Raw genomic sequence first — 56,878 nt, 5'->3', positions numbered from 1 at the left:
GCGCAGGCACCTTGCAAGGAAGACGCGCGAGGCGTCGGTGTTACTTGGTGACCAGCGAGACCTTGGTCTCGACCACGCCACCCAGGGCGCTTTGCGGCTTCTTCTCGGCGATCGCCTTGAGGGCGGTCTCGATGCCGAAGACGGCTTGCTGCTGGGCGAACTGGTCGACGGTGGCCAGCACGCGGCCATCCTTCAACATCGGCTTGATGGCGTTGATGTTGTCGTAGCCGACCAGCAGCACCTTGCCGGTCTTGCCGGCGGCGCGGATGGCGGCCACGGCGCCCAGCGCCATGTTGTCATTGCCGGCCAGGATGGCCTTGATGTCCGGATGGGCGTTCAGGATCGAGGCAGCGACCTTGTTGCCCTGGTCGATTTCCCACTGGCCGGACTGCACCGTGACCACGTTGGCGCCGACATCCTTCATGGCATCCTGGAAGCCCAGGGTGCGCTGCTGTGCGTTGAAGGTGGTGGAGACGCCTTCGATGATGGCAACCTTGTCACCCTTCTGCAGCTTCTTGCCCAGGTAGTCGCCGGCCAGCTTGGCGCCCTTGCGGTTGTCGGGGCCCACGAACGGCACGGTGATGCCCTTTTCCTTCAGGGCGGCGTCGTCCAGCTTGTTGTCGATGTTGACCACGATGATGCCGGCGTCGATGGCCTTCTTGACCACCGGCACCAGAGCCTTGGAGTCAGCCGGCGCGATCACCAGGGCATTGACCTTGGAGACGATCATCTGCTCGACGATCTTGATCTGGTTGGCAGTGTCCTGTTCGTCCTTGATGCCATTGGCGATCAGGTCGAACTTGCTGGCATTGGCCTTCTGGTATTCGCGGGCGCCGTTCTCCATGTTGAGGAAGAACTCGTTGGCCAGCGACTTCATGACCAGCGCCACCTTGGGCTTGGCCGGGGTCTGCGCCATGGCGGCGCCGGGGAGGACTGCACAGGCCAGAGCGGCGATGGCGAAATGGCGGCGGGTGAATTTGTTCATCTGGGTCTCCAGTATTGATGTTGCCGGCGTTTCCTAGAAGATAGACGCCGTTATCGGTGCGCAAACGTTTGCGCGGATTGGAGAATAGCACCGCAAAATCAGAAAATAAAGCTGCGGTGCAGCTTTTTTTTTCATCTCGGATGAACGCGTAAGGAAGGATTCGGCAGACCGTCACCGGCACCGGAACGACAAACGGCGGGGAGCGCCGAGCGGACGCTCCCCGCCGTTGCGAGAAGAAAATGCGGTAGTGAAACGACCAAGCGCGCAGGTCACCAGCACGGCACCGTTCCCATGTCCACGCCCTTGCGCAGGATGGAAAACGGCATGCTTCAGGCCAGTACTGGTACGGACTCCCCGGCTTGCCTCGAACACGCAGCACCGGCCACAAGGCCAGTCTGCGTCAGGATGATGGTGAGAGGATCAGTGACCGAAATGCGTACGGCGCCAGACGTAGGCACCAAAGGCGCAGCTGCCCACGACCACGTACATCGCGTACCACACCAGTGCCTGGCTACCGTAGCTCATGAGCAATTCCATCAGTTTCATGCTTGTCTCCTCTGCTTTTGATGGCCGGACTGTTATTCGCCCGGCTTATCGTCCCAAGGGGTGAAAATGTCGAAACGACAATATCCCCGGCTTGCTGCGGGCGCTGTTGTCAGTAGTATCAGCGTCAGCGCCCTTCCACGCCGCGCCGCTACAGGCCCGTGCAAGTATCTTGCTACTGCCAAAAGCTGATGTAAACAAGGGCTTGTTTTGCGCAGCAGCAATTCATGGCCGAGCTCATAGTGCGCATTTCGTTGTCGTAGGGATTCACTTCGTCATGTGGAAGCGAAAGCCCGCGAGAGGCCCGTTTCCGGGTGGAATCGCACTAATGGTGTGCAATAACTTATTTTTTATATAATTTTTTGCATTGCAAAACAAAAAGTCGGCAAATCGTCGCCAAATAGCGACTTGGTGCGTCTCGTAAGCGTATTTATGATGTTTATGTAGGACATCGCGCCAAGTGGATACGAGGAAAAAGAGACGCACCGAGATGTTCACGCCGCTTATATCTCCTTGCGCCACAGCACCATGGTTCCCAGCACTCCGGCCAGGATGGAGCCGCCCAGTACGCCCAGTTTGAGCTTGGCTTCGAAGTCCGGGCTCAATCCCTGGAAGGCCAGGCCGCCGATGAAGAGGCTCATGGTGAAGCCGATGCCGCAGAGCATGCAGACGCCCACGAACTGTCGGGTGCTGGCGCCGGCAGGCGCGGCCGCCAGTCCGCTGCGGACCATCAGCCAGGCCGCACCGAACACGCCGATGGTCTTGCCCAGCACCAGCCCGCCGGCGATGCCCAGCGGAATCGGTTCGAACAGACTGCCCAGCGACATGCCCTGCAAGGACACGCCGGCATTGGCGAAGGCAAACATGGGCAGCACCAGGAAGGCCACCCAGGGATGCAGGCCATGCTCCAGGGCGCCTGCCAGCGGCTGGTCGTCGGCATCGCGCATGGGGATGGCCAGCGCGGTGACCACACCGGCCAGGGTGGCGTGAATGCCGGACTTGAGCACGCACACCCAGATCACCAGCCCGACGACGATGTAGATATCGGCGCGCCGCACACCGCTGCGATTGAGCATCAGCAGCACCAGCGTCCCGACTCCGGCACCGGCCAGCATGCCCAGCGAGAGATGGTCGGTATAGAAGAGCGCGATGACCACAATGGCGCCCAGGTCATCAATGATGGCCACGGCCGTGAGGAAGACCTTGAGCGAGGTCGGCACGCGCGAACCCAGCAACATCACGATGCCGATGGCAAAGGCGATGTCGGTGGCCGCCGGAATGGCCCAGCCGCGCAGGGCCACCGGGTCGCCCAGGTTGATGAGGGCATAGATGCCGGCCGGCACCAGCATGCCGCCCAGGGCCGCCGCCGCTGGCAGGATGGCCTGCTTGCGCGAGGCCAGTTCGCCCTCGACGAATTCGCGCTTGATTTCCAGCCCGACCAGGAAGAAGAAAACCGCCATCCACAGATCGTTGACCCACAGCAGCAAGGGCTTGGAAAGGACCACCAGGCCGCCGATGTCGACCGTTCCCGGGATGCGGGTGAAAGCCTCGTAGGTGTCTCGCCAGCCGCTGTTGCTGATGATCAGTGCCAGTACGGCCGCGATGCCCAGGACGATGCCGCCAGCGGCTTCATGGGCGAAGAATCGGGCAAAGGCGTTGCCGCCTTGGTGCTGGTGAGGGGATGGGGTCAATGCGGGCTCCTTGTTGTCGTCATCAAAACAAGGCCTGACTGTAACAAAGGCGGCGGCTTTTCTCCAATCTTTCGGCCGAAGGCTGGCCATGCTCGGACAAAAAAAATGGGCCGTCCCTCTCCACAGGAACGGCCCGACCCTCCACACCACAAACCTTCATGACGGTATCTTGAACCGTCCGATGCGCACGCATTTCATGCGCATCTCTTCATCTCCTCATCTTTTCGGCAATCAGCGATACCAATCAGCGATACACCAGCACGGGAACCTTGCTGTGTGCCAGCAGCTTCTGCGTCTGGCTGCCCAGCAGCAGCCGCCCCAGTGTGGAACGCGCCTTGGAGGCCATGATGATGGCATCACAATGCTCGCGCTCGGCTACGCGCATGATTTCTTCGTAGGGACGTCCGCCCTGTGCCACCTGCACGGTGCAGGGCACGCCTTCTTTACGGGCCATCGCGGTGATCATCTCGACGCTGGCCATTGCGCGTTCACGCCCGGCCTCATCGGTACGCTCCACATCCACGCCGACGCTGACTTCGGGAATCGACAGGGCCCGCAGGTTGCCTGCCACCGACAAGCCGACCAGAGTGCTGCCGCAGCTCTTGGCCAGCGCGATGGCAGCCTTCACGGACTCGTTGCACAGACGGGAACCATCGGTTGCCAACAGGATGTTCTTGAACATGATGACCTCAGCAGGTGACTGGAATGCGTTGACTTGGTATGACTGCATACTAAGCCTCACCTGCATGGACGGATTTGACATGTATCAAGCCGTACCGGCTGCAGCGTCACAGCCGCCCTGCCTTTGCGCTGGATCAAATGGCGCCGGCCGCGGCGGGTCGAAACGCCATGAAGCGCCTCACCAGTTGCGCCAGCACCGGCCTGACCTGCTCTGCCAGCGCGGCCTGCAGGGCGTAGGGCGACTGCTCCTGCATGTAGCTGCGCTGGGCCAGCTCCAGCTGGATGGCGTACACCTGCTGTGCCGGTTGTCCGTAATGCCGGGTGATGTAGCCGCCCTTGAAACGGCCATTGAGCACCGCCGGACTATGCGGTGCCAGTTGCTGCGCCAGCGCCAGCAAGTCCTCGCCCACGCCGGGGGCGCAGGCGGCGCCGCTGGCCGTGCCGAAATTGAAGACCGGCAGCTCGCCGTCGAACAGGTGCGGAATCACCGAACGGATCGAATGGGCGTCCCACAGCAGCGCGTAACCGTGCAGTGACCTCAACCGTGCCAGCTCGGCCTGCAGGGCGGCATGATAGGGATGCCAGTAGCGTTGCAGGCGCCGTGCGATCTCGGTGGCATCGGGCTCGCAGCCATCACGGTAGAGCGGCAGATTGTCGAAGGTCGTCAGCGGACACAGTCCGGTGGTGTTCTGCCCCGGGTACAGGCTCTGTCCGTCCGCCGGCCGGTTGAGATCGATCACGTAACGTGAATGAAAAGGACGAATTGCCGACGCCCCAAGATCGGCCGCAAAGTCATAGAGTTCGGCGATGTGCCAATCGGTATCGTCGACCTGCAAGCCGACCGGGCTGTAGGAGGACCTCAGTTCCTCCGGTAGCAGCGTACCGACGTGCGGCATGGAAATGAGCAGCGGCGAGCTGCCCTGGTGAAGCTGGTAGATCGCATTGGGCATGTCTTGCATGGAACTTCCTCACTCTTTCAACAAATCGGCCATCGTGTCGCGATAGGCGCGGCGCGCCTGGTCCTGCAAGGGGTGCTGCCCGGCGCTGACGACCTGACGCCCGCCGACATGGACATCCCGGATGGGCTGGCCATCGTGTTCGCAAAATACCAGCGCCGAGAGCAGTTGCGCCGGACTGCGGTCGGCCAGGTTGACATCATCGCCGTCGAGGATCACGAAATCGGCCTGCTGTCCCACGGCCAGCCCGGCGACCGCGCGGCCGCAGGCGGCGGCACCACCGGCGACGGCCTGGATGAACAGACGGTCGGCCGTGGCCGGTGCCGCTTCGGACGCCAGGACATTGCGTCGCCGGTGATGCAGCCGCTGTCCGTACTCCAGCAGCCGCAATTCGGACCGCGGGTTGATGGCGATATGGCTGTCCGAACCAATGCCCCAGGGCGTACGGGAATGCAGCAACTGCCCGGCATCGATGATGCCATCACCCAGATTGGCCTCGGTGGTGGGGCACAGTCCCACCACCGCGCCACTGGCCGCCAGCGCCTGGTATTCCGCCTGATCCATGTGGGTGGCGTGGATCAGGCACCAGCGGCCATCCACTTCCTGCAGGGAGAGCAGCAACTGCACCGGGCGCTGGCCGCACCAGGCCAGGCAATCCTGGATTTCGCGCCATTGCTCGGCGATGTGGATGTGGACCGGGGCGTCGTGCCCGCCGCGCTGGCGGCGCAAACCGATGACCAGTTCCTCCAGCCCCTGTGGCGACACCGCCCGCAGCGAATGCGGTGCCACGCCATAGCGGCGCATCGGGTTCTCCGGCAAGGCTTGCAGCAGGCGTTCGCGCAGCGCCAGCAGCTCATCGGGGGAGCTGATGAAGCGCGCCTGCTCGCCTGAACTGGGCTGGCCACCAAATCCGCCGTACTGGTACAGCACCGGCAGCAGGGTCATGCCGATACCGACATCGGCCGCCGCCTGCATCAGCCGCAGGGCCAGTTCGGCGCGATCGGCATAGGGCAAGCCGCCTGGGGCATGGTGCAGATAATGGAATTCGCAGACCGAGGTGTAACCGGCCTTGAGCATCTCGATGTACAGATGACGGGCGATGGCTTCCAGATGCTCGGGCTGCAGGCGCTGGGCAAAGCGATACATCAGCTTGCGCCAGCTCCAGAAGGAGTCAGAGGGACTGCCCATGACTTCGGTCAAGCCGGCCATGGCGCGCTGGAAGGCATGTGAATGCAGGTTGGGCATGCCGGCAATCACCGGCCCGGCGGCCTGCCTGGCCGTGCCGCCGGCGCTGCCGGCGCTGACCTCAATGAGCCTGCCGGTATCATCCCAGCGCAGCAGGACGTTGCGCTGCCAGCCATCCGGCAGCAGCGCCAGCGGGCAGAACAGCGCCTGCTGCTGTGGATGCGCCTGCACTTGTTGCAGTGTTGGTTCGCCAAGCGATGCCATGTGCTCACCTTTGTTATTGGCGGTTGTGTAGTGTATGCCGGACCTCGCTCTGCCGCTTGCAGCGGGTGGAATCAGTGCGATATCGGCGTTTCGAGGCTCACCTGCTCGTTCTTTCCGTCACCTCGGGATGATGCAGACCAGCAATACAACTGCTCCGGGCGCGCAAAGAAGGTCCGGCATTCGCGCTCCATCGCCCGGAGCCAGGCGCGCAAATTCGCCCGCGCGCAGGGACTGTTGCAGGCCGTGTTCATCGGACAGACAAGCCGAGCCCTGCGCCACATACAACAAGGCACTACTGCCGGGCAGACAGCGGGAATTGCGCTCGTCCAGTACCACTACCCTGCCCTCTGCGAATTCGCGCCGCACCATCAGGTTGAAGTCCAGCGTCGGTGCACCATGCAGCCGCACCTGGACCGCTTGCTCGCCGGGGAAGGCATGCGGGACAAAGCAGTGCGCCAGATCGTGCACCTGCCGCCCCGCACTGTGCATGGTGAAGCCGCCCCCTTCGAGCAGGACGATGGTGCGGTCGATGCCCTCGAAGCTGGAAAAATCGGCATCCGCGCCCACATCGGCCACGCTGACGCGCCACACGAAACTGGCGAAATCAGCCTCCGGGGGCTCCACGCACAGTTCGCGGGTCTGCCCGCCCTCGTTCTTCCAGGGCACGGCATCCACCTCGCCCAGCGCACCGACAAACCGGATGGCGCCAGTCCGTGACGGCGGCCCGGAGACCGCCAGCCTACCGGCCTTACGCGTCATGGCCCACCTCGCGGGCCAGCATGGTTTGCAAGAAACTGCGAGTGCGCGCCTCACGAGGTGAAGTAAAAATCTCGGAAGGGGGGCCGGATTCGACGATGCTGCCGTGATCCATCACCACCACCACATCGGCCACCTCGCGCGCAAAACCCATCTCGTGCGTGACGATGAGCATGGTCATGCCTTCGCCGGCCAGGTCCTTCATCACTTGCAGCACTTCGCCGACCAGTTCCGGATCCAGCGCCGAGGTGGGTTCGTCGAAGAGCATCACCTTGGGCGCCATGGCCAGCGCGCGGGCAATGGCCACCCGCTGCTTCTGGCCACCTGACAGGGTGCCGGGATAGTCCCTGGCCTTGTGCTCCAGCCCGACCTTCCTGAGCAGTTGCAGCCCCTGCTCCTGGGCCGTCCTGCGCGGTACGCCGCGCAGGCAGGTAGGCGCCAGGGTGATGTTGTCCAGCACGCTCAGATGGGGAAACAGGTTGAAGGACTGGAACACCATGCCCACCTCGGCGCGCAGGGCGTCGAGCATGGCTTCGGGCATCATGCGTCCGCCCTCCACCACCGGATGTCCGCTCACCACTACCGTGCCGCCCTCGGCGGTCTCCAGCCCGTTGAGGCAGCGCAGGAAAGTACTCTTGCCGCTGCCGCTGGGGCCGATGATGACCACCACCTGACTGGGTGCCACGACAAAATCGATATCCTTGAGGACCAGCTGGCTGCCGAAGGATTTGCGCAAGCCCTTGACGTTGACCATGAGTTCTTGCATCACACCCTCCCTTCCGAACGCAGGACCTTCTCGATGCGGCGCAGCGCCAGCGTGGTCACGCTGGTCAGCACCAGGTAGATGAGCGCGATGACCAGATAGGTCTCCAGCGAGCGGTAGGTAATGCTGATGATCTTCTCGCCTTCGTGCATCAGGTCGGCGATGGTCAGCAGCGAGACCAGAGCCGAGTTCTTGATCAGCGCGATGAATTCATTGCCCAGGGGCGGGATCATGCGCACGAAGGCCTGCGGCAGGACCACGCGCCGCATCGCCATGCGATATGGCAGACCCAGCGAGCGTGCCGCTTCCATCTGCCCGCGCTCGATGGACTGGATGGAGCCGCGCACGATTTCAGAAATGTAGGCGCCGCTATAGATGCCCAGTCCGAGGATTCCGCACACGTAGGCCGGCAGGATCACGCCCACGTGCGGCAGCCCGAAGAACCACAGGAACAATTGCACCAGCAGGGGCGTCCCCCGCACCAGCGTGAGATAGAAGGTACACAGTCCGTAGAGCAGGCGGCGCTGCGGGTTGAGCCGGCCCAGACCGACCAGCAGGCCCAGCACGCAGCCCAGCACCAGCGAGGCGGCGGTGATTTCCACGGTCACCAGGGTGCCGTGGAGGAGCGAGGGCCAGCTGTCCCAGACGCCCGAAAAATCCAGTTTCATGAGGTGCTCCGGCAAAAGGAGGCCCTGGCCCGGCCGGCATCAAGCAGACCAGGTCGAGCATGCACAAGGAAGATGGAGGTGCCCGGTGCAATGGCCGGGCCAGGCGTGGAGGCGCTTACTGTTTCTTGCCGAACCACTTGTCGGTCAGCGCGTCGTAGGTCCCGTTGATGCGCAGCGTCTGCAGCGCCTTGTTGAGATGCTCGGTGAGCACGGTATCGTCCTTGCGCAGGGCAAAGCCATACAGTTCGGTCGTGAGTCCCTTGTCCAGCACCCGCACCAGCGGCTGGGTACGCGCATATTCGACCGCAGCCGGACGGCCGGTCACCACCGCATTGACGCGGCCGGTGGCCAGCAGATCGAACATGGCCTGGTTCTTTTCGACTTCCACGCGTTCCACGCCGGGGAAGTTGTCACGCAGATAGCTCACCGACTTGGTGCCGACCTGGACCGAGACGCGCTTGCCGCGGTTCAGGTCTTCAGGCACCTTGATGCTGTTGTCGTCACGCCGCACCAGCACGGCCAGACCGCCACGGTAATAGGGATCGCTGAAGGTGACCACCTTGCGACGCTCGTCGGTCATGTAGATGGCCGAGGCGGCAATGTCGAAACGGTTGGAGATGAGGCCGGGGATCAGACCCTTGAAGTCGATGTCGACCCACTGGATCTTCTTGCCCATGGTCTTGGCCAGGGCTTCCATCAGTTCGACATCAAAGCCGGTGCGCTTGCCATCCTTGACGAACTCCATCGGCGGGAAGGTGGCATCGGTGCCGACACGGATCACGTTATCGGCAGCACGGGCGGCCGGCGCGACCGCCACCAGCAGGGACAGGCTGGCCATAAAGGCGCAAAGCAGCTTGGAAAGCTTCATCATGAGTTCCTCGGTAGAAACGACGACATGGACTGGACGCCGGGTTACCGGCGCAAATGGATTATTCATCCCCGGACCCGGACAGGGTCCTCCCGCGTCCAGCCAGCACCGTCTTCTGCGGACGGCGCAGCCTGACTGGCTTAAAAACGATTGCAGATGCGCTGCGCGGACTCCACCGTCATGCGGACCAGTTCCTGCTCGCGATTGCCCACGCGCAGCGCCGGTGCCATCAAGGTGATGGTGCCTTCCAGACGGCCATTGGACGTCATGATGGGCACCGAGACACCCCACACGCCCAGGTCCACTTCGCTTTCGCTGATGGAGTAGCCACGGCGGCGGATTTCATCGAGCTGCGCCTCCAGCGCGGCGGCTTCCTCGGGCTTGTCGCCCAGTTGGTCGGCCACCAGTTTCTGTTGCAGCTTGCGTGGCATGAAAGCCAGCAGGCTCTTGGCCGATGCTCCCTTAAGCAAGGGATGTGCCCGGCCCTTGGTAAAGGAACAGCGCAAAGGCTGGTCACTTTCTTCCATGGCGATGCAGACCATCTGGCCGTTGATCGGCACCAGCAGGCCCACACTCTCGCCGCTGCGCTGGACCAGGGAAATGATTTCCTCGCGACTCTGGCTGATCAGGTTGGAATTCTGATCGAACCCCCACGCCAGCTGCACACCGGTCGGACCCGGCTCGAAGGTGCCGGAATTCATGTGCTCCTGCAACAAGCCCCACTTCTTCAGGGATGCCAGGTGGCGATAAACGGTACTGACCGGTTGTTGCACCATCGCAGCAATCTGCTTGGCACTGACGGGCTTGCCGGCACGGGCCACGCCGGCGAGTACGTGGAGAACGCGGTCAACGATGGTAGAGGTTTGTGGAGAGTCCATGGCGGCAATATAAGGTTAAATTCTCACTTTGGGCGAACGATTCCCGCATATAAGGAAATAAATAGAAAAATTTTGAGGCGCTTCTTCATATATTCCCAGCGGGCGGCTGAATTTTCTCACCTGTAACGAAAATTGCCTCATGCTATTTTTTTACTACCCAGTGCCGAAAATATTATAGTGTCGACACTTCTTCCCTTTTTTGGGCAAAGTGCTATGATGAAACGCATCAATTTCAAAATATTGTCGACACGACGAAAAACCCATGAGCGAGCTGATTGCACTGCCCGGCGCCGAACGTGAGGGAGAAACGCTCTCCGAACACGTTTTTCGCAAGATTCAGAGCGCCATCGTGCAGGGTGAGATTGCGCCAGGCAGCAAGATTTCCGAACCTGAACTGGCGCGCACCTATGGCATCAGCCGGGGGCCCTTGCGTGAGGCCATCCACCGGCTGGAGGGCCAGAACCTGCTGGTACGCGTGCCGCATGTGGGTGCGCGGGTGGTGTCGCTGACGCTGGAGGGTCTGGTGGAACTGTTCCAGATCCGCGAATCGCTGGAAGGCATGGCCTGCCGCCTGGCCGCGCAACGCATGAGCCGGGCCGAGCTGGACGAACTGCGACGGGTGCTCGATACCCACGAGAAAGACGAGGCCTTCCAGGCCGGGCGCGGCTATTACCAACAGGAAGGCGACTACGACTTCCATTACAAGATCATCCAGGCCAGCGGCAACCAGATCCTGACCCGCATCCTCTGCGGCGAGCTGTACCAGCTGGCGCGCATGTACCGCATTCAGTATTCGGCCACTCCCAACCGTCCGCGCCAGGCCTTTGCCGAACATCACCGCATCCTCGATGCCCTGGCAGACGGCGACGGTGAACTGGCCGACCTGCTCATGCGGCGCCACATCGGCGCTTCCCGCCGCAACATCGAACACCAGATCGCCCAGACCGGTCCCGGCAGCTCAGGCCAGCAGCGTGACCAGGCCTGAACGCATCCCCCGCACAAGAACCATTCCATCAACGAGACACGAGCCAACCGCCATGAATACCCAATACCGCAAGCAACTGCCCGGCACCCGACTGGACTACTTCGACGCCCGCGCCGCCGTCGAGGCGATTCATCCCGGTAGTTGGGAAACCCTGCCCTACACTTCCCGCGTGCTGGCAGAAAACCTGGTGCGCCGCTGTGATCCGGCCACCCTCACCGATTCGCTGCGCCAGTTGATCGAGCGCAAGCGTGAGCTGGATTTCCCGTGGTTCCCGGCGCGCGTGGTGTGCCACGACATCCTGGGCCAGACCGCGCTGGTGGATCTGGCCGGCTTGCGGGATGCGATTGCCGACATGGGCGGCGACCCGGCCAAGGTCAATCCGGTGGTACCGGTGCAACTGATCGTGGACCACTCGCTGGCGGTGGAATGCGGTGGTGATGATCCGCAGGCGTTTGAAAAGAATCGTGCGATTGAAGACCGCCGCAATGAAGACCGCTTCCACTTCATCGACTGGACCAAGCTGGCCTTCGAGAACGTGGACGTGATCCCGCCCGGCAACGGCATCATGCACCAGATCAATCTGGAGAAGATGTCGCCGGTGATCCATGCCAAGGATGGCGTGGCCTTCCCCGACACCCTGGTCGGCACCGACAGCCACACCCCGCACGTGGATGCGCTGGGTGTGATCGCCATCGGCGTGGGCGGCCTGGAAGCCGAAAACGTCATGCTGGGCCGCGCTTCCTGGATGCGCCTGCCCGACATCATCGGGGTGGAACTGACCGGGCGCCGCCAGCCGGGCATTACCGCCACCGACATTGTGCTTACGCTCACCGAATTCCTGCGCAAGCAGAAGGTGGTGGGCGCCTATCTGGAATTCTACGGCGAGGGCGTGGCCAGCCTGACCCTGGGTGACCGCGCCACCATTTCCAACATGGCGCCGGAATATGGCGCCACGGCGGCCATGTTCTCGATCGACCAGCAGACCATCGATTATCTGAAGCTGACCGGCCGCGAAGATGAGCAGGTCAAGCTGGTGGAAACCTATGCCAAGCAAGCGGGCCTGTGGTCCGACACCCTGAGCAAAGCCGAGTACGAGCGCGTGCTGCGCTTCGACCTCTCCACCGTGGTGCGCACCCTGGCGGGGCCGAGCAATCCGCACAAGCGCCTGCCGGTCTCCGAACTGGCCGCCCAAGGCATCGCCGGCAAGGTCGAGAACGAACCGGGCAAGATGCCCGACGGCGCCGTCATCATCGCCGCCATCACCAGTTGCACCAATACCAGCAACCCGCGCAACGTGATCGCCGCCGGACTGCTGGCGCGCAACGCCAATCGCCTGGGCCTGACCCGCAAGCCCTGGGTCAAGAGCTCGCTGGCGCCCGGCTCCAAGGCCGTTGAACTGTATCTGGACGAAGCCGGACTGACCGCCGACCTGGAAAGACTGGGCTTTGGCATCGTGGCGTTTGCCTGCACCACCTGCAACGGCATGTCCGGCGCGCTCGATCCCAAGATCCAGCAGGAGATCATCGACCGCGATCTCTACAGCACCGCCGTACTGTCCGGCAACCGCAATTTCGATGGCCGCATCCATCCTTACGCCAAGCAGGCTTTCCTGGCCTCGCCACCGCTGGTGGTGGCCTATGCCATTGCCGGCACCATCCGCTTCGACATCGAACAGGACGTGCTGGGCGTGACCGCCGAGGGCCGCGAAATCCGCCTGAAGGACATCTGGCCCGGCGATGAAGAAATCGACGCCGTGGTGGCCGCCGCCGTCAAGCCGCAGCAGTTCCGCAATGTCTACACGCCGATGTTTGCCGCCCGCGTGGACCGCAGTCAGTCGGTCAGTCCGCTCTACGACTGGCGTCCCAAGAGCACCTACATCCGCCGTCCGCCCTACTGGGAAGGCGCGCTGGCCGGTGAGCGTACGCTCTCGGGCATGCGTCCGCTGGCCGTGCTGGGCGACAACATCACCACCGACCACCTCTCGCCCTCCAACGCCATCCTGCTCGACAGCGCCGCTGGCGAATACCTGGCCAAGATGGGCTTGCCGGAAGAGGACTTCAATTCCTACGCTACCCATCGCGGCGACCACCTGACCGCCCAGCGCGCCACCTTCGCCAATCCCAAGCTGTTCAACGAAATGGTGAGGAAGGCCGACGGCAGCGTGCAGCAAGGGTCACTGGCGCGCCTGGAACCGGAGGGCCGTGTCATGCGCATGTGGGAAACCATCGAAACCTACATGCAGCGCAAGCAGCCGCTGATCATCATCGCCGGCGCCGACTACGGCCAGGGTTCTTCGCGCGACTGGGCTGCCAAAGGTGTGCGTCTGGCCGGTGTGGAAGCCATCGTGGCAGAAGGCTTCGAGCGCATCCACCGTACCAACCTGATCGGCATGGGCGTGCTGCCGCTGGAATTCAAGGCCGGTGAAAACCGCAATACCTACGGCATCGACGGTACCGAAACCTATGACGTCATCGGCCAGCGCCGTCCGCGCGCCGACCTGACGCTGGTGATCCACCGCAAGAATGGCGAACGCGTGGAAGTGCCGGTGACCTGCCGCCTCGATACCGCCGAAGAAGTCTCGATCTACGAAGCCGGCGGCGTGCTGCAGCGCTTCGCCCAGGATTTCCTGGAAGCCTCCGCCAACGCCGGCCAGAACGCCAAGGAACAAGCATGAGCCAAGTCCCCCAGATCCGTATCCCCGCCACCTACCTGCGTGGCGGCACCAGCAAGGGCGTCTTCTTCAAGCTGGACGACCTGCCCGAAGCCGCCCGCGTCCCGGGCCGCGCGCGTGACAAGCTGCTGCAGCGGGTGATCGGCAGTCCCGATCCCTACGGCAAGCAGATCGATGGCATGGGCGGCGCCACCTCCAGCACCAGCAAGACAGTCATCATCTCGCGCAGCGAGCGACCCGGCCATGATGTCGATTACCTGTTCGGCCAGGTCTCCATCGACAAGGATTTCGTCGACTGGAGCGGCAATTGCGGCAACCTGTCGGCGGCGGTCGGCCCCTTCGCGATTTCTGCCGGTCTGGTGGATCCTTCGAAGCTGCCGCAGGATGGTGTGGCCGTCATCACCATCTGGCAGGCCAACATCGGCAAGACCATCGTGGCCCACGTCCCCATTCGCGGCGGACAGGTACAGGAAACCGGTGACTTCGAACTGGATGGTGTCACCTTCCCCGCCGCCGAAGTCCAGCTGGAATTCATGGACCCGGCCGCTGAGGAAGAAGGCGCGGGTGGCGCCATGTTCCCCACCGGCAATGTGGTCGATACCCTGGAAGTGCCCGGCGTGGGCAGCTTCCAGGCCACCATGATCAATGCCGGGATCCCGACCATCTTCCTCAATGCCGACGAGATCGGCTATACCGGCACCGAACTGCAGGACGCCATCAACAGCGATCCCGCCGCGCTGGCGCGCTTCGAGACGATCCGCGCGCATGGGGCGATCCGCATGGGCCTGATCAACAAGGTGGAAGAAGCAGCCACCCGCCAGCACACGCCCAAGGTGGCCTTCGTTGCACCGCCCAAGCAATACATCTCCTCCAGTGGCAAGACTGTCACGGAGAAGGACGCTGACGTACTGGTGCGCGCCATGTCCATGGGCAAGCTGCACCACGCCATGATGGGCACGGCTGCCGTGGCCATCGGCACGGCAGCGGCCATTCCGGGGACGCTGGTGAACCTGGCGGCGGGTGGGGGCGAACGCCACAGCGTGCGCTTCGGCCATCCGTCCGGGACCTTGCGTGTCGGTGCGGAAGCGAAGCTGGAAGATGGCCAGTGGGTCGTCACCAAGGCCATCATGAGCCGCAGCGCGCGGGTGCTGATGGAAGGCTGGGTGCGGGTGCCGGGGGATGCGTTCTGAACAGGCCCTAGCGCCAGTGCTTGCGGCGCGAGGTCTTGCCGATACCGGGATTGAAACTGTTGGTCGGGTCCAGGCGGCGGTAGAAGTCTTCCAGGGCGGGCTCGGCCTTGTATTGGTGCCCCACATTGTGTTCGGCCGGATACTTGGCGCCCTTGGCTTGCAGCAGGGCCAGGATGGCGTTCTTGATCGCCTCGCAATCCTCGCCCTTCCTGATCAGGTATTCCTGGTGCATCACGTGGCAAAAGAAATGGCCGCACAGCATCGTGAAGCGGATCTTGTCGGCAATCTCTGCCGGCAAGGGGTCAAACCAGTCCTGCGTATTGCGCGGCAAGGCGACGTCCAGCGCCACGATATCCTCCACTTCCTCCGCATGCACCGCGCGATAGCGCACGATGGCTGCGCCGACCACGAAGCGGTTCAGGAAAGCGGCCCGTCCCTCCTCTTCCTCGCACTCGAAGAAATCACCGCTGGCCGACGGGAAGCGCCCCTGCAGCAGCTGCCGCGCCTCTTGCGCGCCTTCCAGCGGCATTTTCAGCAGCAGATGATGCTCATGGCGATCGCGCCAGATGGTCAATCGCGCCGGCAGATGCGCTGGCAGCCAGCCTGAAAGCCTTTGCAGCAGGCGATCCGTGGCCCCCGGACGAATGCCCAGCTTGTCCAGCCAGGCGTCGACCCGGCTTTTGAAGGCATAGGCCTGCATCAGCCGCTCGGTCCCGCAATGGCGGATGAACAGAAACAAATCCTTGCCATATCGCTCGCTGGCCTGGAAGGCGGACCGATGCAGGTATTCGGCGGCAATCGGCAGATGCGTACAGTGCATGAGCATGCTGCGGCGAATGTCTTCCAGTTCGGCGGGATCATTGCTGCCGATATAGAACACAGTAGGTGCAAGGTCGGCGGCGAAGGTATCGAGCCGCAGGGCAAACACCACCACATGGCCCGCCGAGCCTGAAGCTTCATACAGCCTTCGAGGGTCAGCGTTGTAACGGGCCGGGGTGGCGGCCTGTACGTCCCGTACATGGCGGGCATACTCGTGATCGGAGGCGTGACGGGCACAGTGACCGGCATTTTCGTTCATATCGGCCAAATCCCCCCGCTCCAGCCGCGCCAGCATCTCTTCCGGTGAGCTCCCCAGATCCAGGCCCAGATGATTGACCAGTTGCAGCTGCCCCTGCGCATCCACCTGCGCGAACAAGGCCAGTTCAGTGTAGGCCGGACCGCGCCGGATCAGGGAGCCGCCCGAGTTGTTGCAGATGCCGCCGGTGACGGAGGCCCCCATGCAGCTGGACCCGATCACCGAGTGTGGTTCGCGGCCCAGGGGCTTCAAGGTCCGCTCCAGCTGGTCCAGCGTCACGCCGGGCTGGGTCACGACCTGCCGCCCTTGATCCAGCAGGCTCAGACCGCGCAGGCGCAGCGTATTGAGCACGATGACCGGGCGCTCATAACCGCCGTCGGCGGGTGTGGAGCCCCCGGTCAGGCCGGTATTGGCCGCCTGGCAGATCACGATGACGTCCGCTGCATGGCAGGCTTGCAGTGCATGCCACATCTCGACCAGGGTGCCGGGCCTGACCACGGCCGCCGCCTCGCCCTGCCCGTAGCGGTAGCCCCGGCAATAGCGCCGCTTGGCCGCAGCCCGGGTCAGCACGTTGGCCGCGCCCACGATGGTGCGCAGGCTGTGCAGCAAGGTCTCCAGGGGCTCCATGTCGCCGCTCATTGCACGAAGAAGCGCACGCGGATGGCATCGATGGCCACGGCGATGAAGATCATCACACCCCCGATCATGCCCACATAAAAGGAAGGCACATTGATGATGGCCAGCCCGACCTGGATGACCGTGAGCAACAAGACTCCGCCCAGGATGCCCAGCACGCTGCCGCGTCCGCCGAAGGTACTCACCCCGCCGATGATGGGCGCGGCAATGGCATACAGCAGGTAGCTCGCGCCCTGGTTGGAGGTGATGGCGATCTGCCACGACGCCAGCAGATAACCGGCGATGCCGGCCATACCGCCGGCCAGCGCATAGCAGATGATCTTGATGCGATGCACGCGAATGCCCGCCGCATGCGAGGCCAGCGCATTGCCGCCGACCGCATAGATGGAGCGACCCAGGACGGTTCGGCGCAGCATCACCGACATGGCCAGCAGCGCGATGACGAAGATCAGCGGCATCAGCGGCCAGCCGCCCAGCGTGGCCGAGCCTATCCAGATGTAGCCATCGTCGAGGTTGGTGATGGTCTTGCCCTGGGTGAGCGCCAGCAAGGCCCCCTGCAGCACGATCATCATGGCCAGCGTCTGGATCAGCGAGACCATGCGCAGGCGCGTGATGCACAAGCCATTGAACCAGCCGATCAGCGTCGCCACGGCCACGCCGATCAGCATGGTGATCCACCACGGTCCGCCCACGCTGGCATAGAGCCAGGCACCGATGGCCGAGGAAAAGCCCAGGTTGGCCGGCAGCGACAGGTCGATCTCGCCTACCAGCAAAGGCAACGCCACGGCCAGCGCCAACAGGCCCAGCACGGTGGCCTGCACCAGGATGTTCTGCAGGTTCATCACGCTCAGGAAGAACTGGCTGAACAGGCCAAAGCCCAGTACCAGCGCCACCAGCCAGATCCAGACCACGTTGCGCAGAACCCAGGCCAGCACCTGGCGCGGCTTGCCCCGGCCGGGAGCGGGACGGTCGGGACCCGGGGTGGTCGCGATCTCGGTTGCGGTTGTCATGGGGGAGTCTCCTTGTGTCATGTTGTCGTCACTGCGCCAGTCGGCGCAGGTGGTCGGTACTGATGTCGCTGCCACTGACGGTGTGGGCGATGCGTCCGCCCTGGAAGATGCAGATGCGATCGGCGGCCCGCGCCAGTTCGTCCACGTCGGTGGACACGATGATGACGGCCACCCCGGAGCGGGACAGCTGATCGAGCAGGCGCAGCACCTCCTGCTTGACGCCGACGTCGATGCCGCGCGTGGGCTCGTCCAAGATCAGCAGGCGCGGCGTGGTCGCCAGCACGCGACCCAGGCAGACCTTCTGCTGGTTGCCGCCGCTCAAGGTGTTGACGGCCTCCTCGCTGCTGCCCGCCTTGATGCCCATGCGCCGGAAATAGCCATGGCAGGTCTCGCGTTCCTGTGCCTCGTCCACCAGGCCGCGACGCAAGCGGCGCGCCAGCGACGACAGGGCAATGTTCTCGCGGATGGACAGATGCCCGACCACGCCGTCGCGCCTGCGGTCATCCGACAGATAGGCAATGCCCATCGCAAAGGCCTGATCGGGCGACTGCGGCAGGCTGACGGCCTGCTGCTGCGGGAAGCGGATACTGCCGCCACGCACGGGGTGCAGTCCGAACAGTGCGCGCGCCAGCTCCTTGGCGCCCTCCCCCGGCAAACCGGTCAAGCCGATGATCTCACCAGGCCGGATCGCCAACTGCGGCACGTCGAGACGCCCGCCCACGATCTCGTTGATGCAGATCGGATCGGGCCAGGCACCGCCATCAGGCGTGTGGCCACGTTCACGCTGGAACAAGTCCAGCTCCCGCCCCAGCACGAATTGCGAGAGCTGCGACGAGCTAAGACGCCGGACCTCCTCGCTGGTAGCCACCAGGCGCCCGTCGCGCAGCACGGTGACGGCGTCGCAGATGTCGAGGATTTCATCGTTGTAGTGCGAAATGAAGATGAACGTCACGCCCGAGGCCCGCAACTGGCGCATGAAGTCGAACAGCTGAAGCCGGTCCGGCACGGTCAGCGCGGCCGTCGGCTCATCGAGGATGATGATGCTGCCGCCGGAGAACATCGCGCGCAGGATGTTGAGCTTGCGCCGCGCCACCGCGTCCAGCGAACCCGCCATGCGCTCGGCCACGATGCCGCTGCCGGCCAGCATGCGCGCGGCATTCTCGCGCATGCGCCGCAACGAGATGAAGCCGCGCGAGACCGGCCACAGGCCCAGCATGAGGTTGTCCATCACCGACATGTGCTCGATGATCATCGGCTCCTGCGGCACCAGGAAGACGCCGGCGGCTTCCATGCGCTTGACGTCGGCCCCCTGCATCTCCTGCTCACCCAGGAAGATGCGGCCCTCGCTGGGCGTACGCTGGCCCGAGATCAGGCCGACCAGCGTGCTCTTGCCGGCACCGTTCTCGCCCAACAGGCCGTGGATGGTGCCGCGCCGGATGCCCAGCGTGATGTCGCGCAGGGCGTCAAAGGCGCCGTAGCGCTTGCCCAGCTTGTCCACGCGCAGCGCCAGGTCGGTGCGGCCTGCGGAGTAATTGTCAGTCGTCATGGCGTCTCCTTGCCCAAGGCCTGCGATCAGGTATAGGCGATGCCCCACACCTTCTCGGCCACATAACCCCAGTGGCGCTTGTCGGCCGCATTGCTGCGGTCGATCACGAAGGGCGGGATGATGAGCGTCGGGCCGGTCTTGCCTTTGACGATCTGGCCCTTTTCCCAGAAGTACTTCTTGTTTTCATACGGGCCGATGGGCACTTCCTTGCCGGGGATCGCGTATTTCACCAGCATCTCCACCGCGACTTCCCCATAGGCAATCGGATCCTGCGAGACGCAGGCATCCATGTAACCGTCCTGAATCCAGCGCAGCGCCACCGGTTCGCCATCGATGGTGACAAAGATGACGTGATCCTTTTCATCCACCTTCTTCCAGCGGTTCTTCTGCTGCAAGGCCGTGGCGATGCCGCGCGCGGGCGAATCGCTGGGTGCGTGCACGGCGTCGAGGTCGGGATGTTCGGACAGCGTGGCCAGGGTCACGGCCAGCATCTGGTCCAGCTTGCCTTCGGTCGGGCGACTGATGTAGGTGATGCCCGGGTGCTTGGCGAACTCGGCGTCCATGCCCTCCTTGCGCTGCCGCCAGGCCACGCTGGCCAGCGCGCCATAGCAGTTGAGCACCTTGCCCTTGGCACTGCCATGTTTTTTGACCAGCCGATTGATGATTTCCCTGGCGGCCATCACGCCGCCCAGGTAATTGTCGAAGCTGACGGTGATGGCGACGTTGCCACTTTCAGCCGGGGTGTCGATGATGGCCACCGGAATCTTTTGCTGGTTGTAGCGACGCAAGCCGCTGACGATGGCCTGGCTGTCGATGGGATCCGATACCAATGCGGCCGGACGCGACAGCATCAGCGACTGCCATTGTTCCAGCTGGCGGGTATTGTCGAAGCTGGCGTTGGTGGCCTGGAAGCTGCCCTGATGAGCCTCCACGGCGCGCTTGACGGCGGCCTCTTCGATCACGAAGAAGTAATAATCGAGGCTCTTGTTGCTGAACGGGATGAGCAACTTTTGCTGCGCACCGGACCAGCCGGGCAGGCCCAGGGCACTCAAGCCGCCCATGGCCATTCCGCCCAGCAGAAGCTGGCGGCGCGTCGATACAGGATGCGATTTCATGTCTACCTCCAATTGATTTATATAGTTTTGCTATCAGGCCCACCGACCATCGGGTTCGAGAAGAAAGCTTCACCCGGTATACGGCGGACATCCTCGGGGAACAACAGTCAGGAACGAAACTTCATCTTCAGCTTGCACACGATCCGCCCGGCGTGTACGGAGTTTTACTAGCTCGCCGGACGCCAGGAAACATGGGCCGAACCATCGAAACAGCCCACCACCATGCCCGCCGCCTCTCGGGTGAACAGCCCGTTCTCCACCACGCCGGGAATGCGGTTGAGTTCTCTTTCCAGCAGCGGTGCGTCGGCGATGGCGTGGCAATGACAGTCAAGGATGAAATGGCCGCTGTCCGTGACCACCGGACGCTCATCGCGGTGACGGCGGACGATGCGTGGCTCGATGCCCTGTGCGCGCAGCAGGTCGGTGATCATGCGTTCGGTCTGTTTCCAGGCGAACTGCACCACTTCCACCGGCAGCGGAAAGGCACCCAGACGATCGACGATCTTGCTCTCGTCACAAATGGTGATCATGCGGGTGGAGGCGTGGGCGATGATCTTTTCCCACAGCAGGCAGGCACCACCGCCCTTGATCATCTGGAAATCGCGGTCGATCTCGTCCGGCCCGTCGATGGTCAGGTCGAGCTGGCCGATCTCGTTGGGATCCATGATGGGGATGCCGACTTCGCGTGCGACATCGATGGTCGAGCGCGAGGTGGCCGTACAGGTGACCTCGAGGCCGTCGGCGATGTGCTTGGCCAGTTCCCGCACGAAGAAGTGCGAGGTCGTCCCCGAGCCCAGGCCCAGGCGCATGCCGCCGCGCACGAATTCGTCGATGGCACGGCGACCGGCCAGTTTCTTTGCTTCGTTCTGGTTCAACTGCATGGTCTCTCCTTAAAAAAGCATTTGTCCCTGGCCGCTGGCGTAGGGCGCCGATGCGCGGTTGGGCTATATCTTGTCGGTCATCCACGAATCCAACGCCGGCAACTGATCGGGGAATTCACTGTTGCTTGCCACTGCAATGGCGGTGACCAGCATGTTGACCACCAGGTGATGGTTCAGGCGCGAGGCCAGCGGCGTCATGAATTCGGTCTGGTCATACGGCAGCACGGCGATGAGCGCGTCGGTGACCTGGGCCAGCGGGCTGTCCGCGGCCGTCACCGACACCACGCGCGCGCCACGCGCCCGCGCCGCCATGGCCAGCTCCACCATGCGCCTGGTATGTCCGGATTGCGAGAAGATCAAGGCCACTTCATTGGGCCGCGATTTCTCGGCGTGCATCCATTGCTTCTTTTCCTCCATCACCGCGGCACAGCGCAGGCCCAGGCGCTGAAACTTGTGCTCGGCATCCAGCGCGGTGATTTCCGAAATACCGCTGGCATAAATGCCGATCCAGGTGGCCGATTGCAGCAGCGCCGCCGCGTCTTCGACCTGTTGCGGCACCAGGTCGTCCAATGCACGCTGGATGGCGGAGAGCGAATTGCGGCAGGTCTTGCGCACGATCTGGCCGATATCGTCGTCCTTGGTGATCTGTTCGTAGACGAAAGGTGCGCTCGGGACCAGACTCTGCGCCAGGCTCAGCTTGAAATCCTGATAGCCATTGAAGCCGAAGCGGCGGCAGAAGCGCACGATGGTCGGGTCACTCACGGCGCAGCGCTCGGCCAGAGAAGCCATGCTCATGTGGATCACCTCGCCCGGTGCCTGGCTGACGAACTGCGCGATGCGCAACTCGGCCGGTTTCATTTCCTCTTGCTCGCGCACGATCTGCTGCAGCAGGCTGTTGCTCATGGCTGTCCTTTATGTTGTTGTCGATGGCGGGGTGGCCAAAGGCGCGATTTTATAAGACAGCAGGTCGCGCAGGCGCCGCAGGCGCTGGGACGGTAGTACCTGCACCTCGCCACCGCCGCCCCACGGCACCACGAAGAACGGCACACCGGCCGCCTCGGCGGTAGCCTGGTCAACCGGGGTATCGCCGATGTAGGCCCACGCCCCCTCGGGCAGCGCCATGTGTCGCGCCACGGCGCGCAGGTGACCGGGGTCGGGCTTGCAGGCGGGAACGGCATCTGCACCGAGCGCCACTTCCACCAGCGGCGACAAGGCAAGCAGGTCGAGGATCTGGCGCGTCAGTGCATGCGGTTTGTTGGTGCAGATGCCGAGTCGGAAACCGGCAGCGTGGAGGTTCTCCAGATCTTCCTTCACATGCGGGAAGAAGCGCGTGTGGCTGGCCGGATGGCGGCGATAGTGGCCGATATAAGCTTGCACGGCATCGTCCAAAGCCGCGTCCTCCAGAACGATGCCCTGGTCTAGCAGGATGTCCCGGATCAGGCGGCGCGGGCCGTTGCCGATGAAGCGTTCGACATAGGCCACCTCCAGCGCGGCATGGCCCTGCTCCTGCAGATAGGCGTTGACCGCAGCGGCAATGTCCGGCGCGCTGTCGATCAGGGTGCCATCGAGGTCGAAGATGAAGGCCTGGTAGCGGCTCGCACGGTCTTGGCTCATGCGCCCTCCTCTTGGGCCGCGATCACGCCGAGGCGTTTGAAGCTGTCCGAGAGCGTGGCGTAAAGATCCTGATAGATCGCATGCGCTTGCCGATACCGCGCGCTGCGTGCGGGGTCGGGATGCTCGCGCGTCAGTTCCGGCATGAGACCGGCGGCGTGATCGATATCCGGCCACACCTGCAGGCCGACGCCCGCCAGCAAGGCCGCCCCCAATGCGGCGCCTTCTGCCGCCCCCTGACGGGTGAGGACATCGCAGCCCAGCATATCGGCCTGCATCTGGCGCCACAGTGCAGACCGGGCACCGCCGCCGGAGCTGCTGACCCAGTCGGACGTGACGCCCATGGCGCGCATCAGGTTCTGCATGTCGCACAGCGAATGCACCACGCCTTCCAGCACGCTGCGCGCCAGATCACCGAAGCCATGACGCGCCGACAGGCCGACGAAGGCCGCACGCGCCGAGGGATCGGGATGCGGACAGCGTTCACCGTAGAGATACGGCAGGAACAGCAGCCCGCGCGCGCCCGGCTGGCTCTGCGCAGCGGCTTCGAGGATTGCCTCAAAACTGGCTGCGCCAGCATTTGCCTGCATCGCATCGCGGAACCACGCCAGCGCGCCGCCCGCATTGAGCGAGACGCCCATGGCATGCCAGCGCTCGGGCGCTACGTTGCAGAACAGCTGGATGCGGCCATCCGGCGATGGCAGCGGGCGATCCAGTGCCGCCGCCAGAATGCCGGCGGTCCCGATGGTGGTCTGCAAGGCACCGGGCGCCACCACTCCGGCGCCCAGCGACTGGATCACGCTGTCGCCACCCCCGCCGATGACCGGGATGCCGGGCGCGATGCCGAACAGGGTCGCCGCCTGCGCGTGGACCTGTCCGGTGATGACTTGTGATTCATGACACGTCGGAAAATGCGCCGGATCCAGTCCCGCAGCCTGCATCACACCCGTGGCCCAGCGCCGTTCGCGCACATCGAACAGTCCCGTGCCGGAGGCGTCGGAGACTTCGGTTGCCAGTTCGCCCGTGAGCACGTAGCGCAGGTAATCCTTGGGATTGAGTGCCATGTGCAGGCGCGCATAGTGCTGCGGTTCCTGCTGCTGCATCCATAGCAGCTTGCCGCCGGTGTAGCCGACCAGCATGCGATTGCCGGTGCGGGCCAGCAAGGCAGGCAAGCCGCCGGCGGCCTCGGTGATCTGGTCCGCCTGGAGCTGGTTGCGCTGGTCATTCCAGAGGATGGCGGGACGCAAGGGCCGATACTGCGCATCCAGCGGCGTCAAGCCGTGCATCTGCCCTGACAGGCCGATGCCCAGCAGCTCGCTCGGCCCCGCCGATTGCAAGGCCGATGCAACTGCCTGACGTGCGGCCGCAATCCACCAGGCCGGGTCTTGCTCGACCCAGCCTTCACGCGGTTGCGAGACCGGATAGCCGGCACTGGCGCTGGCCAGCACCTGACCGTCGGTAGAGAGCAGCAAAGCCTTGCAGGCCGAGGTGCCGATATCGATGCCCAACAGAGCGGCGCGCGTCGTCATGCCCCCACCCCGTGACGCAGGCGGACGTGCTTGAACTGGAAGTATTCCAGCAAGCCTTCGCGCCCATGTTCGACACCCACGCCGCTTTGCTTGCGACCGCCATAGGGCGCATTCATGATGCCGGCGTCGACATGGTTGATGGCCACGTTGCCGACATCGAGCTCGGCGGCGCAGCGGTGGATTTCCTGCAGGTTTTGGGTGTAGGCATAGGCTGCCAATCCGTAAGGGGTGTCGTTGGCCAGGGCGATGGCGTCATCGAGCCGATCGAAAGGCGCCACGCCAACCAGCGGGCCGAAAGTTTCTTCACGCATCACCAGCATCTCATGCGTGCAATCGGCCACGATACTGGGCTGGAAGAACAGTCCCTTGCCAAAAGCTTCACCCTCCGGTGCAGCGCCCCCCGTGACCAGCCGCGCGCCCTTGTCCAGTGCGTCCTGCAAATGCTGGCGGGTTTTCTGCAAGGGGGCGACCTGCGCCATGGCACCCAGATCCGCCGCCGGATTCAGCAGCCCGTCACCGATGATCAGCTTGCGCGTGGCTGCGGCAAACTGGTCCAGAAAATCGGCATAGACGGTGCGCTCGACATAGATGCGATTGATGGCAATGCAGATCTGCCCCATGTTGCGGAACGAGCGCCGCACTGCGCCCTGCACGGCCTGTGGCAGGTCCGCGTGGCGCGTGACCAGCAGCGGACAGTTGCCGCCCAGTTCCAGCGAGAGTCGCTTGATGGCGGGACAGGATTGCTGGATGCGCAAGCCGGTGCGGGAGGACCCGGTGAAGGCGATCTTGGGAATGTCCGGGTGATCGACCAAGGCCTGGCCGACACTGGCGCCGTCGCCGTTGAGCACGCTCACCACTCCCGCCGGGATGCCCGCCTGCTGCGTCTTTTCCGCGATCATCAGGGCAGTGAAGGGAGTGAATTCAGAAGGCTTGATGATGATGGGGCAGCCCGCCGCCAGCGCAGCACAAAGCTTCCAACCGACCAGCTCGGCCGGGTAGTTCCAGGGCGTGATGGCGGCGACCACGCCGATGGCTTCGCGCAGGATCAGGCTCTGATAGCCGGGCTGGTCGTTGGGAATGATTTCGCCGTGTACCCGCACGGCTTCCTCGGCATAGAAGTGGCAGGCTTCGGCCAGTTTGCGGATCTCGCCCAGGGCTTCGTTGAAGGGCTTGCCCTGTTCCAGGGTCATCACCTGCGCCATGGCGGCGGCATCCGTCTCGATCAGGCGCCCCAGCGCGTGCAGGGCTTCAGCGCGTACCCGCGCGGGTTGACTCGCCCAAGGACGCCAGGCGGCAAGGGCGGCGGCGACCGTCGATGCGATCTCGGCGGGGGTGGCCACGGCGATGTGTCCGATCACCTCGTCACGTGCGGGATTGCGAACGGCCAGTTGGCCTCCCTCCCCTGCAATGAACCGGCCCTGCACAAACTGCTTGCCCGACAAACGGGCCAACACCTCTGGCATCCCCTGCATCATGAATCTCCTTGAGCGACGGTAAATATAGTATAACTAGATAAAAGAGCGCCAAGCAAACCTGTTTGCTCGAAATATTTGCATTTTCCCCGAGAACAATGGCCGATATCTAGCAAAATTACCAAGGCGATTACTGAAATATATAGCATTACTACTTAAATGACTTGATTCAGGAGACAGCATGGCAACCACTACTTCGCGTGACCTTCATGACCGACTGGCACTGGTGACCGGCGCCGGCCAAGGCATAGGCGCAGCCTGCGCCGAGGCACTGGCGCGCCAGGGCGCCACGGTCATCTGCACCGACCTGCAGGGTGCCAGCGCGGCCAGGACGGCCAGCGCACTGGGCGGGTCGGCCCAGTCCCTGGCGCTCGATGTCACCGACAGCGCCGCCCTGAACAGCCTGGCTGCCCGCCTGCCGCCGCTGGACATCCTGGTGTGCAATGCCGGCATCGTCAGCAATACGCCGGCCGAGGAGATGAGTGATGAAGAATGGGACAAGGTACTCGACGTCAACCTGGGCGGGGTCTTCAAGACCTGCCGTGCCTTCGGGCGACGCATGCTGGAACGCGGTCGCGGGTCCATCGTCAATATCGGTTCGATGTCGGGGATGATCGTCAACGTGCCGCAACCGCAGTGTCACTACAACGCCTCCAAGGCAGCGGTCCACCACCTGACGCGCTCGCTGGCGGTGGAATGGGCCGCACGCGGGGTGCGCGTCAATGCGGTGGCGCCGACCTACATCGCCACACCGCTGTTGCAGGAACTGGAAAAGGAACCGGCGCTGATCGCCCGTTGGATGGAGATGACCCCGCAGAGACGCATGGGCAGGCCGGAGGAAATTGCCGGGATCGTGAGCTTCCTGGCCTCGGACGCCGCCAGTCTCATGACCGGCGCCATTGTCAATGCAGACGGTGCTTATACCTGCATATGAAGCTTTGTACCGTCCGCGCAGGCAACAAAAAGGCCGGCCACCTTGCGGTGCCGGCCTGATCGGCTGGTTGCGGGTCCAGGGCGGACTCAGACGCGGTAGATCTTTTCCCCGGTCTGAACGATCCTGAATTTCTCGTTGGTCAGGGGATCCAGCGCGCGACCATCGGTGAGCTTGTAGCTGCGGCTGAAGGCCTGGTCAGCCTGGTCAGCCTCGTCCTGTTGCGTCTGGTACACCTCTACGTGGTAAGGTGCGCCGGTCTTGCCCTTGGCATCGAATTTTTCCACCAGATCCATATGTCGTCTCCTTAGTCGTGGCCTTGCGCCAAGGTCAACGATAGCAGATTTGGCGCGGCTTTCCAGCGCATTGCATGTTGCAGCGCACAGAGATGAAGTTCCGTGCGCTGCTCCGAGGCTCCCCGATCAGAAATGCAAGGTCACGCCGACACCGAACTGCCGCGTCACCTCAGCCTTGTTCAGACCGAATTTGGCACCGGCATCCAGGTCCACCGTCTTGTTGGGTGACCAGATCGCACCCACCAGGGCATAGGAAGGCAACTTGCGGCTGGAAGCGTCGGGGTTCTGTGCCAGGCCGGTATCGGCCACCAGGCGCCACTGCTCATTGAGGCCATATGCGACGGCTACCGAAGCGCGCCACAGGGTCTTGCGTTGCCCCTCCCGGTCACTTTCCAGCTTGAAGCGGTTGTAGCGCAGGCCCAGGTTGCCATGCAGCGCCCACGGGCCGGTCTCGTAGGAGGCGATGCCGGTGAGGGCCATGCTGTTTCTGCCGGTGCCCAGGCCCTTCTCTTCGTCGCCGCTGGGCATGAACAATTCTGGCTTGAGCGCCAGCGCCAGGCCATCGGCTTCATGGAAACGCCATTTGGCGCCCACTGACACATCCCCCACCCCGGTGCCGCTCGGAGCCTGGAAGGTCTGCGGCAGGTTGAAGAACATGTCCAGCTTGTCCGTCACGCCGTAGGTGAAGGTCAATCCGCCCACATGAGCGGCGTTGCCGTCCTGCCTGCTCCAGTCGGTATTCATTTCCAGCTGCATGCCGCCACTGCCTTGTACGCCGGCATCATCGGTGACCAGCGGATGAGCGGCAAAGGCCGGATGACTGGCGGCCAGCAGCAGTGCGGTCAGGCAGGACACTCGGATGGTTTTGTTTTTCATGAAAGACCCCACTTTCTTGTACTTTATTTTGATCGGTACGGCATTCGCGTGGCCACGATGACACACCCGTGCCTGCCGCAGACGTGACGGAGCACGTCGCAGGCGACGGAGACAACATTGTGGTCGGAGCGAACCGAAGGGAAATCGCGCCGCTGCCATGCCGGGGACACATTAGCAAAGGAAATTGCCAGGCATTCCGGACAGGAAAGGCGCAGGCAAGGCCCTATTGATGAATATGTCCTCGTTGGTGGCTGCGGTAAATGCCGTGGCTTTTACGGAAGGAACATCAATCTGGCTGGGTTCATCGAGCCTTGCGAGCCGCCGGAAGCGAAGTCAGGACAGAGTCTGATGATGACGGGGAGATGCGGGCCACGGGCGGTTCCTGCAACGTTCCTGACGATCAACAGAGGCGCTTCACTTCCAGAGCGAGGGGGATAGTACCATCGGCACCTGACAAATCAGCAACGAAAAACTTCGATTTTTCATGACTAAATCTGACGCTGACTGCAATCCATTCACTCGGGCCGTTGCGCCGCAGCGAGCAGCTCCGGGCCGATCTCGCGCAGCACGCGGGTCGGCACCTTGAGCAATGCTCCCCATTCACTCCAGTCCCAGGACACGCGGCCGCACAGGTATTGCAGACTGGAGAGCGGCAACTCGAAACGTTCACCCAGTTCCAGCAGACGCGGCAGCAGGGCCGGCCGCTGGGCATCGCTGGCCACGCAGACGTCGGCCACGCAGGCAGCCAGTTCCAGCAGGCGGATCAGGCGCTGCTGACGGTCTTGCTCATCCATGCCGGTGTTGTCGGCCTGGCCGTGATACAGGACGCTTTCGCAGAAGAGCTTGGGGAACAGCCAGTCCTGCATCATCGCTGCGGCCAGTTCCAGATGGTTGAATCCGAACAGTGCCTTTTCTTCCTGTCGCAACGAGGCGCCCTGCACGCCGGTGCGCAGCAGCTCGCCGTAACGTTTGGGACGCGCCGAGGCCAGCCCCAGCCGGCCGATATCGGCCAGCAGACCGATGGTGAACATTTCTGCCGGCGGCGCCACCTGCAGCAGGTCGCCCAGGGCCTGACCGGCGCAGGCCATGGCCGTGCAACGGCTCCAGAACAGGTCATAGTCGAACTGCTCGCAATCCCCGCGCCGCGCCGATTCGGTCAGCGAGATCGCCAGCGCCATCTGACGCACCGCATGCAGACCGACCATCAGCAACAGCTCGATATTGACGGCGGCCACCATGCGCCCCTTGTTGATGTTGGGGATGTTGGCAATCTGGATCAGGCGACCGGCCAGCACCGGATCACCCTGCACCTGCGCCACCAGCTCCGGCAGCGCAATGTCTTCCTGCTGGCACATCTGCATGATCTTCAGACGCACACCCGAAGGCGCAGGCAAGACTTCAGAGTCTTGCAGTTCACGGAAAACCAGGGGATCGACGTAATGAGACATGAGGATTCGTGTGATTCTTTTGAGTTCGATGCTTGGCGCAATGCCAATTTGAGTTCACCACAAGCATACCCAAATAATGTGCATTGTGCGTTGCGGCAATGCAAACGGAAATCAAGTTTCATCAGGACACGTCGGCCTGCTCACTGACAGGAAGGCAGGGCGGGCACTGACAGTGGGGTGCCGTGCTTGCCGTTAAGCTGACAAGTGGAACCGGCATCGGCAACTCGGCAACTCTGCAAAAAGCTTCATATAACTTGCGACAAAGCCGCGACAAGACCGCTGCAGGCATGGACAAAGCGGGCCGGACACGGCAAAACGGAGCCGCACGATTTTTTCAAGGCAGAGCAAGGACAACTCCCGCATGGAAGACATGGTAGTGGTGCGCAAGGAAGGGCTGTATTGCGTCCCCGGCGATTTCTACATCGATCCCTGGCGCCCGGTGGCGCGCGCGGTCATTACGCACGCCCACGCCGACCATGCCCGTGTGGGCCATGGGCACTATCTGGCGGCGGCACCGGGCGCGGGCATCCTGCGGGCGCGCCTGGGTGCGGATATCCCCCTGCAAACGTTGCCTTATGGCGAGCGCATCAACCACAATGGCGTACGGCTGTCGCTGCACCCCGCTGGACACGTGCTGGGCTCGGCGCAACTGCGCATGGAGCACGAAGGCCATATCTGGGTGGCCTCGGGTGACTACAAGCTGGAACCTGACGGTACCTGCGCGCCCTTCGAGCCGGTGCGATGCCACGCCTTCATCACCGAATCCACCTTCGGCATGCCGATCTATCGCTGGCAAGCGCAGCAGGAGATCTTCGACGAGATCAACCGTTGGTGGCGCAGCAATGCCGCGCAAGGGCGCGCCAGCGTGCTGTTCTGCTATTCCTTTGGCAAGGCGCAGCGCATTCTGCATGGCATCGACGCCAGCATCGGTCCCATCATCTGCCATGGCGCAGTGGAGCCGCTCAACCTGCTCTATCGCGAAGCCGGCATCGCCCTGCCGGAGACGCTCACCGCAGGCCAAGCGGAGGCCGACAAACGCAGCAAGGCCACCGTCTACGCCGGCAGCCTGGTGATCGCGCCGCCGTCGGCGGCAGGTTCGCCCTGGATACGCCGGTTTGGCGACTACAGCGATGCCTTCGCCAGCGGCTGGATGCGCTTGCGAGGGACACGTCGGCGGCGCGGGGTCGACCGTGGCTTCGTCCTCTCCGACCATGCGGACTGGCCGGCCCTGCACGAGGCGATCCGCGCCACCGGCGCCGAGCGGGTCATCGTGACCCATGGTCAGGTCGCCACCATGGTGCGCTGGCTGCGGCAGCAAGGGCTCGATGCCGGCGCCTTTGCCACCGAATACGGAGATGAAGAAACGCAAGACAGCACTACCCCGGCTGCGCCCGTAGCAGCGCAGGAAAGCGGCCATGCGTGAATTTTCGCGGCTCTATGCCGAACTGGACGCCACCACCTCCACCACCCGCAAGCTGGCCGCCCTGCAGGACTACTTTGATCGTGCTCAAGCCGCCGATGCGGCCTGGGCAGTGTACTTCCTGGCCGGGGGCAAGCCGCGCCAGACGGTTCCTACCAGCTTGCTCAAGCAATGCGCGATGCAATACGCGCAGATCGATGAATGGCTGTTCGAAGAGTGCTATCACAGCGTGGGCGACCTGGCCGAGACCATCGCCCACGTCTTGCCGCCGCCCTCCGGCGCCAGCGACCTCGGGCTGGCGCGCTGGATGGAGGAGCGCATCGCGCCCTTGCGCGGCGCCGATCCGGCCGTCATCCGCAGCGCCCTGTTCGCCGCCTGGGATGAACTGGACTGGCAGGGACGCTTCCTGCTGTCCAAACTGATCGGCGGCGGTTTTCGCGTGGGCGTGTCGCGCCTGCTGGTCACACGGGCGCTGGCTGGCGTTGCCCGGCTCGATCCCAAGCTGGTCGCACAACGCATGGTTGGCTGGACCGATGGCCGCACCCGGCCCGATGCCCTGCGCTTTGCCGCACTGATTGCGCCGGCCGCGGGTCAGGATACGCAGTTGCAGGGTGGGCAGCCCTATCCCTTCTTCCTGGCCCATCCGCTGATGGAGGTGCCAGACACTCTGGGACCGCTCTCGGACTGGCAAGTCGAATGGAAATACGATGGCATCCGCGCCCAGCTGGTGCGCCGACAGGGGAGCAACTGGCTGTGGTCGCGCGGAGAAGAACTGATCACCGACCGTTTTCCCGAACTGGCCAGGCTGGCCCTGCCCGATGGCACCGTCATCGATGGCGAGATCGTCATCCGCCTGGTCGATTGCGGCCCGCAAGCTGATCGCGTGGCGCCTTTCGCCGACCTGCAAAAACGCATCGGTCGCAAGAACCTCACCGCCCGCCTGCTGGCTGACCTGCCCGCCGGTCTGATCGCCTACGATCTGCTGGAACAGGACGGCCAGGATCTGCGCAGTCTGCCCCAGCATGAACGCCGCCACCGACTGGAAACCCTGGTGCAGGCCCATGCCGCGCCCGCCCTGATGCTGGCGCCCCGCATCGTCGCCTCTGACTGGAGCAGCCTGGCGCAGCTGCGCAGCAGCGCGCGCGAGCGTGGCGTGGAAGGCATGATGTTGAAGCAGCGGGAGGCACACTATGGCATTGGGCGCACCCGCGATGTCGGAACCTGGTGGAAGTGGAAGGTCGATCCCTATTCCATCGATGCCGTGCTGATCTACGCCCAGGCAGGTCATGGGCGGCGTGCCTCGCTGTACACCGACTACACGTTTGCAGTGTGGGACGCTCCGGACGAACACGGCGAGCGTCGGTTGGTGCCCTTCGCCAAGGCCTATTCCGGCCTCACCGATGCCGAGATCGCGGTGGTCGACCAGGTCATCCGCAAGACCACCATCGAGAAATTCGGTCCGGTGCGCAGTGTCAGGCCGAGCATGGTGTTCGAGATCGGCTTTGAGGGCATCGCCCTGTCGTCCCGCCACAAGGCGGGCATCGCCGTGCGCTTCCCGCGCATCCTGCGCCAGCGCCCGGACAAGACGGTCGAACAGGCCGATACCCTGGCCAGTCTGCGGGAGCTGCTGGGGCCCACCGCCAGCCTGCCCTCCGAGGAAAAACAGAAAGAACTGCATCGTGCCACGCAAGACGACTAATTCCCGTTCCAGCGGGAAGATCGCCCTGTCTCAGGCTGAACAATGGTTCAGCCAGCGCGGCTGGGAGGTTTTCGATTTCCAGCGCGCCGTCTGGCAGGCCGCCACCTCGGGCAAGAGCGGCCTGCTGCATTCCGGCACGGGCTCGGGCAAGACCTATGCGGTCTGGTTCGCCGCCCTGCTGCACGCCGAACCCAGGCTGGGGCAGCCGGACCTGCCCACCCATGTGAGCGGCCTGCGGGTCTTGTGGATCACCCCCATGCGCGCCCTGGCCACCGACACTTTGCGCGCCCTGCAAGCGCCGCTGGCCGACCTGCTGCCGCACTGGCAGGCTGGCATGCGCACCGGAGACACCGCCGCTGGCGAGCGTGCGCGCCAGATGAAATCCCTGCCCCAGGCCCTGGTGACGACCCCGGAAAGCCTGTCGCTGCTGCTGTCGCAAGCCGATGCCCAACAACGCTTTGCGAAGCTCGATGCCGTGATCGTGGATGAGTGGCATGAACTGATGGGCAACAAACGTGGCGTACAGGTGCAGCTTGCCCTGGCGCGCCTGCGACGCTGGCGGCCAGGGATGGTGGTGTGGGGGCTGTCGGCCACGCTGGGCAATCTTGAGCAATCGCTGCAAGTCCTGCTCGGTCCTGCGGCTGCCGGACAGGGCGTGCTGGTACGGGGCGAGCAACGCAAGCGCATCGTCATCGATACCCTGTTGCCACCGCAGCCGACCCGCTTTGCCTGGGCTGGCCACCTCGGCATGCAGATGCTGCCGGCCGTGGTGCAGGAGATTGAGGCCAGCGGCAGTACGCTGGTCTTCACCAACACACGTTCCCAAGCTGAACTCTGGTACCAGAATCTGTTGGCCGCCCGGCCCGACTGGGCGGGCATCATCGCCCTGCATCATGGCTCCCTGGACCGTGAAGTGCGGGACTGGGTCGAACACGGCCTGCGTGATGGCCGACTCAAGGCCGTGGTCTGTACCTCCAGCCTGGACCTGGGCGTGGATTTCACCCCGGTGGAGCGGGTGTTGCAGATCGGCAGCCCACGTGGCGTGGCCCGGCTGCTGCAGCGCGCCGGGCGCTCCGGCCACTCACCGGGGCGCAGCTCGCGCGCCACGCTGGTGCCGACCAACAGCCTGGAGCTGGTGGAAGCCATCGCCGCCCAGGATGCGGTAGCGGCCGGCCGCGTCGAAGAACGTGCGGTACCCGGGACACCGCTGGACGTACTGGTCCAGCATCTGGTGACCATCGCCCTGGGAGGCGGTTTCCGCGCCGATGAACTGTTGCAGGAAGTGCACCAGGCCTGGTCCTATCGCGACTTGCGCGAGGACCAGTGGCAATGGGCGCTGGACTTCGTGGCGCGCGGCGGCCGGAGCCTGAGCGCCTATCCGGAATACCACCGGGTCGCCCTGGGACAAGACGGGGTCTACCGCGTTGACGTGCCGGCCATTGCGCGGCGGCACCGGATGAACATCGGCACCATTGTCGCCGACGCCAGCCTGCACGTGCAGTACCTGAAAGGCGGACGCATTGGCACGATTGAAGAAGGATTCATCGCGCGCCTGCGTCCGGGTGATCGTTTTCTCTTTGGCGGGCGCGTACTGGAGTTCGTCCGGGTCCATGAGATGACGGCCTGGGTGCGCCGCAGTACTGCTGGCAGCGGCGCCGTCCCGCGCTGGCAAGGCGGGCGCATGCCCTTGTCCTCGACCTTGGCGCAGGCCGTGCTGGAGCGCCTGCAACAAGCCGAACAACAGCATTTCGACGGCCCGGAAATGCAGGCGGTGCGGCCATTGCTGGCGCTGCAGGATGCCTGGTCGGCACTGCCCACCGGTCAGCGGCTGGTGGTGGAAGCACTCAAGAGCCGGGAGGGCCATCACCTGTTCTTCTATCCCTTCGCCGGCCGCCTGGTCCACCTGGGACTGGCGTCTCTGCTGGCCTGGCGCCTGGCCAGCACGCGGGCAGCCACGTTCTCGATGGCCGTCAACGATTACGGTATCGAACTGCTGGCGGCGGAGCAAGTGGAGTGGGCGCGCCTGGCCCCGGACCAGGCACAAGCGCTCTTCAGCGAGGAGCACTTGCTGGACGACATACTCTGCAGCCTGAACGCCACCGAACTGTCGCAGCGACGTTTCCGCGAGATCGCTCGCATTGCCGGGCTGGTCAGCCAGGGCTATCCCGGCCAGCACAAGAGCGCGCGCCAGTTGCAGGCTTCGTCGGCGCTGTTCTTCGAGGTCTTCCGCAAGCATGATGCCGGCAATCTGCTGCTCACCCAGGCCCAGCGCGAGGTGCTGGAACAGGAGCTGGAACTGGAGCGCCTGCGCAGCACCCTGGCCGAGCTGCGCGCACGCACTCTGAGGCTGGTGCAGCTGGAGCGCCCTACCCCGTTTGCACTGCCGCTGATGGTGGAACGCTTCCGCGAGAAGCTCTCGACCGAGAAACTGGCCGACCGCGTGGCGCGCATGCTGCGCGAGCTGGAAGGTGCCGCCGACAAGACCGCCTCGCGTGAACAACCCAAGCCCGCCACCCGGCGCAAGGCCAAGCCCAAGACTGCCGCATGATGCCCTACCCCGGCTTCGACGCCGATGGCGCCATCCTGACCATGCTGCCCGAACGCGCGCTGCTGTGGCGCCAGCGTGCCATGCTGATCCTGGCCGATGTGCATTTCGGCAAGGCAGCGGCCTTTCGGGCCGGCGGCATTCCGGTGCCGCACGGCACCACGCGGGCCAACCTGGAGGCCATCGATGCGCTGGTACAGCAGCATGCAGTGCGTCACATCGTGTTCCTGGGGGATTTCCTGCATGCCCGCGCGGGGCGTGCTGCTGGAACGCTCTCGGCACTGGCGCAATGGCGTGGCCGCAACGCGGGACTGACGCTCACGCTGGTGCGTGGCAATCACGACCATCATGCGGGTGATCCGCCCGAAGTCCTGGGCATGGAACTGGTCGATGAGCCCTGGCGGCTCGGCCCGCTGGCGTTCTGCCATCATCCGCAGACGGTGGACGGTGCCTTTGCCATTGTGGGCCATGTGCATCCGGTGTATCGCCTGTCCTCGGCGGGCGACAGCTTGCGGCTGCCCTGCTTCGTGGTGGACGGGCGCTGGGCGATGCTGCCGGCATTTGGCGCGTTCACGGGCGGCCATCGTGTCGATGCCTTGCCGGGACAGCGCATCTATTTGGCGGCCGAGGATTGTGTCTTGCCGCTGCCGGGCTGAGCCGCCACGCAATAAGGGGTATCATCGACGCGCTGATATTCATACGAGGAGACAAAGACAATGACATGCAAACACCGCCTGCTGGCCCTTTCGATTGCACTCGGCCTGGGCGTTCTCGCCAACGCGCCGGCACAGGCAGATGCGCTGGCCGACATCCAGAAGGCTGGCGTGGTCCGCATCGGCGTACCGCAGGACTTTGCGCCTTTCGGTTCAGTCAATACGGACCTGCAATTGCAGGGGCTGGACATCGACGTGGCCAAGCTGATCGCCCAGAAAATGGGCGTCAAAGTGCAACTGGTGCCGGTGGCCAGCGCCAACCGCATCGCCTACCTGCAGACCCACAAGGCCGACCTGGTCATCTCCACCCTGGGCAAGAATGCCGAGCGTGAGAAGGTGATCGATTTTTCCCAGCCCTATGCGCCCTACAACAACAGCGTGTTCGGCGTGGCCAGTGTGGCGGTGAGCGGCCCTGCGGACCTGGCCGGCAAGACCGTGGGCGTGGCGCGCGGTACCTTCCAGGACCTGCAACTGACCGACACGGCGCCAAAGAGCGCCACCATCAAGCGCTATGAGGACAACAACGCCATGATCTCGGCCTATGTCTCAGGCCAGGTGCAGCTGGTGGGCACGGGGGACTTTGTCGCCTATGCGCTGGCCGAAAAGGCACCCGGCAACAAGCCGGTGCTCAAGTACATCATCCATGAATCAGCCTGCAGCGTCGGCTTGAACAAGGGCGAAACCGCCTTGCTCGGCAAGGTCAACGAGGTGCTGACCTCCGCCAAGAAGAACGGCGAACTCAATGCCATCGTGCAGAAGTGGCTCAATGTGCCGCTGCCGGCGAAGATGGCCAGCACGTTCCAGTAAGCAGCAAATCTGTTTGAAGCTTCATGCCGCGATGTTGCGTCATGAAGCTTTATTTTTCACCCATATTTCAGTCATGAATTAGCGAAATTTTTCGATGGAGGTAGCCAGCCCGGACTGGCAAAATGCACGGCACAAAAATGAGCGGCCTGATTACTGAGCGCCGCTGCCATGCAGCAGTCGATGACAGGGGGTAGCACGGGGACAACTTGATGCCAGCGTGGTGTTGAAAACCAACACACGTTCGTTCGCAGCACAGCGAATGGCGGACCATCAAGATGAGGCTATCCCGTGACGCAAGATGCAGCACCGCCCCGCCGGCAGCACAGCGCGCCTGTTGCACCGCGCTTGCTTTCCACGCTCCTTTCTGGCTTCCCCTCTACGCTCTTCGGCCCCGGACTGTCGCAACACGCGCGCCTGATCACGCTGGCCGGCGCCCAGGAAGCCGGATTGCCTGAATCCTTGGTCGTGGAGCGCTTCCACGGCCAGGAGAGCGTCAATGACAACTTCCAGTTCGACATCGACGCCCTTTCGGTTTCCACCGATCTCGATCTCAAGCAATTCATCGGCACAGAGCTGACCCTGCGGCTGCTTCAGGCTGACGGCAGCCGGCGCGCCTGGCATGGCTACTGCACGCAGGCTTCATGGCTGGGTGCCGATGGCGGGCTGGCGCGCTACCGGCTTCGGCTGGAATCCTTTCTTGCCTTCCTCGAACGCCGTCGCGACAGTTTCCTGTTCCAGGACATGAGCGTGACCGACATCGCCAGCGCGGTCCTGAAGGAATACCCGCAAGCCAATTTCGCATTGGAGGTCACCCAGCCTCTCAGCAAGCGCGACATCTGCACGCAATATCGCGAGAGTGATTTCGCCTTCCTGCACCGCATCCTGGCCAGCGAGGGGCTGAACTTTCGCTTCGAGCATCGGCAGGAGGGTGAGCAAGACCGCGCTCATGGCCAGCAACAGGCGAGGCACAAGCTGGTCATCTTTGACCGCGAGGCCAAGGCACCGGATCTGCCGGGCGGCGATACGCGCATCCGCTTTCACCGGGTCGCGGCCACCGAGGCCAGTGACGCCATCACCGACTTTGGCGCCGTGCGTAGCGTGCGTTCCAATGCGGTGGCCCTGGCCAGTTGGCATCCCGAGAAGATTTCTTCACCTTCGGCCGAGGAGAGCTCCAGCCTGGATGCCGGTGAACTCCCTGCCCTGCCGGTCTACGACGGTACCGGCCAGCAGGACTTTGCGGACCAGCAAGCGGCCGCGACCCATGCACGGTTGATGCTGCAGGCCCTGGAAATGCAGAACAAGCACTTTGAAGGCACAGGCGCGGCGCGCCAGCTCGGTGCTGGCATGCAGTTCACGCTGAGCCAGCACGAGCGCTATCCCGACGGTGAAAACCGCTTCAAGCTGCTCTCGGTCAGTCACAGTGCACGCAATAATTTCGACAGCAACATTGCCCAGATCCTCGACCAGGTGCTCCCCGCCTCGCTGGGAAATCTGTTCGGCAAGACGCCCGCATCGGACAGCGCATCGGAGGACGACCTCAAGACTGGCACCTACCGCAACAGCTTCGTGGCCTTGCGCGACGTGGTCCCCATTGTCCCCATCGCCATCACGCAACGCCTGAAACCGACTGCACGCGGCCCCCAGACTGCGCTGGTGACCGGCCTGCCGGACGTGGCCGTCACCACGGACCGCAATCACCGCGTCAAGGTCCAGTTTCACTGGCAGCGCGGGAAGTCGCCCAATCCGGGCGGCTTGCGCGACACCGGGAACCTCGGTGACAAGAACGGCAACGCCCCCGGCAACGATGCCTCCGGTACGTGGGTGCGCGTGGCCGAAGCGCAGTCCGGCCCCAACTGGGGCAGCCAGTTCACGCCGCGCGTCGGCAGTGAAGTGTTGATCGATTTCATGGAGGGCGACATAGATCGTCCGGTAGTGGTCGCGCAGCTCTACAACGGCAGCGACGTGCCGCCCTTTCCGGCTGGCGCTGATTCCGGGGCCAATCACGCCAGCACGCTCTCGGGCTGGCACAGCACGGCGCATGATGGCAGCGGCTTCAATCAATGGGTGGTGGACGACACGCAGTTGCAGTTGCGCATGCGGCTGGCGTCCAGCCAGGCCAAGTCCCAGCTCAATCTCGGCCATCTGATCGAACAGGCCGACACCGGTGCCCGGCGCGGCAGCTATCGCGGCCAGGGTTTTGAATTGCGTAGTGATGCCTGGGGCGTGGTGCGCGGCGCGCAGGGCTTGCTGATTTCCTCGACGGCGCGTCCGGTTGCCGGTGCCAGCGTCACCAGCACGCAGATGGATGCCCACGAAGCCGTGGCGCAATTGAAGGGTGCGCAGCAACTGGCGCAGATCATGGGCGAGGCCGCCGCACAGCAGCAGGTGCTGCATAGTGCGGCGGCATTCAAGGCCAAGAGCGAGTTCATCTCCATCATCGATCCGGCGGACCAAGGCAAGCATCCGGGCAGTGTGAACGGCCAGGAGGCCTTCAAGAGCCAGCCGGAGTCACGCGAGAACGACCGTGCGCAACCAGTCGAGATGTTCGCGAAAGCCGCTGTGCTGATGGAGTCCCCGACCAACATCAACTGGGCCAGTGCGGCCTCCACCGTGCTCTACGCTGGAGAAAACCTGCACTGGACCACGCAGGGGGATACGCACTGGACTGCCGCCGATACCGCCAGCCTTGCGGCCGGCAAGGCGGCCACGCTCTTTGCGCACGACGGCGGCATACAGGCCTTCGCCGGCAATGGTCCGGTTTCCTTGCAGGCGCATACCGATGCGCTGGAGATCCTGGCTGACAAGGAGGTGAGCGTCATCAGCGTCAATGAAGGCATCGAGATCAAGGCACGCCAGAAGATCGTGCTGCAGGCGGGGCAGGCTTCGGTGACGCTGGAGGGCGGGAATATCACGTTTGCCTGTCCGGGGACGTTTTCGGTGAAGGGGGGGACGCATGCGTTTCCGGGAGGAGCGAGGGATTCGCCAGAATTTCCGATGCTACCTGACAGCCGACCTCGTCGATATTTTGAACGCTTGCGAGCGATTGACTTTGACAGCGGCAAACCTATAGCGGGCCTTACTTACGTGTTGAAGTTGGGCGACGGAACCTTACTAAGAGGAGTCACTGATAAACATGGACGAACCGAGCAAATAAGTACTGCGGAGACGCAAGAAGTCCAGGTCTTCTGGAACACATCAGTAATGCCTCCGGACGAGGAGGACACCAACCCTATTGAAAGTTGTTGAAATGAACGAAGATTTACCTGCACTAACTACTCAAACCAAGCTCGACAATCACGCCATCAAGGATGTCAAGGTCGAAGCAAGATTTACTGTCAAATATATTTTTGACGCGAGAATTTCAGAGGGTCTCTCAATTCCCTATGCAGTGGCCGTTGATGGCGTCGCTCAGGAAATCTATAAGAACAAGCCCAAACGGGTCAGCGGGGATAATGGACAGATTGTTATCCCGTCCATAAAGTCAGGAGCAAGCGTATCCTTGTATCTCAATAGCGATGCGCATCCGTCTTATAGAAAAAATCCCGTCTATGTGGTCAAGGTCGGAGAAAGAAATGTTGTGGTAAAGGTCTTGGAGAAAAGTGGGAAATCAGATGCTACTGACGCACCAGTTTTAACCGATCAAAAAAATAATGAAGATATAAGAACGGATGTCTATGAAGCGCAGCTAACCGGGGATATCTGGATGAAGATATCGCACAAATATACGGCTGCTGAAGTAGCTGCCTTATTACCCCGAGACACATCACCGGAGATGCTGGAAGCCATCGAAGCGATTTATAACGGGCTAGCAAGTCCACGCCTGCGCTTAGATGCAGAAGGCAAGTCGTTGACGATAAATTTTGAGGACTCAGACAACCCAAGAGCCAATATAAAAAAAGGTTACAGCCTACTAAGCGAGGGGCTTACACGGGTCCACCCTGCAGGATATGCAGCGTTGATGAGTGCTGCGCTGAACGCCGACGTCGACAAGATTGCTGTCACTTCATGTTGGCGTCCCATGCTTGGGTCTATCGCACATCGCGCGGGTCTAGGCCTTGATATTAATTATTTAGATGATATTCGCCTGAATCGGGAAGAACTTCGCAAAAAATGGGGTATCGACACGCCTAATGTGAGTGAAGCTGAGAAATCTCTGTTTGCAGAATTCAGGCAGGCGAAGACCGAACAAGCCGCTGCTCGTCAGCAGCTTGTGAAAGCCGTCAAAGCGAGTAAAAACCATCCTGACAACTCAGCGGCAGTGGAAGCTTTAACTACGGCAAGAGAACTGGCCGCAAAAGCAGACGTCAGGCGCAATCTGGCCGAAGCTGCTTGGAATCAAGAAAGAAATAAGAATGAGCCTAGCAAGGTCAGAACATTTAGAAAGTCACTGATGAACTCTCCAGCCGTTTCGCAGATATTTGATCCATGGTTCATGGATAGCAATAGCAAAGACAAAAATGCGCCAGCACCCAATCTGCAAATATCACGAAATGAGAAGACACATGCACATCATTTTCACATCACTGTCTTAGAACCCAAGATTCTATGAAAAGCATACCTCTCCTCTATCTGTTCTCGACGTTCGTCATCGTTCCCTCCCCGACATCAGCGAACCCGCCGCATTCTGATTTACCGCCCATCAATGTTCAGGGCGAGATGAAAGCAAACGCATGCCTACCCGAAGAAAGAGAGTCCATGCGGGCAGAACTACCAGCAGGATCTGCGGATTTAGCTGAGACGCTCCTATGCGCAAAGAAGACGGAAGCCAGCAAAAACTACTTGCTACGGCATATGAGCAAATTCATAAAACGCACGTCGATGGATGAAAACTACGTGGAGCGCACCCAAAGAGTCAAAGCCGACGCGGCGCTTGCAGAACGATTACTGAGCGCAGGCGAGGCATGGGATGTCAGTGTAGAAGTCTCAGTTAACCGCGTCAGTATCACCTACATGCCCAACGAAGCCTGTATTTCTGACCGAGAGCTGTTGCGCAAAAAAGGGCGCTGGATGATTACGGCCATCGGTAGCGCTTGCGATTAGTTTCTCACTCAGCCATCTGAGACCCGGCAGACTGAGGTGTACTGTCAATAACGGACACTCATGTTTTATGACGTCAAGCTACTCACTAGCTCTCTTTCTTTTCGCACTCTTCACCTGTCCTGCGAAGGCTGGAGCCGAAACTCCCAGGCATCGCAGCGACTTCCGCGCTGTCGGCAACCAATTCGCTTTTGAAGCGGGCAGACGCACTGTCGCCGTCCAACTGGACATTCCGGTGAACCAATGGGCCGTCAACTGCGCCCGGACCCACGCCATCGTCTGGGGAATCGACCAGCGCAAGCTACCTCGGGGCATCCCGCCATTCAACAAGATCTACATCATCGATCTCCGGCGGGGCAAGCCTGTCGGTCACTTCACGCGCACGCGTGGCCCTTATGAAGCCCGTTTCAGCAAGGATCAGACAATGGCGATCGTCGATGACGAAGTCGTCGACCTGGCCAAAGGAAAGGTGGTCGGGTATATCTACGACATGAAGCTTGATGATGAGACCTGCTCGCCTTTCCCCGGAAAGCAGTCAGGCTAACAATTACTGACTCCTGCTGCCCTCATGATGTCGAGGTGCAAAAGGCTCAAGCTCTGCAATTTACGAATCATGAAAATACCAGGCACGATACTTTCTTTCCTTGGCGGGGCCACTGCCACAAGTTTGCTGTTCTGCGGCTACCTTGTCTGGAAGACCGCTACCGTAAAAATCCACCGCCTCACCACACCTTTGCAACTCAGTACCGAACAGGCATCAAATGGTCTGCTGCCAGTCGGTACAACCCTCTATTACGATACGTCTTTCCCTGAAGGATTTTCCCGCTATAAAATTTACGTCAACATCAATCGGATGTCGCTGGAGCTAGAGACGCTTCGGGACCCCACCATGATCGATCCGGTAGACGCGATCGCTTTCAGTCAGGGAGCTCTGCTCAAACTACTCAGGAATCATCCCCTTACCAAAAATGACCTCCGGGCGATCGTCAATTTTAGCTATCTCTCAAAAGACGAAATTAAGGAAGTCCTTTCCGAATTCACGGACGGAAAATGACGCCAGCATGCCAGAACATCTCTATTGTCTGGCAAGAATGCCGACAGTCACGTATCAGATCGCCTCTCTCTTCACGACGCGAAAAACCTGATTCCGAAAGCGGCTGATGGTGGGGCTTTGGCAAAACTTCCGCTCCAGCAAGCCGGTTGCTTAGTCCATTTGAACAGAGGCCGAAGTCTCTGTCTGCCCGAAGTGACGAACAACCGACAAGCTGCTTGAGGTGTTTGGCCGAGCAACTGGAAGCCTCGTTCGCGCATAGCAACACCTTCGATTCTGTGTCACACCAAAGCCGCGTCTGCGGACCACCAATATGAAAAGCAAGGCAATTATTTTTCTCGCCGGGATGATGACTGCGAGCCTGTTCATGGTTGGATATCTCGTATGGGAATTCACCACCGCCAAAATCCACCGCCTCTCCGCCCCTCTGCAGCTGCGTTCCTATCAGGCCTCCAATGGTGTGCTGCCGAGCGGAGCAACGCTCTATTACGACACGTCCTTAGCTGAAGGGGTGTCCCGCTACAAGATCTATGTCAACATCGACCGCATGCCGCTGCCGCTGGAGAACCTGCCGGATCCGACCATGATCGCCCCGTTAGAAGCAGCTCCTTTCCGTCAGGAAGCGCTGCTGAAACTTCTCAGGAATCATCCCCTTACCAGAAAGGACCTCGATACGATCCTCAGCACGGGCTATCTGACCAAGGACGAAATCAAAGAGGTACTCAGTGAATTTGTGGCGTCAAAATGACCTAAGCACACAGCTGTGGTTCTCGGCCTTCAAGCGAATGCCGGGAACGTTGATCAATCCATGTTTTGAATCAGCCTTTCCTTCATGAAAAGAACTGCTCTACTGATCATGGCTACGGTTTTAGGCATCGCCACGGCCCTGCTCCTTGCAAGCGCAACAAAAGTCGAACAGTCATTCCCACCGCTGGAGGTGCAAGGCACAACGTATCAAAATGCCTGCACAGCGCCTGAGCGTTCCGAGCTGCGCCGCGAACTACCGCACGAGGCGCATGAATTGATCGAGACCTTGCTCTGCGCAAGCAAAACTCCCGCCCGCAAGGCCTATCTCAAGCAGCATGTCACGCCCAACGTCAACGCCGAATACAGTGGAAGCGGCCAAGAGGACCTACAAGAAGTACTTCAAGTTGACGACGAACTGCTCGATCACCTGATGAAAGCCGGTGAAGCCTGGCAAGTCACCACAACCGTCACCGATGAGCAAATTGAGGTGATGTTCTTCGTCAACGAAGCCTGCGTGCAAAGCCGCAGTCTCCGACTCGACCAAGGAAGATGGATGCTCTACGGGCTTGGTGCAGGATGCGATTAAGCAACGCGACAGCGCGCCGCCCCCGTCACTGCTGCCTCCGCTAATCAGAACTTGCTGGACACCCCCAACCCCCACTTGCGCTCCGCATCCCCGCTATCGGGCAGCAAGCCATTCGAATAATCCAGGCTCAGGCCCACGTTCTGGTTGAAGTTGTAAGTCAGCACCGACTTCCAGTAATGAATGCTGCGATTGCCCTGCAAGGCCTTCAACCCGGTATAGGTCGTGGTGAAATCAAACGGCAAGGCCGGATTGGTGGAAGACAGCGTGAACCCCGCCTGCGCCCCCAGGCGAATGAAGTCGCGATGCTGGTCAACCACATCCGCATCGCCCCGGTTGATGTAGATACCATTGCGGCTCTGACCAATCAGGATGGGCTTGAAGGCCAACCCATTGTTCCAGCGCAGGAAATCGTTGAGCACGCCGGGACGCACCGGTGTCAACGTGAAGTTGACCGTCAGCAGCCGGCTGCCGTCGGTACTGTTGACCAGGTAATCGGGACGCGCCGTCAGGTCCTCGGTATTGGCCGTATCAGCATGGGCAAAGTGGAAGGCCGACAGCATCCCTACCTGGCTGGTGCGCGTCGTGGTGATCTCGGCACTGCCACTGTCATAGTTGGTCACCCGGTTCTGCTTGAACCCGACATAAGGCACCGCCTCATAGGTGCTGCCGGGCGTCCCCAGAGGGCGCTTGTCCAGCGCATAGCCGGCAAAAACCACCACGTCATTGGTGCGTGATTGCGCTACATCGTCATTGGCCAGCGCCACCCGCGCGCGGTCGACCGAGGAGAAGCCAGCCTTGTCCCGATGGTCGATGGAAAGCTGGTCAGGATTGCCCCGAATCCGCACACGATCCATCCAGCCGGCCGGCTGTGCCGGACCGGCAGTCCCGTTAGCCGGTGGCGTTGCAGGACCAGCCGCCGGGGTAGGCACCGCCACCGGCGCCACGCCCATGCGCAAGGCCGTCTCTGCATGCGCCAGCGTCGGTGCCGCACCCGTCCCTTCACAACGCAGCGCCACGCGGCTGTTGTCCCGGAAAAAAGCCACCACATCACTGCGACCACTGGGCTGGAAGCGCGCATCCTTGCCGTCGAGCAGCGCCTGTACATCCGCAGCCATATGGTCAACGTTGCAGCTGTCGCCCTGGCAGCCCTGCCCCCCAGACTTCTCCATGGCGCGCTTTTGCAACAACCAGGCCACCAGGGCACGCGGCGAGTTCAACGGGGCCGGATCCTGGCCAACCGATAAATAGGCCGTGCTCACCGGATAGGTACGGATCAGGGTGGCGGCGAGCCGGTCCTTGTCCAGCGTCTGCTCAGCGTTGCAGAAGCCGGTATCGGCTGCATGGGCCAGGTTCAAGCCAAGAGGAGCAAGCAGCAGGATAGCCGCTACAGGATGAGGAAGTCGTCGTTGCATCAGATCGAATGGAGAAAACGCAGAAAAACGGTGGAATTCAAACAGACGGGGTCCAGAACAGCCGACCAGGCCCGCCCGCCGGAGACACCCGGCCCGGCACAGACCTGCTTCAACTCTGCGCCAGCGGCAGGCCCGGCAGCGGACGCAATTCCAGCTGCCCCAGCAGGTAAGGCTGAATGACCAGCTTGTAGCTTTCCAGGTCAAAACCCTTGAGGCTGGCGGCCGGACGGCGGATCAGTTGCCGATGGTCACGGTCCAGCGACCCAAGATAACGCCAATGATCGATGACATGCAGCTGCTGCCAGCCATCGCCCTGCTCCACCAGTCCCATCGGACCGGCGTAAGGCCAGGGCAGGATGCGCAAGTCTTCCAGCGCCTGCATCAGGCGATGCTGGTGCTGTTCATGGGATTGCTCCCCGGTGCAGGCGCCCCGGCAGCGACGGATCTGACGACCGAAGCAGGCCATGCCGATGCCATCGGCCTGTTCCAGCCCCGTCACGATGGAGCACAGACCGTGGCGCTCGACCAGCTTGTTCAACGCTTCCCGGGCGGCGCGCTCGCTGGTATAGATGCCGAAGAGGTTCTCGGCCCGACTGAAGTGGCGCTCATCCACCTGCGCCACCCATGGCTGGCCCGCAGGACTGAGCCGCAGCGTGAACAGGCCACGCCTGGTGCGCGGCTTCTTGTTGTGGGAAGGACGCAGATCGTGCAGCAGACAGTTCTCCAGCAGGGCCGCGCCCAGCTCACCGGCCGTACGACGGCATTCGATACGGCGCGTGCGGCCGATCAGGTACTGTTCCTCGTGACTGTGCAGATGAGCCAGCACGCGGCTGCGCAGATTGACGCTGCGTCCCACATACAGGGCCTCGTCATCCACACCGCGCAGGATGTAGACACCGCAGGCGGCGGGCAAGGCGTCAATGCTGGCACGATCGATGTGCAGCGGATAGCTGAAGGTGGCCGCGCGATGCGCTGCCGGCTGAGGGGCGTTGAAAGTGGCACAGGGCAGATCGAGATGGCGCAGGCCGCGCTGCCCTTCCTGCTCCAGCAGGCGCTCCACCAGGGCGGCAGGCAGCTTGCGCGGCTGAGCGGCTGGCGCCTGCGGCATCAGGGCCGGCATCGCGGCCTGCAGGGGGTGGGTCAACAGCTGGGTCAGTGAGGTGCGGTGGCGGATGGTATTCATGGCACTGGCCAAATCCTTCTTGTTGTTCATGTCACGGCGGGCGGGGCGTACTCTGTCAGGTTGCAGACGGTCCGGATCGGCCGGCCCCTCAAGTTGAAGTGGATTATGAAGTCGACCCTCTGCCGCCACAGTCGGCAGGAAGATGAAGATCGTGTAGGACATTGCCGCCTGGCAGCGCCGCCACGGGTCTTCTCCTACAAGGATTTACCGCTCTTGCCGATACTGGGCGGGGCCTGCCTGGACTTACTCTTGGGCGATTCCGTCCTCTTTCCTCTTCATGGAGTCGCCATGCCCGCCACCGTTGCAGACATCCTCATCGACACCCTCTACGACATCGGCGTACGCCAGATCTTCGGTGTTGTCGGTGATGCCTTGAATCCTCTGACCGACGCCATCCGTCGCGACAAGCGTATCGAATGGATCGGTGTACGCCACGAGGAAGGTGCCGCCCTGGCCGCCGCCGGACAGGCCAAACTGACCGGTCGCCTGGCCGTCTGCTGCGGTACCACCGGCCCCGGTGCCAACCATCTGGTCGCCGGACTTTACGAAGCCCGCAAGGACCACGCTCCGGTACTGGCCATCTCGGGAGGCGTGCCGGCAGCGCGGCGCGGTACCGATTATCTGCAGGAAAATTCACCCGACATGCTGTTCCGTGACGTCGCCGCCTACAGCCAGGTCGTCACCAGTGCAGAACAGGCGCCAGCCGTGTTCCATCAGGCCATTGCCCAGGCTTATGCGCAACGCGGCGTAGCACACCTGAACATTCCTGCAGACATCATCGGCGCCAGGCTCAGCGGCACCGTGCCCAGTATTGCTACGCTGCGCGAGCGCAGTGAACTGGCACCGCCGCCCGCCGACATTGCCGCCGCCGCTGAACTGATCAATGCCGCCGGATCGGTCGCCATCTTTGCCGGCCATGGCTGCCGGGGTGCCATCGACCAGGTGCTGGCGCTGGCGAGCAAGTTGCAGGCGCCGGTCATGCACACTTTCCGGGGCAAGGACCTGGTGGCGTACGACCATCCGCACTGGATCGGAGGCGTCGGCCTCATCGGTGGCGCGCCCGGCACCGATGCCCTGCATGCGGCCGAGGTGATGCTGATGCTGGGCTCGGACTATCCCTATTCGGAATTCCTGCCCACCCGCTCCAAGGTAATCCAGATCGACGAACGCAGTTTCGTGCTGGGTCGCCGCGCCCCGGTCACGCTGGGCATCACCGGCTCGGTCGGTCCGGCCGTGCAGGCCTTGCTAGAGCAGGTCGAGGGCAAGACCGATGGCAGTTTCCTGCAAAAGACCAATGCCGACCGCGAACGCTGGAACAGCAAGCTCGATAACGCCGCCGAGATCAAGCGCCATCACAAGAAGATCAAACCGCAAAGCGTGGCCCGTGCCGTGAGCGACCTGGCCGAGGACGATGCCCGCTTCGTCATCGATACCGGCGTGGTCACGCTCTGGTGCGGCAACTGGATCCGCCAGCGTGGCCAGCAACGCCTGCTGGCCTCGTTCAACAATGCAGCGGTCGGCACTTCCCTGGGCCAGGCCAACGGCATCCAGGCCCTGGACCGTGAACGGCAGGTGATCGTGGCCGTGGGTGATGGCGGCTTCACCATGCTGCTGGGCGAATTCATGACCAGCGTGGAGCACAGATTGCCGGTGAAGGTGATTGTCTTCAACAACCGCGAATGGGGCCTGGTGCATCTGGAGATGGAAGAAGCCGGCCTGCCCGCCTTCGAAGGTTCAGAATTCCCCAATGCCGACTTCGCCGCCTTCGCCCGCGCCTGCGGCGGCCAGGGCTTTACCGCCCGCACGCCCGAGCAGTTGCAGGAAAGCCTGCAGCAATTGCTGGCCGCGCCCGGCCCGGCAGTACTGGATGTGTTCATTGATCCGTCGGAACTGCCGGTCATGCCGCACATCAAGATGGAGCAAATCTGGCGGTTCGGCCTGGCCAAGGTCAAGGAAAGCCTCATTGCCATGCAGGGAGGATGAGCATGAACGCCATCGAACAGCAACGAGAGCAATACGCAGCGCAACTACGCGCCCGCTTCGAGGACTACAAGCGCTGGGCCATGGCGCACTGGCCGGTGACCGATCAGCCGCTGCAGGACAGTGCCTTCATCGCCGCCGAACGCGAGCTGGAACTGATTACCGGCAGCATGCTGCACCCGGGCCGCAAACCCGACGGCATTCCCGCAGCCAGTGCACAGCCGGGGCAATTCGAAGAGGTCACCCCGGCGCCCTGGCCCTGAGTCCCGGCCTCCTCGCGCATTCTTACGTACGGTTGCGCCGCCCGCTTATAGGGAGGCAAAGGCGCACGCAGTAAGCTGTCTTTCACGGGCCGCACCCACTGATGCAGAGCTCGGCCCTGTCCATCAGAACAGAAGGAGAACAGCATGAGCGCAAGCAAATCCGACAAGAATCATCGTCCCAACCAGTACGACACCCCGTCCGAAGTGGCCCTGGATGAAGCCAATGAGATGAGCTTTCCTGGCAGTGATCCGGTAGCCACCTCCAACATCACCCGCATCGAGAAGGCCCCCGAGATGGAAAAGGCCAGGGACGACCATCAGAACAGCCACCGGGTCAAGCAGAACACACCCAAAGCGGGCTGATTCCTGTCCGCCCGTCCCATTTGCAGGGGCGGCCGGTGCATGCCGGCCGCCTTTCTTTTTTGAAGGGAGAAGCATGATGAGCAATCGCTACAACCAGTTGAAAGTCGCCGTCCTGGTGACCGACGGCTTCGAGCAGGCCGAACTGCTGGAACCCAAGAAGGCCCTGGAGGCTGCCGGTGCCACCGTCCACATCCTCTCCGACAAGAGTGACAGCGTGCAAGGCTTCAAGCATGTCGACAAGGGCGAGGTCGTCAGTGTGGACGGGCGCCTGGATGCGGCCAACCCGGCCGATTATTCCGCCGTGCTCCTGCCCGGTGGCGTGGTCAACGGCGATGCCATGCGCCTCTTGCCCGAGGCGCGTAATTTCGTGCGCGCCGCCAACGACGCGGAAAAGCCCATCGCCTCCATCTGCCACGGCGGCTGGCTGCTGATTTCGGCTGGTATCGCCAAGGGCCGCACGGTCACCAGTTGGCCCAGCCTGCAGGACGACTTCAAGAATGCCGGCGGCCAATGGGTCGACCAGGAGGTGGTGCGGGACGAAAACTTCGTCTCCTCGCGCAAACCCGCCGATATTGCGGCCTTCAACAATGAATTCATGAAACTGCTGGATGAGCAGCAGCGCCGTGAACAGCGCCAGCAGCCCGTCGGCAGTGCCACGGACGCTTCTGCCTCAACGGCAAGCGGCAAGCCGCAACTGTCCGACAAGGGCCGTGCTCCCGCCGCGCCGCCCGATCATGAAAATGAAGCCTTTGCCGTGGCCCACGGAGAATCGGCGCAAAGCGATGGCTAAGGGTGGATTCAAGGCGATATGAAGGAAAATGAGGAATCGAGGGGCGCTCCCCTCGATTTTTTTGGGCTGGCGCCGGATTTCGCATGAAGCCAGACCATGCAGCGTGAAGGAATTGGCTGAAATCCGGATGCCGTAGAAACAGCAAGGCCGCCCGGTTCGAGCCGGACGGCACCAAGACCATCTGGAATGCCTGCCCGCAGGCTGGTCCGCGTGGGCGAGCTACCTTGTCTGTTCTCCCTGGTACCTGTGCATGGCCTCGGCCAGCAAGGCCAGGGCGGCCTTCTCTGCCGCCTTGCGCTTCTTGCAGATGCGCACCGGTTGTGTGCCCAGGTCGTGCAGATCCATGTGCCAGAGTTCATCGATCCGGGTATCGATGTAGGCGACATATTTGTGCTTGTCCAGCTTGGCGACACGCGGCATGAAATGACCGGCTTGCTGCTGTTGGACAGATCTGGCGAAGTGTTTCATGGCAAGTCTCCAGGGCGCACGGGGCGTGGGGGACGTCATGACGAAGGGACGGAAGCTGGGCTGCCTTCAGCTTAGTCGATCAGCGTCGCAAAGGAAGTTTTATTTCATTTGCGACGCACGGTTGACTGAAGAAGATGTCACTCATTCATTCGCTTGTTTCTTGGCGGCATCCATGCTCTGCTTCAGTTCGCGGCCCATTTTCAGGTGTTCCTGCAGTCCCGGGAGGGTCTTGGCGGCGAAGTTCTTCACATCCGGGTCTTGCGCTTGCTTGGAGGACTTCTGGAACAGCTTGACCGCATCCTCATGGGCGGATACGCCGATCATGCTTCGCTGCCGGCAGCGCCGGTGCGTCCGGCGCCGCAAGTGTCGCCATCTGGCGACTACGAACTGCCGGAGGTGCGCAATGCCGACATGCACCAGGTCAATATCGGCCATGGCTAGAGCCGGTGCGGCTTTGGGCGGCATGGGAGCGCTTGCGGTGTAGGCGTTTTCCTACGCATTAATTGGGCACTGTCCGATGCTCTTTTTTGCAGCGCACCGCTACCATGTCTTCAACGTACTCGAAACCGAGGACCTCACATTCCGACATGAACGTCCCCCTCCGTCATGTCATGAATACAGTCCATCCCCCATCGGTTTATCCCCACGAGTCGTTTTCATAAGCAGAAATTCTCCGAAGATTCCCCCGATCCTCGGCGTCTTATATCCCTCCCCCTCAGGCCGCCTCCCCCAGGCGGTCTTTTTTTTTTGTTCATCGCCCCCGACAACAACACCCGCCCCCCCCTGACACAGGTCAGGCATTGCTGCATCCTTCACCGCATCGGGCCAGGAAGAAGTATTCTTGTCAGCATAAGAAACACTGAAGGCAAAGGCAGCAAGACGCCACCGTCGATCTGCGCAGGAATGGGCGAAGACAAGCGACTCCCTCTCCAGCGTGAGCGCGACGAACCGGCGACCTGGGGATGCTGCCGCCTGGTGTGCTTGCCTCTACGTCTGGATCCGTCATGCCCATCGATTACCTGCGCCGCCTCACCAGCCCGGCGCGCACCGACCTCTCCAACCGCCACCTGGGGCGCTCGCTGGCCTTCATCGCCGGCGCCGTCAATGCCGGGGGCTTTCTCGCGGTGGGCCAATACACGTCTCACATGTCGGGCATCGTCTCCTCGCTGGCCGACAACCTGGTGCTGGGGGAAACCCTGCTGCTGGTGGCCGGCGCCAGTGCCTTGCTGTCCTTCCTGCTGGGGGCGGCCTGTTCGGCGGTCATGATCAACTGGGCAAGGCGCCGTGGCCTGCACAGCGAATATGCCATGCCGCTGATGCTGGAGGCGATGCTGTTGCTGTGCTTCGGCATCCTGGGTTCCAACCTGGAGAATCACCGCTTGCTGTTCGTGCCGGTCACGGCGGCCCTGTTGTGTTTCGTGATGGGCCTGCAAAATGCCATGATCAGCAAGATCTCCCGCTCGGAGATTCGCACCACCCACGTCACGGGGCTGGTGACCGACATCGGCATCGAGATCGGCAAGATGTGCTACTGGACCCTGGCGCCGCGCCAGCCCGGCGAAGCGATGGCGGAAGATCCCGTGCCCGGCGCACGACGCAAGTTCATGCTGCTGTCCTCGTTGCTGTTGATGTTCTTCCTGGGGGGCGTGACCGGGGCCTTCGGTTTCAAGGCCCTGGGTTTCGTGGCGACCATGCCGCTGGCGGCCGGGCTGTTCCTGCTGGCGCTGGTGCCGATGATGGATGATCTGGCGCGGCACTGAGGCGCAACCGGCCCTCTGCGGGCAGAAACAACAAAAAAGGCGCTGTCCGCGCCTTTCGTTTTCTTGTTATCAGCTTCTTGCACTGACGGTACGAGCCTGGGCCCTGTTCTTGATATTTTTTGATATTTTTTGATGTTCTGCACCGTACTGCGCCCGCTGCCTGAGGCGGCCGGGTTCTTTCCTTTCAGCCTTGCTGCTGCGGGGTGCTGTCCGACTGCTGGGGTTGCTGGAGGGCGCCATTGCCCTCTTGCGGTGTGCTCTGGTGCATCTGCGCTGGAGCAGAGCTCGCGGCGCCGTTGCCGCTACTGCCATTCTGCGCTGCCGCCGCTGCCGCTGCAGCGTTCTTGCGACCATGGCTGTTCAGGCCACCCTTGCGTCCGGCTTCCCGGGCTTCGGCCGAGCTGAACTCATGCGCCGCCCCCTTGGCATGGGCAGCCTTGCCTCCCATGCTGGCGATCTGACGCTGTTTCTCCTTGTCCATGGCGGCAAAGCCGCGATTGCTGTTGCCCGGATTCTCTGAATTTGCCATGTGTGACTCCTTGTCTTGGATGATCGAATGGATCGAATGGAGCAGACATTTGCCATCCACCCGCCCTACTGCCCTGCGCGAGCATGTGGGTGGCAACCCAACTTCTTGTCCACGTCTGCAGTGTAAAAAGCCTCACCGATACTCACTATCGGAAGAGCTCCCCAGCCCATGTCAGCAATGGCCGTCAGACATGTAGGAAAACTTGAAGATGAGCTTATGTTTTGAATATCGATCTTCGGGATTGATGACATTTGCAGAGATTGCCTGAAGCAAATTTCATTTTCCTGATGGCTCATGGCTCATGACGTGAAGACAGTTTTTGTCACACCTCAAAAATTTTACTGTATATTTATACAGTCATTTGTTTTTCCTGCATTCAGCGTCCTCCCGTTCATTTCATGTTGACATCCGCCTCTCCGGTTCGCACTCCGGAAATCATCCACCCTTCGCTCTGGCTGGCCTCCCAGCTGGCAAGAGGAGGTGCGCGCGGGATCGCCAGCGGTTTTGAAGCGCTCGATGCCGAACTGCCCGAACGTGGCTGGCCACCCGGCGTATTGATCGAATTGCTGTTGCCGCAGGACGGCATCGGCGAACTGCGCCTGTTGCGCCCGGTGCTGGCGCGTCCACCGACCAGTGACCAGCACCGGACGCGCGCGCAGCGCATTGTGCTGCTGCAGGCGCCGCACCCGATCAATGCGCCCGGCTGGGCGCAGATGGGGGTGGAGGCCGCACGACTGCTGCAGTTGCAGGCCGCTCATGCGGCCGATGCCTGCTGGGCCGCCGAGCAGGTGCTGCGGGCCGACAGTTGCCAGGTCCTGCTGATGTGGCAGCCGCGCCTGCGCAAGGGTGACCACGACCTGCTGCGGCGCCTGCATGGGGCGGCCCAGGCCGGGCAGACCCTGTTCTTCATGCTGCGGCCCCTGTCCTGCGCCCGCGAACCTTCACCCGCGCCCCTGCGGCTGACGCTCAAGTCGGCGCGTGACGGACTGGAGATCGGTTTTCTCAAGCGTCGCGGCCCCCTGCGCGAACAGAGCCTGTTTCTCCCTTTGCTGCCTTCACCGAATCTGCAACGCCATGTCTCCCCTGTGGATCGCCGTACACCTGCCACTGCTGCCGCTGGAAGTCTTCCGTCCGAACTGGCTGGATGAGGCCCCCGCCGTGGTCTTCGAGCGCGACCGCGTGACCGCGCTGACAGCGCCGGCGCGGGGGCTGGGCGTGCAGGAAGGGATGCGGCGCGGCGGCGTGCAATTGCTGGCTCCCGAGGCCCATCTGCACGAGCGCGACACCTTGCGCGAAGACACCACGCTGCAGCAGGCCGCCCTGGCCCTGCTGCAATACACGCCGCAGGTCACGCTGGCAGCAGAGGCGTGCATCCTGCTGGAGGTGGGCGCCAGCCTGCGCCTGTTCGGCGGCATCCGCGCCTTGTGCCGCAAGATCCGCGTGACCATCGCCCGGCTGGGCCTGTCGGCCATCCTGTCCTGCGCCGTCACGGCGACCGGGGCCTGGCTGCTGGCACGCTACGGCTACATGCGCACCCTGGGCCCGACATCCCTACAACGGCGCCTGGACCGGCTGCCGGTAGTACTGATCAGCGCTGCGCGCCCCCATCTGGAATGGCTGCACGGACTGGGCTGCCGCCAGCTCGGCCAGGTGCGGCGCCTGCCCCGCGCCGGATTGCAGCGCCGCTGCGGCAAGGACCTGCTGCTCATGCTGGACCGGGCCTATGGCGCTGCCCCCGAAGTCCATGACTGGATCGTGGCTCCACCCAGCTTCCAGGCCCGGGTGGAGCTGCCGGACCGCATCGAGCAGACCGACGTCCTGGTCGCCTATGCCCAGGGTTTGCTGGCGCAACTGGCCGGCTGGCTGGCCGCGCGTCAGCTGGCCATCAAGAAACTGCGTCTGTGGCTGGAACATGAACGCGGACGCCAGGCGGTCCCTCCTACCGAATTGCAGGTGGCGCTATCGGTACCGGCCTGGCAGGAAGACCATCTGCACACCCTGGTCAAGGAAAAACTGGCCCGCTCCTTACTGCCCGCCCCGGCCATCGCCCTGGGTCTGGCCGCCGATGAACTGGAAAGCCGGCAAGCCGCCAGCGAGATGCTCTTCCCCGAGCCCGGCGGCAGTGCCGAGGATCACCAGCGCCTGCTGGAGCTGCTGGTAGCGCGGCTGGGCGCGGACAAGGTACAGCAGGCCGCGCCACGCGCCGATCACCGGCCCGAGATTGCCAACCGCTGGTGCAGCGTGATGCAGTCCGCTGCCAGCCTGCCCGCACCCTTGGGCAGCGATCCGGCACGGCTGCCGCCACGCCCGCTGTGGCTGCTGCAGGAACCCCTGCCGCTGCGGGTACAGCAGCACAAGCCCTTCTATCGGAGTGCACTGGAATTCACCTCGCCGCCCGAACGCATCGAAGCCGGCTGGTGGGAAGGCCGCCCCCTGACGCGCGACTACTTCACGGCGCGCGATGCCGGCCACGCCTATTACTGGATCTTCCGCCAGTGGCGTGGCGGCGAGTGGTCCGATGAAGAACCGCAGTGGTTCCTGCACGGCTTGTTTGGCTAGGAGAAACGCATGCAAACCGCTCTGCCCGACTATGCCGAACTGTATTGCCGCACCAACTTCAGCTTCCTGCACGGCGCCTCGCATGCGCAGGAACTGGTAGAACGCGCCATCGAGCTGGGCTACCGTGCCCTGGCCATCACCGATGAATGCAGCATGGCGGGTGTGGTGCGCGCCCATGCCGCCTGGATTGAGCAGTTCGAACGCGGCAAGGCCAAGGATCTCAAGCTGCTCATCGGCAGCAGCTTTCGTTTCACGGCCCTCCAGGAAAATCCGGCCCATCCCCTGGCCGCCATGACCCTGGTGGCGCTGGCCAGGAACCGCGAAGGCTATGGCAACCTCTGCGAACTCATCACCCTGGCTCGTACCCGCGCCGAAAAAGGCAGTTACCTGCTCTCCCCGGAGGACCTGAGCCAGCCTCCGCCCGCCTTGTCGCACCTGCGTGCCCTGCCCGATTGCCAGCTGATCCTGGTGCCGGATTACCCGGCCAGCGAAGAGACGCTGGATGCCCAACTGCGCTGGTTCGCCGCGCTGGCCCCCGGCCGCGCCTGGGTCGGCATGACGCGCCTGTATCGCCCGCTGGACGACCTGCACCGCGCCGCGCTGGACGCAGCGGCGCGCCGGCATGGCCTGCCGCTGGTAGCGGTGGGCGACGTGCAGATGCACCAGCGGTCGCGCAAATACTTGCAGGACGTGGTCACCGCCATCCGCCTGGGCAAGCCGGTGCAGGAATGCGGACTGGCCCTGGCCCCCAATGCCGAACAACACCTGCGGCCACGCATGCGGCTCTCGCTGGTGCATAGCCCGGCGACGCTGGCCCAGACCCTGACAGTGGCGGCCGGTTGCCATTTCAGCCTGGCTGAATTGCGATATGAATATCCTGACGAATTGGTGCCGCTGGGCATGAGCCCGGCCGACTATCTGCGCCAGGAAACCCTGGCCGGTGCCGTCAAACGCTATCCACAGGGGATTCCTGGCGAGGTGCGCGAGCAGATCGAGATGGAACTGTCCCTGATCGCCAAAAAGGAATATGAAGCTTATTTCCTGACCGTCTACGACCTGGTCAAGTTCGCCCGTTCACGCGGCATCCTCTGCCAGGGACGCGGCTCGGCGGCCAACTCGGCGGTGTGCTACTGCCTGGGGGTGACCGAGGTCGATCCGACTTCCACCCGGCTGCTGTTTGCCCGCTTCATCAGCGAAAAGCGCGAGGAACCGCCCGACATCGATGTCGACTTCGAGCACCAGCGCCGCGAAGAAGTCATCCAGCACATCTACCGCAAGTACGGCCGTCGCCGCGCCGCGCTGGCCGCCGCCGTGCACAGCTACCGGCCGCGCGGGGCCTTGCGCGAGGTCGGCAAGGCATTGGGGGTGGATGCGGCCATCGTCGATACGGTGGCCAAGTCGCAGCACTGGTTCGACAGCCGCGAAGAATTGCTGGCCCGCTTTGCCGAAGCCGGGC

General features: G+C 62.7%; 51 protein-coding genes and 1 pseudogene (1 of these 52 only partly in view). 24 read left to right on the top strand and 28 right to left on the bottom strand.

Features of this window, described 5'->3' with window-relative positions:
• Nucleotides 1-40: 40 nt before the first annotated feature.
• From HNO82_RS02105 to HNO82_RS02060, 11 genes are all read right to left on the bottom strand, one after another.
• Complete coding sequence (locus HNO82_RS02105) at nt 41-985, bottom strand: sugar ABC transporter substrate-binding protein (RefSeq protein WP_008328663.1); 945 nt, start codon at nt 983-985, stop codon at nt 41-43.
• A gap of 420 nt (nt 986-1,405) precedes the next feature.
• Nucleotides 1,406-1,531 (bottom strand): hypothetical protein, encoded by a 126-nt coding sequence (locus tag HNO82_RS22340; protein WP_008328661.1) that lies wholly within the window; start codon nt 1,529-1,531, stop codon nt 1,406-1,408.
• 500 nt (nt 1,532-2,031) lie between these two features.
• Complete coding sequence (gene nhaA, locus HNO82_RS02100) at nt 2,032-3,219, bottom strand: Na+/H+ antiporter NhaA (protein ID WP_175342576.1); 1,188 nt, start codon at nt 3,217-3,219, stop codon at nt 2,032-2,034.
• 244 nt (nt 3,220-3,463) lie between these two features.
• Nucleotides 3,464-3,901, bottom strand: coding sequence for a universal stress protein (locus tag HNO82_RS02095; protein ID WP_175342575.1), 438 nt, complete (start codon nt 3,899-3,901; stop codon nt 3,464-3,466).
• A gap of 133 nt (nt 3,902-4,034) precedes the next feature.
• Nucleotides 4,035-4,850 carry an N-formylglutamate deformylase gene (hutG, locus tag HNO82_RS02090; protein WP_175342619.1) on the bottom strand — a complete coding sequence of 272 codons (816 nt, stop codon included), beginning with the start codon at nt 4,848-4,850 and terminating at the stop codon, nt 4,035-4,037.
• Nucleotides 4,851-4,868: 18 nt separating this feature from the next.
• On the bottom strand, nt 4,869-6,305 hold the full coding sequence (locus tag HNO82_RS02085; protein ID WP_175342574.1) for a formimidoylglutamate deiminase: 1,437 nt from the start codon (nt 6,303-6,305) through the stop codon (nt 4,869-4,871).
• Between the two features lie 117 nt (nt 6,306-6,422).
• Nucleotides 6,423-7,064 carry a HutD/Ves family protein gene (locus HNO82_RS02080; RefSeq protein WP_217509769.1) on the bottom strand — a complete coding sequence of 214 codons (642 nt, stop codon included), beginning with the start codon at nt 7,062-7,064 and terminating at the stop codon, nt 6,423-6,425.
• Nucleotides 7,054-7,827, bottom strand: a complete 774-nt coding sequence (locus tag HNO82_RS02075) for an amino acid ABC transporter ATP-binding protein (RefSeq protein WP_008328650.1) — start codon at nt 7,825-7,827, stop codon at nt 7,054-7,056. The genes HNO82_RS02080 and HNO82_RS02075 overlap by 11 nt, the downstream gene beginning before the upstream one ends.
• Nucleotides 7,827-8,492, bottom strand: a complete 666-nt coding sequence (locus tag HNO82_RS02070; protein WP_008328649.1) for an amino acid ABC transporter permease — start codon at nt 8,490-8,492, stop codon at nt 7,827-7,829. Before HNO82_RS02070 ends, HNO82_RS02075 begins: the two co-directional genes overlap by 1 nt.
• A gap of 115 nt (nt 8,493-8,607) precedes the next feature.
• Nucleotides 8,608-9,360, bottom strand: a complete 753-nt coding sequence (locus HNO82_RS02065; RefSeq protein ID WP_008328648.1) for a glutamine ABC transporter substrate-binding protein — start codon at nt 9,358-9,360, stop codon at nt 8,608-8,610.
• A gap of 140 nt (nt 9,361-9,500) precedes the next feature.
• A complete protein-coding gene (locus tag HNO82_RS02060; protein ID WP_034332582.1) occupies nt 9,501-10,238 on the bottom strand; it encodes an IclR family transcriptional regulator in 738 nt (245 codons plus the stop codon).
• Nucleotides 10,239-10,500: 262 nt separating this feature from the next.
• On the opposite strand from HNO82_RS02060, the gene HNO82_RS02055 reads away from it, so the two are divergent.
• Genes HNO82_RS02055 through prpF form a run of 3 tightly spaced genes read left to right on the top strand, consistent with a single transcriptional unit; the run spans nt 10,501 to nt 15,084 of the window.
• On the top strand, nt 10,501-11,223 hold the full coding sequence (locus HNO82_RS02055) for a GntR family transcriptional regulator (RefSeq protein ID WP_175342573.1): 723 nt from the start codon (nt 10,501-10,503) through the stop codon (nt 11,221-11,223).
• Nucleotides 11,224-11,275: 52 nt separating this feature from the next.
• A complete protein-coding gene (acnD, locus tag HNO82_RS02050; RefSeq protein WP_175342572.1) occupies nt 11,276-13,897 on the top strand; it encodes a Fe/S-dependent 2-methylisocitrate dehydratase AcnD in 2,622 nt (873 codons plus the stop codon).
• Complete coding sequence (gene prpF, locus HNO82_RS02045) at nt 13,894-15,084, top strand: 2-methylaconitate cis-trans isomerase PrpF (protein WP_175342571.1); 1,191 nt, start codon at nt 13,894-13,896, stop codon at nt 15,082-15,084. Before acnD ends, prpF begins: the two co-directional genes overlap by 4 nt.
• 7 nt (nt 15,085-15,091) lie before the next feature.
• Here prpF and dld read toward each other — a convergent pair whose 3' ends face one another.
• The 9 genes from dld to HNO82_RS02000 form a co-directional block, all read right to left on the bottom strand.
• Complete coding sequence (gene dld, locus HNO82_RS02040; protein WP_175342570.1) at nt 15,092-16,786, bottom strand: D-lactate dehydrogenase; 1,695 nt, start codon at nt 16,784-16,786, stop codon at nt 15,092-15,094.
• An 8-nt stretch (nt 16,787-16,794) separates the two neighbouring features.
• The gene (locus tag HNO82_RS02035; RefSeq protein WP_217509768.1) at nt 16,795-17,805 is read right to left on the bottom strand and encodes an ABC transporter permease; all 1,011 of its coding nucleotides are present in this window, start codon (nt 17,803-17,805) and stop codon (nt 16,795-16,797) included.
• Between the two features lie 28 nt (nt 17,806-17,833).
• On the bottom strand, nt 17,834-19,351 hold the full coding sequence (locus HNO82_RS02030; RefSeq protein ID WP_175342569.1) for a sugar ABC transporter ATP-binding protein: 1,518 nt from the start codon (nt 19,349-19,351) through the stop codon (nt 17,834-17,836).
• A gap of 26 nt (nt 19,352-19,377) precedes the next feature.
• Nucleotides 19,378-20,466, bottom strand: coding sequence for a sugar ABC transporter substrate-binding protein (locus HNO82_RS02025; protein WP_175342568.1), 1,089 nt, complete (start codon nt 20,464-20,466; stop codon nt 19,378-19,380).
• Nucleotides 20,467-20,633: 167 nt separating this feature from the next.
• Nucleotides 20,634-21,347, bottom strand: a complete 714-nt coding sequence (gene rpiA / locus HNO82_RS02020) for a ribose-5-phosphate isomerase RpiA (protein WP_175342567.1) — start codon at nt 21,345-21,347, stop codon at nt 20,634-20,636.
• Nucleotides 21,348-21,410: 63 nt separating this feature from the next.
• Nucleotides 21,411-22,250 carry a MurR/RpiR family transcriptional regulator gene (locus tag HNO82_RS02015; protein WP_175342566.1) on the bottom strand — a complete coding sequence of 280 codons (840 nt, stop codon included), beginning with the start codon at nt 22,248-22,250 and terminating at the stop codon, nt 21,411-21,413.
• A gap of 9 nt (nt 22,251-22,259) precedes the next feature.
• Nucleotides 22,260-22,961 carry an HAD-IA family hydrolase gene (locus HNO82_RS02010; protein WP_175342565.1) on the bottom strand — a complete coding sequence of 234 codons (702 nt, stop codon included), beginning with the start codon at nt 22,959-22,961 and terminating at the stop codon, nt 22,260-22,262.
• The gene (gene xylB / locus HNO82_RS02005) at nt 22,958-24,487 is read right to left on the bottom strand and encodes a xylulokinase (RefSeq protein ID WP_175342564.1); all 1,530 of its coding nucleotides are present in this window, start codon (nt 24,485-24,487) and stop codon (nt 22,958-22,960) included. The genes HNO82_RS02010 and xylB overlap by 4 nt, the downstream gene beginning before the upstream one ends.
• A complete protein-coding gene (locus HNO82_RS02000) occupies nt 24,484-25,950 on the bottom strand; it encodes an aldehyde dehydrogenase family protein (RefSeq protein ID WP_175342615.1) in 1,467 nt (488 codons plus the stop codon). The genes xylB and HNO82_RS02000 overlap by 4 nt, the downstream gene beginning before the upstream one ends.
• A 190-nt stretch (nt 25,951-26,140) precedes the next feature.
• Here HNO82_RS02000 and HNO82_RS01995 point away from each other — a divergent pair, with 190 nt between their 5' ends.
• A complete protein-coding gene (locus HNO82_RS01995; protein WP_175342563.1) occupies nt 26,141-26,893 on the top strand; it encodes an SDR family NAD(P)-dependent oxidoreductase in 753 nt (250 codons plus the stop codon).
• A gap of 86 nt (nt 26,894-26,979) precedes the next feature.
• Here HNO82_RS01995 and HNO82_RS01990 read toward each other — a convergent pair whose 3' ends face one another.
• The 3 genes from HNO82_RS01990 to HNO82_RS01980 all read right to left on the bottom strand — a co-directional run bounded on the left by HNO82_RS01990 (nt 26,980) and on the right by HNO82_RS01980 (nt 29,510).
• Complete coding sequence (locus HNO82_RS01990) at nt 26,980-27,186, bottom strand: hypothetical protein (RefSeq protein WP_175342562.1); 207 nt, start codon at nt 27,184-27,186, stop codon at nt 26,980-26,982.
• A gap of 126 nt (nt 27,187-27,312) precedes the next feature.
• Nucleotides 27,313-28,062 (bottom strand): transporter, encoded by a 750-nt coding sequence (locus tag HNO82_RS01985; RefSeq protein WP_008328627.1) that lies wholly within the window; start codon nt 28,060-28,062, stop codon nt 27,313-27,315.
• Nucleotides 28,063-28,577: 515 nt separating this feature from the next.
• Entirely contained in the window at nt 28,578-29,510 is a 933-nt protein-coding gene (locus HNO82_RS01980) for an HDOD domain-containing protein (protein ID WP_008328626.1), read from the bottom strand.
• Between the two features lie 361 nt (nt 29,511-29,871).
• On the opposite strand from HNO82_RS01980, the gene HNO82_RS01975 reads away from it, so the two are divergent.
• From HNO82_RS01975 to HNO82_RS01920, 12 genes are all read left to right on the top strand, one after another.
• Nucleotides 29,872-30,933 (top strand): ligase-associated DNA damage response exonuclease, encoded by a 1,062-nt coding sequence (locus tag HNO82_RS01975; RefSeq protein ID WP_175342561.1) that lies wholly within the window; start codon nt 29,872-29,874, stop codon nt 30,931-30,933.
• Nucleotides 30,926-32,629 (top strand): ATP-dependent DNA ligase, encoded by a 1,704-nt coding sequence (locus HNO82_RS01970; protein WP_175342560.1) that lies wholly within the window; start codon nt 30,926-30,928, stop codon nt 32,627-32,629. The genes HNO82_RS01975 and HNO82_RS01970 overlap by 8 nt, the downstream gene beginning before the upstream one ends.
• On the top strand, nt 32,610-35,177 hold the full coding sequence (locus tag HNO82_RS01965; RefSeq protein WP_175342559.1) for a ligase-associated DNA damage response DEXH box helicase: 2,568 nt from the start codon (nt 32,610-32,612) through the stop codon (nt 35,175-35,177). The genes HNO82_RS01970 and HNO82_RS01965 overlap by 20 nt, the downstream gene beginning before the upstream one ends.
• Entirely contained in the window at nt 35,174-35,830 is a 657-nt protein-coding gene (gene pdeM / locus HNO82_RS01960; RefSeq protein WP_175342558.1) for a ligase-associated DNA damage response endonuclease PdeM, read from the top strand. The genes HNO82_RS01965 and pdeM overlap by 4 nt, the downstream gene beginning before the upstream one ends.
• A 60-nt stretch (nt 35,831-35,890) precedes the next feature.
• The gene (locus tag HNO82_RS01955) at nt 35,891-36,694 is read left to right on the top strand and encodes a transporter substrate-binding domain-containing protein (protein WP_008328621.1); all 804 of its coding nucleotides are present in this window, start codon (nt 35,891-35,893) and stop codon (nt 36,692-36,694) included.
• A 288-nt stretch (nt 36,695-36,982) separates the two neighbouring features.
• The gene (locus HNO82_RS01950) at nt 36,983-39,940 is read left to right on the top strand and encodes a type VI secretion system Vgr family protein (protein ID WP_349627544.1); all 2,958 of its coding nucleotides are present in this window, start codon (nt 36,983-36,985) and stop codon (nt 39,938-39,940) included.
• Between the two features lies 1 nt (nt 39,941).
• Nucleotides 39,942-41,243 carry a hypothetical protein gene (locus tag HNO82_RS22160; protein WP_249776911.1) on the top strand — a complete coding sequence of 434 codons (1,302 nt, stop codon included), beginning with the start codon at nt 39,942-39,944 and terminating at the stop codon, nt 41,241-41,243.
• Nucleotides 41,240-41,734, top strand: a complete 495-nt coding sequence (locus HNO82_RS01940; protein WP_175342556.1) for a hypothetical protein — start codon at nt 41,240-41,242, stop codon at nt 41,732-41,734. The genes HNO82_RS22160 and HNO82_RS01940 overlap by 4 nt, the downstream gene beginning before the upstream one ends.
• A 67-nt stretch (nt 41,735-41,801) precedes the next feature.
• Nucleotides 41,802-42,275 (top strand): YncE family protein, encoded by a 474-nt coding sequence (locus HNO82_RS01935; protein WP_175342555.1) that lies wholly within the window; start codon nt 41,802-41,804, stop codon nt 42,273-42,275.
• Nucleotides 42,276-42,344: 69 nt separating this feature from the next.
• Complete coding sequence (locus HNO82_RS01930; protein WP_175342554.1) at nt 42,345-42,785, top strand: hypothetical protein; 441 nt, start codon at nt 42,345-42,347, stop codon at nt 42,783-42,785.
• A gap of 310 nt (nt 42,786-43,095) precedes the next feature.
• Nucleotides 43,096-43,530, top strand: a complete 435-nt coding sequence (locus HNO82_RS01925; RefSeq protein ID WP_175342553.1) for a hypothetical protein — start codon at nt 43,096-43,098, stop codon at nt 43,528-43,530.
• An 84-nt stretch (nt 43,531-43,614) separates the two neighbouring features.
• Nucleotides 43,615-44,115 carry a hypothetical protein gene (locus tag HNO82_RS01920; protein WP_175342552.1) on the top strand — a complete coding sequence of 167 codons (501 nt, stop codon included), beginning with the start codon at nt 43,615-43,617 and terminating at the stop codon, nt 44,113-44,115.
• 44 nt (nt 44,116-44,159) lie between these two features.
• On the opposite strand, the gene HNO82_RS01915 is transcribed toward HNO82_RS01920, so the two are convergent.
• Nucleotides 44,160-45,470, bottom strand: a complete 1,311-nt coding sequence (locus tag HNO82_RS01915; protein ID WP_249776910.1) for a hypothetical protein — start codon at nt 45,468-45,470, stop codon at nt 44,160-44,162.
• Nucleotides 45,471-45,636: 166 nt separating this feature from the next.
• A complete protein-coding gene (locus HNO82_RS01910; RefSeq protein WP_249776909.1) occupies nt 45,637-46,710 on the bottom strand; it encodes a nucleotide excision repair endonuclease in 1,074 nt (357 codons plus the stop codon).
• A gap of 288 nt (nt 46,711-46,998) precedes the next feature.
• On the opposite strand from HNO82_RS01910, the gene HNO82_RS01905 reads away from it, so the two are divergent.
• The 4 genes from HNO82_RS01905 (at nt 46,999) to HNO82_RS01890 (ending at nt 50,106) form a co-directional block, all read left to right on the top strand.
• Nucleotides 46,999-48,693 carry a thiamine pyrophosphate-binding protein gene (locus HNO82_RS01905; protein ID WP_175342549.1) on the top strand — a complete coding sequence of 565 codons (1,695 nt, stop codon included), beginning with the start codon at nt 46,999-47,001 and terminating at the stop codon, nt 48,691-48,693.
• A gap of 2 nt (nt 48,694-48,695) precedes the next feature.
• Nucleotides 48,696-48,953, top strand: coding sequence for a hypothetical protein (locus HNO82_RS01900; protein WP_008328615.1), 258 nt, complete (start codon nt 48,696-48,698; stop codon nt 48,951-48,953).
• A 144-nt stretch (nt 48,954-49,097) separates the two neighbouring features.
• Nucleotides 49,098-49,316 carry a hypothetical protein gene (locus HNO82_RS01895; RefSeq protein WP_008328613.1) on the top strand — a complete coding sequence of 73 codons (219 nt, stop codon included), beginning with the start codon at nt 49,098-49,100 and terminating at the stop codon, nt 49,314-49,316.
• A gap of 73 nt (nt 49,317-49,389) precedes the next feature.
• Nucleotides 49,390-50,106 (top strand): type 1 glutamine amidotransferase domain-containing protein, encoded by a 717-nt coding sequence (locus HNO82_RS01890; protein WP_008328611.1) that lies wholly within the window; start codon nt 49,390-49,392, stop codon nt 50,104-50,106.
• A gap of 219 nt (nt 50,107-50,325) precedes the next feature.
• Here the strand turns inward: HNO82_RS01890 and HNO82_RS01885 are convergent, their stop codons facing one another.
• Together HNO82_RS01885 and HNO82_RS01880 are read right to left on the bottom strand one after the other, a co-directional pair.
• Nucleotides 50,326-50,574 (bottom strand): hypothetical protein, encoded by a 249-nt coding sequence (locus tag HNO82_RS01885; protein ID WP_008328609.1) that lies wholly within the window; start codon nt 50,572-50,574, stop codon nt 50,326-50,328.
• Nucleotides 50,575-50,715: 141 nt separating this feature from the next.
• A pseudogene (locus HNO82_RS01880) lies at nt 50,716-50,910 on the bottom strand (DUF4142 domain-containing protein); the annotation flags it as partial.
• A 668-nt stretch (nt 50,911-51,578) separates the two neighbouring features.
• Here HNO82_RS01880 and HNO82_RS01875 point away from each other — a divergent pair.
• Entirely contained in the window at nt 51,579-52,334 is a 756-nt protein-coding gene (locus HNO82_RS01875) for a YoaK family protein (RefSeq protein ID WP_175342548.1), read from the top strand.
• A 184-nt stretch (nt 52,335-52,518) separates the two neighbouring features.
• On the opposite strand, the gene HNO82_RS01870 is transcribed toward HNO82_RS01875, so the two are convergent.
• Nucleotides 52,519-52,863 carry a KGG domain-containing protein gene (locus HNO82_RS01870; protein WP_175342547.1) on the bottom strand — a complete coding sequence of 115 codons (345 nt, stop codon included), beginning with the start codon at nt 52,861-52,863 and terminating at the stop codon, nt 52,519-52,521.
• 398 nt (nt 52,864-53,261) lie between these two features.
• On the opposite strand from HNO82_RS01870, the gene imuA reads away from it, so the two are divergent.
• The 3 genes in view from imuA to HNO82_RS01855 are tightly spaced (at most 9 nt apart) and all read left to right on the top strand, a layout consistent with a single transcriptional unit that may run on beyond the window.
• Nucleotides 53,262-54,011 (top strand): translesion DNA synthesis-associated protein ImuA, encoded by a 750-nt coding sequence (gene imuA, locus HNO82_RS01865; protein ID WP_008328604.1) that lies wholly within the window; start codon nt 53,262-53,264, stop codon nt 54,009-54,011.
• Nucleotides 53,938-55,422, top strand: a complete 1,485-nt coding sequence (locus HNO82_RS01860) for a Y-family DNA polymerase (RefSeq protein WP_175342546.1) — start codon at nt 53,938-53,940, stop codon at nt 55,420-55,422. The genes imuA and HNO82_RS01860 overlap by 74 nt, the downstream gene beginning before the upstream one ends.
• Nucleotides 55,423-55,431: 9 nt before the next feature.
• On the top strand, nt 55,432-56,878 hold the 5' portion of the coding sequence (locus HNO82_RS01855) for an error-prone DNA polymerase (protein WP_175342545.1). The gene runs 1,763 nt beyond the window's last position; 1,447 of the gene's 3,210 nt are visible here — the first part of the coding sequence; its start codon is at nt 55,432-55,434; its stop codon lies beyond the right edge, outside the window.

It is taken from the genome of Herbaspirillum sp. C9C3 (assembly GCF_013359625.1).
GTDB lineage: Bacteria > Pseudomonadota > Gammaproteobacteria > Burkholderiales > Burkholderiaceae_D > Herbaspirillum.
Note: the sequence above shows the minus strand (reverse complement) of the source record. Positions and strands in the feature narration are given on the sequence as shown.

Excerpts from the sequence above, each read along its gene's own strand:
- HNO82_RS02010 (WP_175342565.1), bottom strand. The coding sequence starts at position 22,961 with ATGAGCCAAGACCGTGCGAGCCGCTACCAGGCCTTCATCTTCGACCTC.
- HNO82_RS01905 (WP_175342549.1), top strand. The coding sequence starts at position 46,999 with ATGCCCGCCACCGTTGCAGACATCCTCATCGACACCCTCTACGACATC.
- HNO82_RS01860 (WP_175342546.1), top strand. The coding sequence starts at position 53,938 with ATGTCTCCCCTGTGGATCGCCGTACACCTGCCACTGCTGCCGCTGGAA.
- HNO82_RS01885 (WP_008328609.1), bottom strand. The coding sequence starts at position 50,574 with ATGAAACACTTCGCCAGATCTGTCCAACAGCAGCAAGCCGGTCATTTC.
- pdeM (WP_175342558.1), top strand. The coding sequence starts at position 35,174 with ATGATGCCCTACCCCGGCTTCGACGCCGATGGCGCCATCCTGACCATG.
- HNO82_RS02025 (WP_175342568.1), bottom strand. The coding sequence starts at position 20,466 with ATGAAATCGCATCCTGTATCGACGCGCCGCCAGCTTCTGCTGGGCGGA.
- HNO82_RS02000 (WP_175342615.1), bottom strand. The coding sequence starts at position 25,950 with ATGCCAGAGGTGTTGGCCCGTTTGTCGGGCAAGCAGTTTGTGCAGGGC.
- HNO82_RS01930 (WP_175342554.1), top strand. The coding sequence starts at position 42,345 with ATGAAAATACCAGGCACGATACTTTCTTTCCTTGGCGGGGCCACTGCC.
- HNO82_RS02035 (WP_217509768.1), bottom strand. The coding sequence starts at position 17,805 with ATGACAACCGCAACCGAGATCGCGACCACCCCGGGTCCCGACCGTCCC.
- HNO82_RS01990 (WP_175342562.1), bottom strand. The coding sequence starts at position 27,186 with ATGGATCTGGTGGAAAAATTCGATGCCAAGGGCAAGACCGGCGCACCT.
- HNO82_RS02095 (WP_175342575.1), bottom strand. The coding sequence starts at position 3,901 with ATGTTCAAGAACATCCTGTTGGCAACCGATGGTTCCCGTCTGTGCAAC.
- HNO82_RS02055 (WP_175342573.1), top strand. The coding sequence starts at position 10,501 with ATGAGCGAGCTGATTGCACTGCCCGGCGCCGAACGTGAGGGAGAAACG.
- hutG (WP_175342619.1), bottom strand. The coding sequence starts at position 4,850 with ATGCCCAATGCGATCTACCAGCTTCACCAGGGCAGCTCGCCGCTGCTC.
- HNO82_RS01900 (WP_008328615.1), top strand. The coding sequence starts at position 48,696 with ATGAACGCCATCGAACAGCAACGAGAGCAATACGCAGCGCAACTACGC.
- HNO82_RS01895 (WP_008328613.1), top strand. The coding sequence starts at position 49,098 with ATGAGCGCAAGCAAATCCGACAAGAATCATCGTCCCAACCAGTACGAC.
- dld (WP_175342570.1), bottom strand. The coding sequence starts at position 16,786 with ATGGAGCCCCTGGAGACCTTGCTGCACAGCCTGCGCACCATCGTGGGC.
- prpF (WP_175342571.1), top strand. The coding sequence starts at position 13,894 with ATGAGCCAAGTCCCCCAGATCCGTATCCCCGCCACCTACCTGCGTGGC.
- HNO82_RS01890 (WP_008328611.1), top strand. The coding sequence starts at position 49,390 with ATGATGAGCAATCGCTACAACCAGTTGAAAGTCGCCGTCCTGGTGACC.
- HNO82_RS01910 (WP_249776909.1), bottom strand. The coding sequence starts at position 46,710 with ATGAATACCATCCGCCACCGCACCTCACTGACCCAGCTGTTGACCCAC.
- HNO82_RS01870 (WP_175342547.1), bottom strand. The coding sequence starts at position 52,863 with ATGGCAAATTCAGAGAATCCGGGCAACAGCAATCGCGGCTTTGCCGCC.
- acnD (WP_175342572.1), top strand. The coding sequence starts at position 11,276 with ATGAATACCCAATACCGCAAGCAACTGCCCGGCACCCGACTGGACTAC.
- HNO82_RS01940 (WP_175342556.1), top strand. The coding sequence starts at position 41,240 with ATGAAAAGCATACCTCTCCTCTATCTGTTCTCGACGTTCGTCATCGTT.
- HNO82_RS02030 (WP_175342569.1), bottom strand. The coding sequence starts at position 19,351 with ATGACGACTGACAATTACTCCGCAGGCCGCACCGACCTGGCGCTGCGC.
- xylB (WP_175342564.1), bottom strand. The coding sequence starts at position 24,487 with ATGACGACGCGCGCCGCTCTGTTGGGCATCGATATCGGCACCTCGGCC.
- imuA (WP_008328604.1), top strand. The coding sequence starts at position 53,262 with ATGTTGACATCCGCCTCTCCGGTTCGCACTCCGGAAATCATCCACCCT.
- HNO82_RS01975 (WP_175342561.1), top strand. The coding sequence starts at position 29,872 with ATGGAAGACATGGTAGTGGTGCGCAAGGAAGGGCTGTATTGCGTCCCC.
- HNO82_RS02015 (WP_175342566.1), bottom strand. The coding sequence starts at position 22,250 with ATGAGCAACAGCCTGCTGCAGCAGATCGTGCGCGAGCAAGAGGAAATG.
- HNO82_RS01970 (WP_175342560.1), top strand. The coding sequence starts at position 30,926 with ATGCGTGAATTTTCGCGGCTCTATGCCGAACTGGACGCCACCACCTCC.
- HNO82_RS02085 (WP_175342574.1), bottom strand. The coding sequence starts at position 6,305 with ATGGCATCGCTTGGCGAACCAACACTGCAACAAGTGCAGGCGCATCCA.
- HNO82_RS01985 (WP_008328627.1), bottom strand. The coding sequence starts at position 28,062 with ATGAAAAACAAAACCATCCGAGTGTCCTGCCTGACCGCACTGCTGCTG.
- HNO82_RS02075 (WP_008328650.1), bottom strand. The coding sequence starts at position 7,827 with ATGCAAGAACTCATGGTCAACGTCAAGGGCTTGCGCAAATCCTTCGGC.
- HNO82_RS01980 (WP_008328626.1), bottom strand. The coding sequence starts at position 29,510 with ATGTCTCATTACGTCGATCCCCTGGTTTTCCGTGAACTGCAAGACTCT.
- HNO82_RS01875 (WP_175342548.1), top strand. The coding sequence starts at position 51,579 with ATGCCCATCGATTACCTGCGCCGCCTCACCAGCCCGGCGCGCACCGAC.
- HNO82_RS22340 (WP_008328661.1), bottom strand. The coding sequence starts at position 1,531 with ATGAAACTGATGGAATTGCTCATGAGCTACGGTAGCCAGGCACTGGTG.
- HNO82_RS01935 (WP_175342555.1), top strand. The coding sequence starts at position 41,802 with ATGACGTCAAGCTACTCACTAGCTCTCTTTCTTTTCGCACTCTTCACC.
- HNO82_RS01995 (WP_175342563.1), top strand. The coding sequence starts at position 26,141 with ATGGCAACCACTACTTCGCGTGACCTTCATGACCGACTGGCACTGGTG.
- HNO82_RS02060 (WP_034332582.1), bottom strand. The coding sequence starts at position 10,238 with ATGGACTCTCCACAAACCTCTACCATCGTTGACCGCGTTCTCCACGTA.
- rpiA (WP_175342567.1), bottom strand. The coding sequence starts at position 21,347 with ATGCAGTTGAACCAGAACGAAGCAAAGAAACTGGCCGGTCGCCGTGCC.
- HNO82_RS01955 (WP_008328621.1), top strand. The coding sequence starts at position 35,891 with ATGACATGCAAACACCGCCTGCTGGCCCTTTCGATTGCACTCGGCCTG.
- HNO82_RS02070 (WP_008328649.1), bottom strand. The coding sequence starts at position 8,492 with ATGAAACTGGATTTTTCGGGCGTCTGGGACAGCTGGCCCTCGCTCCTC.
- HNO82_RS22160 (WP_249776911.1), top strand. The coding sequence starts at position 39,942 with ATGAACGAAGATTTACCTGCACTAACTACTCAAACCAAGCTCGACAAT.
- HNO82_RS02080 (WP_217509769.1), bottom strand. The coding sequence starts at position 7,064 with ATGACGCGTAAGGCCGGTAGGCTGGCGGTCTCCGGGCCGCCGTCACGG.
- HNO82_RS01920 (WP_175342552.1), top strand. The coding sequence starts at position 43,615 with ATGAAAAGAACTGCTCTACTGATCATGGCTACGGTTTTAGGCATCGCC.
- HNO82_RS02065 (WP_008328648.1), bottom strand. The coding sequence starts at position 9,360 with ATGAAGCTTTCCAAGCTGCTTTGCGCCTTTATGGCCAGCCTGTCCCTG.
- HNO82_RS02105 (WP_008328663.1), bottom strand. The coding sequence starts at position 985 with ATGAACAAATTCACCCGCCGCCATTTCGCCATCGCCGCTCTGGCCTGT.
- HNO82_RS01925 (WP_175342553.1), top strand. The coding sequence starts at position 43,096 with ATGAAAAGCAAGGCAATTATTTTTCTCGCCGGGATGATGACTGCGAGC.